Annotated in this window: 47 protein-coding genes and 3 rRNA genes (2 of these 50 running past the window's edge); 5 read left to right on the forward strand and 45 right to left on the reverse strand. The window is 71.4% G+C overall.

The features are described from left to right. The 3 genes from AC3ANM_RS03885 to AC3ANM_RS03895 all read right to left on the reverse strand — a co-directional run. Nucleotides 1-1,309 carry the 5' end (the start) of a lamin tail domain-containing protein gene (locus tag AC3ANM_RS03885; RefSeq protein WP_488286827.1) on the reverse strand. The gene continues 1,397 nt to the left of window position 1, outside the view, so 1,309 of the gene's 2,706 nt are visible here — the first part of the coding sequence; it begins with the start codon at nucleotides 1,307-1,309; its stop codon lies beyond the left edge, outside the window. 276 nt (nucleotides 1,310-1,585) lie between these two features. Beyond that, a complete protein-coding gene (gene aspS, locus AC3ANM_RS03890) occupies nucleotides 1,586-3,376 on the reverse strand; it encodes an aspartate--tRNA ligase (RefSeq protein WP_488286828.1) in 1,791 nt (596 codons plus the stop codon). Between the two features lie 75 nt (nucleotides 3,377-3,451). Next, complete coding sequence (locus AC3ANM_RS03895; RefSeq protein WP_488286829.1) at nucleotides 3,452-3,829, reverse strand: MmcQ/YjbR family DNA-binding protein; 378 nt, start codon at nucleotides 3,827-3,829, stop codon at nucleotides 3,452-3,454. A gap of 950 nt (nucleotides 3,830-4,779) precedes the next feature. On the opposite strand from AC3ANM_RS03895, the gene AC3ANM_RS03900 reads away from it, so the two are divergent. After that, entirely contained in the window at nucleotides 4,780-5,940 is a 1,161-nt protein-coding gene (locus AC3ANM_RS03900) for an HNH endonuclease signature motif containing protein (protein ID WP_488286830.1), read from the forward strand. Nucleotides 5,941-6,141: 201 nt separating this feature from the next. On the opposite strand, the gene AC3ANM_RS03905 is transcribed toward AC3ANM_RS03900, so the two are convergent. Further along, the gene (locus AC3ANM_RS03905; protein WP_488286831.1) at nucleotides 6,142-6,495 is read right to left on the reverse strand and encodes a YchJ family protein; all 354 of its coding nucleotides are present in this window, start codon (nucleotides 6,493-6,495) and stop codon (nucleotides 6,142-6,144) included. A 300-nt stretch (nucleotides 6,496-6,795) separates the two neighbouring features. Between AC3ANM_RS03905 and AC3ANM_RS03910 the strand changes: the two genes are divergently transcribed. Beyond that, the gene (locus tag AC3ANM_RS03910; protein ID WP_488286832.1) at nucleotides 6,796-7,722 is read left to right on the forward strand and encodes a TerC family protein; all 927 of its coding nucleotides are present in this window, start codon (nucleotides 6,796-6,798) and stop codon (nucleotides 7,720-7,722) included. Between the two features lie 107 nt (nucleotides 7,723-7,829). After that, nucleotides 7,830-8,939, forward strand: coding sequence for a baeRF3 domain-containing protein (locus tag AC3ANM_RS03915; protein ID WP_488286833.1), 1,110 nt, complete (start codon nucleotides 7,830-7,832; stop codon nucleotides 8,937-8,939). A gap of 32 nt (nucleotides 8,940-8,971) precedes the next feature. On the opposite strand, the gene AC3ANM_RS03920 is transcribed toward AC3ANM_RS03915, so the two are convergent. Continuing rightward, on the reverse strand, nucleotides 8,972-9,394 hold the full coding sequence (locus tag AC3ANM_RS03920; RefSeq protein ID WP_488286834.1) for a helix-turn-helix transcriptional regulator: 423 nt from the start codon (nucleotides 9,392-9,394) through the stop codon (nucleotides 8,972-8,974). Nucleotides 9,395-9,427: 33 nt separating this feature from the next. Then, entirely contained in the window at nucleotides 9,428-10,354 is a 927-nt protein-coding gene (locus AC3ANM_RS03925) for a LysR family transcriptional regulator (RefSeq protein ID WP_488286835.1), read from the reverse strand. An 87-nt stretch (nucleotides 10,355-10,441) separates the two neighbouring features. On the opposite strand from AC3ANM_RS03925, the gene AC3ANM_RS03930 reads away from it, so the two are divergent. Further along, complete coding sequence (locus tag AC3ANM_RS03930; RefSeq protein ID WP_488287908.1) at nucleotides 10,442-11,356, forward strand: EamA family transporter; 915 nt, start codon at nucleotides 10,442-10,444, stop codon at nucleotides 11,354-11,356. A 147-nt stretch (nucleotides 11,357-11,503) separates the two neighbouring features. Here AC3ANM_RS03930 and AC3ANM_RS03935 read toward each other — a convergent pair whose 3' ends face one another. The 26 genes from AC3ANM_RS03935 to AC3ANM_RS04060 all read right to left on the reverse strand — a co-directional run bounded on the left by AC3ANM_RS03935 (nucleotide 11,504) and on the right by AC3ANM_RS04060 (nucleotide 42,064). After that, nucleotides 11,504-12,160: an NUDIX domain-containing protein gene (locus AC3ANM_RS03935; RefSeq protein ID WP_488286836.1), complete on the reverse strand. Its 657-nt coding sequence runs from the start codon at nucleotides 12,158-12,160 to the stop codon at nucleotides 11,504-11,506. Then, nucleotides 12,157-13,872: a CTP synthase gene (gene pyrG, locus AC3ANM_RS03940; protein WP_488286837.1), complete on the reverse strand. Its 1,716-nt coding sequence runs from the start codon at nucleotides 13,870-13,872 to the stop codon at nucleotides 12,157-12,159. The genes AC3ANM_RS03935 and pyrG overlap by 4 nt, the downstream gene beginning before the upstream one ends. An 11-nt stretch (nucleotides 13,873-13,883) precedes the next feature. Continuing rightward, nucleotides 13,884-15,224, reverse strand: a complete 1,341-nt coding sequence (locus tag AC3ANM_RS03945; protein WP_488286838.1) for a glycosyltransferase — start codon at nucleotides 15,222-15,224, stop codon at nucleotides 13,884-13,886. Nucleotides 15,225-15,255: 31 nt separating this feature from the next. Continuing rightward, nucleotides 15,256-17,229, reverse strand: coding sequence for a lipid II flippase MurJ (locus AC3ANM_RS03950; RefSeq protein ID WP_488286839.1), 1,974 nt, complete (start codon nucleotides 17,227-17,229; stop codon nucleotides 15,256-15,258). Between the two features lie 5 nt (nucleotides 17,230-17,234). Next, entirely contained in the window at nucleotides 17,235-18,200 is a 966-nt protein-coding gene (locus tag AC3ANM_RS03955) for a hypothetical protein (RefSeq protein WP_488286840.1), read from the reverse strand. After that, nucleotides 18,197-19,153, reverse strand: a complete 957-nt coding sequence (locus tag AC3ANM_RS03960; protein ID WP_488286841.1) for a copper transporter — start codon at nucleotides 19,151-19,153, stop codon at nucleotides 18,197-18,199. Before AC3ANM_RS03960 ends, AC3ANM_RS03955 begins: the two co-directional genes overlap by 4 nt. Further along, the gene (gene steA / locus AC3ANM_RS03965; RefSeq protein WP_488286842.1) at nucleotides 19,150-20,334 is read right to left on the reverse strand and encodes a putative cytokinetic ring protein SteA; all 1,185 of its coding nucleotides are present in this window, start codon (nucleotides 20,332-20,334) and stop codon (nucleotides 19,150-19,152) included. Before steA ends, AC3ANM_RS03960 begins: the two co-directional genes overlap by 4 nt. A gap of 133 nt (nucleotides 20,335-20,467) precedes the next feature. Then, complete coding sequence (gene recN, locus AC3ANM_RS03970; protein WP_488286843.1) at nucleotides 20,468-22,180, reverse strand: DNA repair protein RecN; 1,713 nt, start codon at nucleotides 22,178-22,180, stop codon at nucleotides 20,468-20,470. 26 nt (nucleotides 22,181-22,206) lie between these two features. Continuing rightward, a complete protein-coding gene (locus AC3ANM_RS03975; RefSeq protein ID WP_488286844.1) occupies nucleotides 22,207-23,151 on the reverse strand; it encodes an NAD kinase in 945 nt (314 codons plus the stop codon). Next, a complete protein-coding gene (locus AC3ANM_RS03980) occupies nucleotides 23,148-24,011 on the reverse strand; it encodes a TlyA family RNA methyltransferase (protein WP_488286845.1) in 864 nt (287 codons plus the stop codon). The genes AC3ANM_RS03975 and AC3ANM_RS03980 overlap by 4 nt, the downstream gene beginning before the upstream one ends. Next, complete coding sequence (locus tag AC3ANM_RS03985; RefSeq protein ID WP_488286846.1) at nucleotides 24,008-24,385, reverse strand: hypothetical protein; 378 nt, start codon at nucleotides 24,383-24,385, stop codon at nucleotides 24,008-24,010. The genes AC3ANM_RS03980 and AC3ANM_RS03985 overlap by 4 nt, the downstream gene beginning before the upstream one ends. After that, nucleotides 24,382-25,404, reverse strand: coding sequence for a hypothetical protein (locus tag AC3ANM_RS03990; protein ID WP_488286847.1), 1,023 nt, complete (start codon nucleotides 25,402-25,404; stop codon nucleotides 24,382-24,384). The genes AC3ANM_RS03985 and AC3ANM_RS03990 overlap by 4 nt, the downstream gene beginning before the upstream one ends. 448 nt (nucleotides 25,405-25,852) lie before the next feature. Next, nucleotides 25,853-26,905, reverse strand: a complete 1,053-nt coding sequence (locus tag AC3ANM_RS03995; RefSeq protein ID WP_488286848.1) for an HAD-IIA family hydrolase — start codon at nucleotides 26,903-26,905, stop codon at nucleotides 25,853-25,855. 333 nt (nucleotides 26,906-27,238) lie between these two features. Beyond that, nucleotides 27,239-27,667: a single-stranded DNA-binding protein gene (locus AC3ANM_RS04000; RefSeq protein WP_488286849.1), complete on the reverse strand. Its 429-nt coding sequence runs from the start codon at nucleotides 27,665-27,667 to the stop codon at nucleotides 27,239-27,241. A 149-nt stretch (nucleotides 27,668-27,816) separates the two neighbouring features. Then, nucleotides 27,817-28,545: a hypothetical protein gene (locus AC3ANM_RS04005; RefSeq protein WP_488286850.1), complete on the reverse strand. Its 729-nt coding sequence runs from the start codon at nucleotides 28,543-28,545 to the stop codon at nucleotides 27,817-27,819. 38 nt (nucleotides 28,546-28,583) lie between these two features. Continuing rightward, complete coding sequence (locus AC3ANM_RS04010) at nucleotides 28,584-29,750, reverse strand: hypothetical protein (RefSeq protein ID WP_488286851.1); 1,167 nt, start codon at nucleotides 29,748-29,750, stop codon at nucleotides 28,584-28,586. Nucleotides 29,751-30,055: 305 nt separating this feature from the next. Further along, a 5S ribosomal RNA gene (rrf, locus tag AC3ANM_RS04015) occupies nucleotides 30,056-30,172 on the reverse strand. A 102-nt stretch (nucleotides 30,173-30,274) separates the two neighbouring features. Continuing rightward, a 23S ribosomal RNA gene (locus AC3ANM_RS04020) occupies nucleotides 30,275-33,380 on the reverse strand. Nucleotides 33,381-33,819: 439 nt separating this feature from the next. Next, nucleotides 33,820-35,345, reverse strand: a 16S ribosomal RNA gene (locus tag AC3ANM_RS04025). The 16S, 23S and 5S rRNA genes sit together here, the layout of an rRNA operon. 601 nt (nucleotides 35,346-35,946) lie before the next feature. After that, the gene (gene tyrS, locus AC3ANM_RS04030) at nucleotides 35,947-37,209 is read right to left on the reverse strand and encodes a tyrosine--tRNA ligase (protein WP_488286852.1); all 1,263 of its coding nucleotides are present in this window, start codon (nucleotides 37,207-37,209) and stop codon (nucleotides 35,947-35,949) included. Nucleotides 37,210-37,269: 60 nt separating this feature from the next. Continuing rightward, nucleotides 37,270-37,941, reverse strand: a complete 672-nt coding sequence (locus tag AC3ANM_RS04035) for a DNA-3-methyladenine glycosylase (protein WP_488286853.1) — start codon at nucleotides 37,939-37,941, stop codon at nucleotides 37,270-37,272. Further along, a complete protein-coding gene (locus tag AC3ANM_RS04040; RefSeq protein ID WP_488286854.1) occupies nucleotides 37,905-38,657 on the reverse strand; it encodes a succinate dehydrogenase/fumarate reductase iron-sulfur subunit in 753 nt (250 codons plus the stop codon). The genes AC3ANM_RS04035 and AC3ANM_RS04040 overlap by 37 nt, the downstream gene beginning before the upstream one ends. Next, the gene (locus AC3ANM_RS04045; protein WP_488286855.1) at nucleotides 38,654-40,573 is read right to left on the reverse strand and encodes a fumarate reductase/succinate dehydrogenase flavoprotein subunit; all 1,920 of its coding nucleotides are present in this window, start codon (nucleotides 40,571-40,573) and stop codon (nucleotides 38,654-38,656) included. Before AC3ANM_RS04045 ends, AC3ANM_RS04040 begins: the two co-directional genes overlap by 4 nt. 37 nt (nucleotides 40,574-40,610) lie before the next feature. After that, nucleotides 40,611-41,426 carry a hypothetical protein gene (locus AC3ANM_RS04050; protein ID WP_488286856.1) on the reverse strand — a complete coding sequence of 272 codons (816 nt, stop codon included), beginning with the start codon at nucleotides 41,424-41,426 and terminating at the stop codon, nucleotides 40,611-40,613. A gap of 3 nt (nucleotides 41,427-41,429) precedes the next feature. Further along, on the reverse strand, nucleotides 41,430-41,714 hold the full coding sequence (locus AC3ANM_RS04055; protein WP_488286857.1) for a hypothetical protein: 285 nt from the start codon (nucleotides 41,712-41,714) through the stop codon (nucleotides 41,430-41,432). Between the two features lie 200 nt (nucleotides 41,715-41,914). Next, nucleotides 41,915-42,064: a hypothetical protein gene (locus AC3ANM_RS04060; RefSeq protein ID WP_488286858.1), complete on the reverse strand. Its 150-nt coding sequence runs from the start codon at nucleotides 42,062-42,064 to the stop codon at nucleotides 41,915-41,917. A gap of 345 nt (nucleotides 42,065-42,409) precedes the next feature. Here AC3ANM_RS04060 and AC3ANM_RS04065 point away from each other — a divergent pair, with 345 nt between their 5' ends. Then, nucleotides 42,410-42,880, forward strand: a complete 471-nt coding sequence (locus tag AC3ANM_RS04065; protein ID WP_488286859.1) for an SRPBCC family protein — start codon at nucleotides 42,410-42,412, stop codon at nucleotides 42,878-42,880. Between the two features lie 92 nt (nucleotides 42,881-42,972). Here AC3ANM_RS04065 and argH read toward each other — a convergent pair whose 3' ends face one another. From argH to AC3ANM_RS04130, 13 genes are all read right to left on the reverse strand, one after another. After that, the gene (gene argH / locus AC3ANM_RS04070) at nucleotides 42,973-44,439 is read right to left on the reverse strand and encodes an argininosuccinate lyase (RefSeq protein ID WP_488286860.1); all 1,467 of its coding nucleotides are present in this window, start codon (nucleotides 44,437-44,439) and stop codon (nucleotides 42,973-42,975) included. After that, on the reverse strand, nucleotides 44,432-45,637 hold the full coding sequence (locus AC3ANM_RS04075; RefSeq protein WP_488286861.1) for an argininosuccinate synthase: 1,206 nt from the start codon (nucleotides 45,635-45,637) through the stop codon (nucleotides 44,432-44,434). The genes argH and AC3ANM_RS04075 overlap by 8 nt, the downstream gene beginning before the upstream one ends. 133 nt (nucleotides 45,638-45,770) lie before the next feature. Next, nucleotides 45,771-46,271 (reverse strand): arginine repressor, encoded by a 501-nt coding sequence (locus AC3ANM_RS04080; RefSeq protein ID WP_488286862.1) that lies wholly within the window; start codon nucleotides 46,269-46,271, stop codon nucleotides 45,771-45,773. Next, nucleotides 46,268-47,224 (reverse strand): ornithine carbamoyltransferase, encoded by a 957-nt coding sequence (gene argF, locus AC3ANM_RS04085; RefSeq protein WP_488286863.1) that lies wholly within the window; start codon nucleotides 47,222-47,224, stop codon nucleotides 46,268-46,270. The genes AC3ANM_RS04080 and argF overlap by 4 nt, the downstream gene beginning before the upstream one ends. After that, nucleotides 47,224-48,489: an acetylornithine transaminase gene (locus AC3ANM_RS04090; RefSeq protein ID WP_488286864.1), complete on the reverse strand. Its 1,266-nt coding sequence runs from the start codon at nucleotides 48,487-48,489 to the stop codon at nucleotides 47,224-47,226. Before AC3ANM_RS04090 ends, argF begins: the two co-directional genes overlap by 1 nt. Then, nucleotides 48,486-49,415, reverse strand: coding sequence for an acetylglutamate kinase (gene argB, locus AC3ANM_RS04095; RefSeq protein ID WP_488286865.1), 930 nt, complete (start codon nucleotides 49,413-49,415; stop codon nucleotides 48,486-48,488). Before argB ends, AC3ANM_RS04090 begins: the two co-directional genes overlap by 4 nt. Continuing rightward, complete coding sequence (gene argJ, locus AC3ANM_RS04100; protein ID WP_488286866.1) at nucleotides 49,412-50,563, reverse strand: bifunctional glutamate N-acetyltransferase/amino-acid acetyltransferase ArgJ; 1,152 nt, start codon at nucleotides 50,561-50,563, stop codon at nucleotides 49,412-49,414. Before argJ ends, argB begins: the two co-directional genes overlap by 4 nt. Continuing rightward, a complete protein-coding gene (argC, locus tag AC3ANM_RS04105; RefSeq protein WP_488286867.1) occupies nucleotides 50,560-51,603 on the reverse strand; it encodes an N-acetyl-gamma-glutamyl-phosphate reductase in 1,044 nt (347 codons plus the stop codon). The genes argJ and argC overlap by 4 nt, the downstream gene beginning before the upstream one ends. 29 nt (nucleotides 51,604-51,632) lie before the next feature. Continuing rightward, on the reverse strand, nucleotides 51,633-52,475 hold the full coding sequence (locus tag AC3ANM_RS04110) for an SDR family NAD(P)-dependent oxidoreductase (protein ID WP_488286868.1): 843 nt from the start codon (nucleotides 52,473-52,475) through the stop codon (nucleotides 51,633-51,635). Then, nucleotides 52,468-55,014 (reverse strand): phenylalanine--tRNA ligase subunit beta, encoded by a 2,547-nt coding sequence (gene pheT / locus AC3ANM_RS04115; RefSeq protein WP_488286869.1) that lies wholly within the window; start codon nucleotides 55,012-55,014, stop codon nucleotides 52,468-52,470. The genes AC3ANM_RS04110 and pheT overlap by 8 nt, the downstream gene beginning before the upstream one ends. After that, on the reverse strand, nucleotides 55,014-56,108 hold the full coding sequence (pheS, locus tag AC3ANM_RS04120; RefSeq protein ID WP_488286870.1) for a phenylalanine--tRNA ligase subunit alpha: 1,095 nt from the start codon (nucleotides 56,106-56,108) through the stop codon (nucleotides 55,014-55,016). The genes pheT and pheS overlap by 1 nt, the downstream gene beginning before the upstream one ends. Nucleotides 56,109-56,204: 96 nt before the next feature. After that, nucleotides 56,205-57,263, reverse strand: a complete 1,059-nt coding sequence (locus tag AC3ANM_RS04125) for a PAS domain-containing sensor histidine kinase (RefSeq protein ID WP_488286871.1) — start codon at nucleotides 57,261-57,263, stop codon at nucleotides 56,205-56,207. 43 nt (nucleotides 57,264-57,306) lie between these two features. Further along, nucleotides 57,307-57,671, reverse strand: partial view of a TrmH family RNA methyltransferase gene (locus AC3ANM_RS04130; protein WP_488286872.1) — the final stretch only. Its footprint extends 442 nt past the window's final position; the window shows 365 of its 807 coding nt (coding positions 443-807); the start codon falls outside the window, past its right edge; it ends in the stop codon at nucleotides 57,307-57,309.

The raw sequence follows: 57,671 nt of genomic DNA on the forward strand, positions 1-57,671 counted from the left end.
CCGAGGGCAGGGCGTAGCTGTCGACATACGTGCCCCCGCGGTAGGTGGCGCGCTGCGCGGGCTTCGTGGTCACGTAGATCTCGCCGTACTGCGGCTTGCCGGGGCCGACCACGCGGGCGTCGTCGACCTCGACCCGCATGCCCTCGTGGGCCTCCCAGAACTCCAGCGCGGAGTGGGCCGGGTCGACCGGGCTGATCGACTCGATGTTGCCGCCGGCCGGCTGCGGGGCGTAGGTGTCCGGCACCGTCGTCGGCGTGAGCTGCAGCGGCGCGGGCAGCGGGTTGCCCTTGCTCACCACGGTCACCGTCGTCGGGGAGATCTCGGTGGTGGACAGGTTCGAGGTCGTCGCGAGCGTCTCGCCCGAGGAGAGGGTGTAGTAGTCCGAGACCGTCCCGGTCACGAGCACCCGGTCACCGACGGCAACGCCCCCCTTGGAGCTGAAGACGAAGACGCCGGAGGAGGCGGACGGGCGGCCCGCGTCCGGCTGGGCCTCCTGGATCCAGTAGCCCGAGCTCTTGCCGGTGCGCACCGCCGTGACGATGCCGGCGACCTTGCTGACGGCCTGGCCCTTCAGCGGCGAGACGAACCCGTCGCCCTGGACGTCCTGGATCGTGGTCGTGCCGGGGATGCACTCCTGCGGCGTGGGGACGGCGGTGCAGTCCGGGCCCGTCGGCGCCGCCCCGTTGACCGCCTTGGGCGTGGGCGCGGTGATGGTGAAGTCCGCGCCGTTGTTGCCGGTGTTGACGACCGGGTTGTTGCGGCGCTGGGCCGAGGTCGAGTTGCTCGTGGCCGGGGTGGGCGTGCCACCGGCGGCGTCGTTCGCACCGCCGAAGCCGACGAAGTCCACGACGCCGGGAGCGGTCGAGCAGGTCGCGCCGCAGGAGAGGGTGGTCGTGCTGTTGACCAGGGCCACCTTGCCGGCGGTGCCCGACATGGCGATCGTCCCGGTCGCGTCCGGGGTGGGCAGGGCAGCGCTGGGCGTGGTCCCGGCAGCCTCGGCGATGAGGTAGCGGGCGCCGGGGGCGACGCTGCCGGCCAGGGCGGTCTTGCCGGTCCACGTGGTCCCCGTGGCCGAGCCGTACTGGACCGACCAGCCAGTCAGGTCCACCGCCGTGGTGCCGGTGTTGACCAGCTCGATGAAGTCGTTGGTGTACGGCGCGCCGGAGTTGCCGCCGCCGCCGTAGACCTCGTTGATGATGACGGCGGCGCCGGGGTCGATCGCGTGGGCCGCCGGGGCCGTGGTCAGGCCGGCGGCGAGGACGGTGCCGGTGACGGCCACCGCCCCGGTGAGCGTGCGCAGGACAGGCATGGTGCTCCTGTGGTGTCTCCGCGTGTGCGGGCCGGGCCCGGTGCGGGCACGAGCGGGGACAACCTAGGCCTCACAGCCGGCTCACAGGGGCTGTTTTGCCCACAATTGGGGAGAATTTGGGCCACGTTCAGCGCACCCCCACGTGGACGTGGAGGGTTGTCCGGGCCAGGACCCCACCACATCTCCGCGCCGGCCGGGGAACACCGGTGACCACACGGCATACACGGCAGTGGCCCCCGCCCCGGTGAGGGGCGAGGGCCACTGGTGGCGCTGGGGTCAGGCCTCGGGCTGCTCGCGCGGCTCGGGCTTGGCGTCGACGCCGGCCTCCTTGCGCTGGCCGTCGGTGATCGGCGCGGGCGCGTCGGTCAGCGGGTCGACGCCGCCACCGGACTTCGGGAAGGCGATGACCTCACGGATCGAGTCGGCACCGGCGAGCAGGGCGACGATCCGGTCCCAGCCGAAGGCGATGCCGCCGTGCGGCGGGGCACCGAAGGCGAAGGCGTCGAGGAGGAAGCCGAACTTCTCCTGCGCCTCCTCCTGCGAGAGGCCCATGACCTTGAAGACCCGCTCCTGGATGTCGCGGCGGTGGATACGGATCGAGCCGCCGCCGATCTCGTGGCCGTTGCAGACGATGTCGTAGGCGTAGGCCAGGGCCGGGCCCGGGTCGGTGTCGAAGGTGTCCATGAACTCGGCCTTGGGCGAGGTGAACGCGTGGTGCACCGCGGTCCAGGCGCCCGAGCCGACGGCGACGTCGCCGCTGGCGGTGGCGTCCTCGGCCGGCTCGAACAGCGGAGCGTCGATGACCCACAGGAACGCCCAGGCGGACTCGTCGATGAGGCCGCAGCGACGGCCGATCTCGAGGCGCGCGGCGCCGAGCAGGGCACGGGAGTGCTTGGCCGGGCCGGCGGCGAAGAAGATGCAGTCGCCCTTGTCGGCGCCGACGAAGTCGGCCAGGCCGGCGCGCTCGGCGTCGGTGAGGTTCTTGGCGACCGGGCCGCCGAGCTCGCCGTCGTCGCCGACGAGGACGTAGGCCAGGCCCTTGGCGCCACGCTGCTTGGCCCACTCCTGCCAGGCGTCGAGCTGCTTGCGCGGCTGGGAGGCGCCGCCGGGCATGACGACAGCGCCGACGTAGGGCGCCTGGAAGACGCGGAAGGTGGTGTCCTTGAAGAACTCCGTGCACTCCACGAGCTCGTTGCCGAAGCGCATGTCGGGCTTGTCGGAGCCGAAGCGGGCCATCGCCTCGTGGTAGGTCATCCGCGGGATCGGCGTGGTGATGTCGTGGCCGACGAGCGCCCACAGCGACTTCAGGACGGCCTCGCCGAGCTCGATGACGTCGTCCTGCCCGACGAAGCTCATCTCGATGTCGAGCTGGGTGAACTCCGGCTGGCGGTCGGCGCGGAAGTCCTCGTCGCGGTAGCAGCGCGCGATCTGGTAGTAGCGCTCCATGCCGGCGACCATGAGCAGCTGCTTGAACAGCTGGGGGCTCTGCGGCAGGGCGTACCAGCTGCCCGGCTGGAGACGGGCCGGCACGAGGAAGTCGCGGGCGCCCTCGGGGGTGGAACGGGTCAGCGTCGGCGTCTCGATCTCGACGAAGTCGCGCTCGGCCAGGACCGTGCGGGCGGCCTGGTTGACCTTGCTGCGCAGGCGGATCGCGGCGCCCGGGCCGGGGCGACGCAGGTCGAGGTAGCGGTGCTTGAGGCGCGCCTCCTCGCCGACGGTGACGCGCTCGTCGATCTGGAACGGCAGCGGCGCGGACTCGCTGAGCACCTCGACCGTGGAGGCCACGACCTCGATCTCGCCGGTGGGCAGGTCGGCGTTGGCGTTGCCCTCGGGGCGCTGGCGCACCTCACCGGTCACCTTGACGACGAACTCGTTGCGCAGGTGGTGCGCCTCGGCCTCGGCCAGCACCTCGTCGCGGACGACCACCTGGGAGACGCCGGACGCGTCGCGCACATCGAGGAACGCCACGCCACCGTGATCGCGCCGACGGGCGACCCAGCCCGTGAGCGTGACGGTCTGACCGGCGTGGTCGGCACGCAGCGTGCCGGCCTCGTGAGTGCGAAGCACGGTGATGTCCTTAGCTTGAGGGTGTGCGGGATGCCCGCCCATCCTACGGACTCCCCCGCCCCTCCCCCGAACCGGTTAACCGCCCTCCACCTCGGCGTCGACCTCCGCCAGCAGCGCCTGCGCCGCCTCGGTGCGCCACGAGTCGGTGATGACCTCCTCCAGCTCCGACGGGCCGATCGCGTCGAGCCGCACCAGCACGGCCCTGTACCCGTTGTAGTGGTCGGTCGTGAAGAAGACCGCCGGGTCGGAGGCGAGCAACGCCTCCTTCTCCCCGAGGTCGGCGACGCGCACGACGATCACACCCGGGTTGGGCACCTTCGGCTTCTTCGGGTCGATCCGCTCCCGCCACAGCCAGACGAACCCCTTGCCGGCCCCCGCGAACGAGAAGCCGTCGCCCTCCGTCGCCTCCGGCAGCGCCAGCGCGATGCGCCGCACGTCCTCCTGGGTCGCCATGCCCGCTCCCCTCACCTCGGTCCCGCGCGGCACCACTCCCCCACACGGTATGCCGTGTCGTCACCTCCGCGGCACTGTCGCCACCTCCAGCCCACGCGAGCCGGTGCGCGTCGTCGCGGTTACCGGCCTTCCGGATCGCAGTGGCCTCGCCCACGGCAGACGTGAGGGTCATCCGGTAGGCGCTGGGGAGGCGTGCGGTCCTTCTCCCCGCTCAGGTGCCCGGAGGCGGTTCAGGCGGCTGGGGCACCTGCAGTTGCCGGAAGCGCTCGCGTGGCGCGGAGAGTGCTGGTGGCTGGGAGAGCTCACGTATGGAGGCGAACTCGCGTGCCTCGGAGCGCTGGCATGACTCGCAGAGGTGGCAACGCCAGGTGGCCATGGACAGGACGTAACCTTTGCGCTCCCGCGGCAGCAGCGGCTCGTCTGTCAGCGTGAACCCCGCCGCAGCGGCCACCAGCGCGCTCGCCAGGTTGTCCTCCGCGATGCGCAGCCGGCGTCGGCGTAGCCCGCGGCACGCGCCACCGGGAGCACGGCCCGGACGGAGCGTGCTGCCAGCGCCCGGCCCCGGTGCTCGTGTCCCACCGCGTACGCGGGCTCGCAGGTCCCCGGCTCCTCCGTGCCGAAGAGGAGCACCTCACCGAGCGGCTCCTGCCCGTCCAGGGTGACCGCTAGCTGGAGCAGGCCCGCGGCCCGACCTAGGCCGGCACCGTGCACGCCAGTCGCAGAGGCACAGGGACAGCCGGAACGGGATGGTGGACGCCACCGGCTGTGCCAGCCAGTTTGGGGCGATGCGGCCTGCCAGTGGTCGAATATATGTTCGAATCATGCACCAGGGGGATCGTCATCAGGGGGCTGCGGCCAGCGGTTCCGGTGGCGTGCCCGCCTCACTGTCAATGGCGGGTCGGCGGGAATGCCTGCGAGCCGCGGTCGTGGCCTTGACCGGGCTGGAGGCGGTGACGCATGAGGTGGCGGGCGCCGAGCTGGGGGCCCTGTTCGGTGAGCTGGACGAGCTGGTCCGCGGTGCCCGGGCCGGGCAGGTCGCGGTGTTGGGTGAGGCGGTGGAGCGGGGCGAGGTGGTCTCGTCGTGCGCGTCGGCGACGGCATGGGTGCTGGAGTGGGCGCCCTCGTATCGGTCCGGTGGGGTCAGGGACCTGGTCACGGTGGCCACCGCGTGCGCCGGGCGGCCGGTCGCGGCCGGTCAGGTGCTCGACCACGGCAGCGCGCGGCGGCTGCGGTCGTGCGTGCTGTCCGGGCGGGTCGGGGTGCGGGCGGCGGCGGTCGCGCTGGCCGAGATGCACAAGCTCGCGCCGCGCCTGACGCCGGCGGCGGTCCCGACGGTGTGGGAGGGCTTCCTGCATGTGGCTGAAACCGGCGGTCCGCGGGAGGTCCGGGCGTTGCGGGAGCAGATCATCGCCACCTACGGCCGCGACCAGGAGTTCCAGGTGCGGCAGGACCGGCTCAAGCACGGGGTGAGCCTGTCCCAGCCCCGCGGTGATGACGGGATGGTGGAGTACCTCCTGCGTCTGGACCCCGAGGGGGCGAGTGTGCTGGAGGCGGCGATCGGGCCGTTGTCCGCCCCGCAACCCGCCGAGGGTGTCTCGGATCTGCGCAGCAGCGACCAGCGGCGCGGGGACGCGCTGGTCGAGGTGTGCCGGCGATCGGCCGCGGCCGGGGAGGAGCTCTCGGCCCAGCCCAAGGCCATGGTCTACGTGACGATGGACCACGAGAAGCTGCGGGACGCCTGTGGGGCCGGGACGGTGCTGGGCGACGGGACCCTGCTCGGCCCGGAGACGGTCCGCCGGATCGCCTGCGACGCCGGGATCATCCCGGTGGTGCTGGGCACCGACGGGGAGATTCTCGACCTGGGCCGCACAAGACGCCTGTTCACCCCGGCGCAGCTGAGGTACCTGTGGCTGCGCGACAAGGGGTGCACGATCCCGGGGTGCACGGTCCCGCCGTGGTGGTGCGACGGGCACCACGTCACGCACTGGGCCGACGGCGGACCCACCGACCGGCTCAACGCCGCCCTGCTCTGCGGGCGGCACCACACGATCGTGCACCAGCGAGGGTTGACCGCCACGGTCACCGACGCCGGGGTGACCTGGCACCTCTGACGACCCCGCCCCGCACCCGGCCGGAGACGACCGGGTCAGAGGCATGCCTGACCGGGGCCCCCAAGACCGAGCCCTCTCGCCCTGGACCGCCCCTCGCCCACCGCCCACCACCACCTCCCGGGCCGGGCCGGGCCGGGCCGGCCGGATCACACACTGCGCCGACCGAGATAGAGGTATGCCCGGACAACCCCTCAACGGTGGTCAGTCCCTGAGGTCGCCCTCGACATAGACCCACCGGCCGGCACGGCGGGTGAACCGGCTTCGCTCGTGGAGCACCCCGCGGTCGCGACCATGCCGCCACGAGGCCCGGAACTCCACCTCACCCTGGTCGTCGTCGGGGCCGCCGGCGCGCGTGTCGAGGACCTCGAGCCCGGCCCACACCATCTCCGGGTCCAGGTCGAGGTCCACCGGTCGGTGAGCCGGGTGCCACGTCCGCACCAGGTAGTCACCAGCTCCCACGACGAAGGCCGCGTACCGCGAGCGCATCAGCTCCTCGGCGGTGAGCGCCGACCGCTCGCCGTCGTGCAGCGGACGGCAGCACGCGGCATACGCCACTCCACACCGGCAGGGACAGGGCAGAGCACTCCCCGGGGTCGCGCCGAACGCGCCGCTCACGGCCGCCGCCTTGGCGTCCCCGGCAGGCGCACGCCGGACGTCCGGGCACATCTGCCCCGAACCCTTGACATACGAAATCCATTTCGCTGATAGTGAAGAGAACGGATGGGGAGTATCCCCCTGAGCGTCGTCGTCAGGACGGGTCGGTCAATACCGGCCCCGGCGCCGCTGGTCCCGACCACATGTGGTCGCGTCGACCGGGAAAGACCTCCGTGAATCCTCGATTCACTGGAGTCTGTCATGGTCGTCCCCCTTTGGGCGTGGCTCGTGGTCCTGACGGTCATCGTCGCCATGCTGGTCATCGACCTCCTGGCGCATCGCAAGGACCACGTCATCTCCGCACGGGAGGCGGCAACCTGGTCCGCGGTCTGGGTAGGACTGGGCCTCCTCTTCGGCGGCGTCGTCTGGGCCACGCTCGGTGCGCAGGCAGGTAGCGAGTACCTCGCCGGCTACCTCATCGAGAAGAGCCTGGCGGTTGACAACGTCTTCATCTTCGCCCTGATCTTCGGCTACTTCGCGGTCCCCCGCGAGCTGCAGCACCGCGTCCTCTTCTACGGGGTGATCGGCGCCTTGGTGATGCGCGCCGGCTTCATCGCCGGCGGTGCGGCACTGCTTGATCGCTTCCACTGGTTGCTCTACGTCTTCGGCGCCTTTCTCCTCTTCACGGGATGGCGCATGTACCGGCACCGCAATGCCGAGTTCGACCCGAGCGGCAACCCGGTCCTGCGGCTGGTGCGGCGGGTCGTGCCGAGCACCAGCGAGTACGACGGGAGGCGGTTCTGGGTGCGCCGCGGTGGGCGACTGCTGGCCACCCCGCTGTTCACCGTCCTGGTGTTCGTCGAGGTCACCGACATCATCTTCGCTGTCGACTCGATCCCGGCGATCTTCGCCGTCACCGAGTCACCCTTCCTCGTCTTCACCAGCAACGCATTCGCGATCCTCGGGCTGCGCGCCCTGTACTTCCTGCTGGCCGAGCTCATGCATCGGTTCGTGTACCTGAAGACCGGACTCGCCGCGGTCCTGGTATTCGTCGGCGTCAAGATGCTGGTCATCGACCTGTGGAAGGTGCCGGTCGCTCTCTCCCTGGCCGTCATTGCCGCCTGTGTGGGCGTGGCGGTCGTCGCCAGCCTTCGCGCCACCCGGGAACCGGCGAGGCCGACGTCATGACTTCCCGCGCTCCAACCCTCGTGGACGCACACGCCCAAACGCAGCCTGCACCACCTGCACCACCGCACCCCTCCTGCCCAGCCCGCGACCGAAAGGGAGCACTCCCGATGACCACTGCCACCAACCACGCCCCGGCGTCTCCGCAACCGCGCGCCCTGCGCTGGTCCGACGTCGCCCAGCTGACCATCAGCACCGGCTTCCCCTGTGTCACCATCACGTTGCCCACCAAGCCGGCTGCACGAATGACCCCCTCGGACCAGGAGGAGCTCGACGTCCTTGTCCAGCAGGCCGAGCAGATACTCAGGGCTACCGGCCTGACCAACGTGGGGCCGGTCATCTCCGCCCTACGCGAGCTCGCGGCGTCCGCGACCACCGGGCGGACTGGCCATGCCCTTGCCCTGTACGCCTCCAAAGCCGTCCGGCGGTCGTTCCGGCTACCCCAGACCAGCACACGGCGCGTGGTCGTGGAGTCCACGTTTGCCACCCGGGAACTGGTCGCGGCGCTGCACCGGACCCCGCCGCACCTGCTCCTCACGCTGTATCCCAGCTGCGCCCATGTCTACGAGGCGCAGCAGCACACCCTGGTGCTTCGTTCGACCGTGCACGTGGGCGACCAAGCGTCCACCGCGGTGGACCCCACGGACCCTGAGGAGCTCTCCCGCCTGACCATGGACGCCTTCCTGGGCGACGTCGAGGCTGAGCTCGCCCGGCAGCGGGCCACGTTCCCGTCCCCCTTGGTCATCGCGGGGACGCCCCGGCTGATCGACCTCTTCGCCAGGAGGTCGAGCCACTGCTACCGCCTCGCGGGCATGATCGACACCGCATACGCCCAGACCCAAGACGAGCTGCTGCGCCGGTCCGCGGTGGCCCTGGAGCGCTACCTCCTCGCACGGCAGACCGACGCCCTGGCGTTGGTGCGTCGCGCGGAAGCTGGGGGCACCCGCTTTCTGGCCAGTGGCATCGAGGCTGCGTGGCAATGCGCTCGCCGTGGCCAGGCCGTCATGCTCGTGGTGGAGCAGTCCTACAGCGTGCCGGGCCGCGTCGGCGGACACCCGATGGACCCGCAGGACTACGAGCCCGCCGACCCCACCCACATCCACGACCTGGTCGACGACCTGGTCGAGGAGGTCATTCGCCGGGGCGGTCAGGTGGCCCTCGTGGACGACGGCGCCCTGACGGATCACCACCGGGTCGCTCTCGTCACCGCCCACCCCTGACCCACAGCCTGCCGGGCCAGGAGACCAGATCGTCAGGGGGTCGTCCGCCCCGGGGCCGGATGCGCAGTGGCGTCCGGCCCCGTGACGGGCAGGGGCGGCCAGACGCAGCCGCGGACCAGCTCGAGGAAAGCTCCCACGGGAACCCCGGCCTCGAGTGGATGCCGGAAGGGCAGGTCCTCACGCACGGCATACCGGTTGCGACGCCCCACTCGTTCCCTGGTGAGGTAGCCAGAGGACTCGAGGTCGGCGACGATCAGCTGGACCGCGCGTTCGGTGATCCCCACGCGGGCAGCCACCTCACGCAGGAGCGCATCAGGGTCGGTCGCAAGGGCGACAAGGACGTGCCCGTGGTTCGACACGAACGTCCAGCCGTTCGCCATGCCGCCCAGATTACAGAACCGCGATTCGCCGTTCTCGGGGGTGTGGTCCTCGCCGCTGGCAGCGGTGCCCGCCACGGACGAGGCATGACGCCGCACGGAACGCGCCCCTCACCGTCGACCCCCGGCCACCGGCACCAGCGTCGAAGGAGCCGCGGCAAGCGCGTCGACGACCGCCGCCAGAGCCGGGCTCTGCCCCATCGTGCGACGCCACACCGCAGTCACCGTGCGCGTGGGCACGGGGTCGTGCACCGGCACCGCCACCACCTCCGCCGGGAGCGGCCCCCGCCCCAGCCGCGGGACCAGCGCCACGGCCAGTCCCTGCCCGACCAGCGCGATGTGCGAGGCGAACTCCGCAGCGAAGTGCTCGATCCGCGGAGCCCGACCGATGTCGTGGAACATCTTGGTGAGCCACTGGTGGCAGATCGACCCCGGCGAGACGCTCACCCAGACCTCGTCGGCAAGCACCGCCGCCGTCACGCTGTCCTGACCGGCGAGCCGGTGATGGCGATGGACGAGCACGTCGGCGAAGTCGGCCCCCAACGGCCGCGAGGCCAGGTGGTCGGGCAGCGCCAGCGGGAGCGGCTCCCAGTTGTGCACCACCGCTAGGTCCACCTGCCCGGTGGCGACGAGGTCTACGGCGTCCCACGGCTCGGCCTCGCGCAGCGCCACGTGCAGGTCCGGGGCGTCCGGGCGCAGCCCGGCCAGGGTGGGCGCCACCAGCCCCCGCGCCGCCGTGGCGAAGCTCGCCAACCGGACCAGCCCCGAGGGACGCCCCGTCGTCTGCTGCAGCTGGGCCTCCAGCCGCTCCATCTGCGCCAGCAGGTCATGGGCCGAGGCAGCGAGCAACCGCCCTGCCTCGGTGAGCATCACGCCACGGCCGTACTTCTCCAGCAGCACGACCCCGGCCCGGGCCTCGAGTCGCTTCACCTGCTGGGAGACGGCACTGGCGGTGTAGCCCAGCGAGTCCGCCGCTGCCGCCACGGATCCCAGCCGGTCGACCAACGCGAGGGAACGCAGCGCCACGGCATCGATCATGAAGCGAGGCTACATCGTCAGGCCCAGAAACGTTTGCTGGTGCTTCACGGTTTGTCCTGCGAGGGTCGAGGCATGCCCTCCCAGACGCTGCCCACCCGCGACGCCGCGCGAGCCGTCCTCGTCGCGCTCATCTGGGGCGTCAACTTCATCGCCATCGACCGTGGGCTGCAGTCGGTCCCGCCGCTGCTGTTCGTCGCGCTCCGCTTCCTGCTGGTCTGCTTCCCGGCCGTCCTGTTCGTCCCGCGCCCTCAGGCACCGTGGCGGCTGGTCGTGGCCATCGGGGCGTTCATGAGCCTGGGCCAGTTCAGCCTCGTCTACCTCGCCATGCACCTGGGGATGCCCGCCGGGCTGACCCCGCTGGTGCTGCAGTCCCAGGTGCTGCTGACCGTCCTGTTCTCCAGCCTCGCACTGCGCGAGCACCCGACCCGTGGCCAGCTCGCGGGAGTGGTGGTCGGGGCGGCTGGCCTCGGCGTCGTCGCGGTGGGCCGCAGCGCGCAGGCACCGTTGCTGCCGCTGCTGCTGGTCGTCCTGGCCGCCGCGTCCTGGGCGGTGGGCAACGTGCTGGCGCGCCGCGCGCGACCGAGCTCCGGGCTGTCTCTGGTCGTGCGGTCCGGGCTCGTCGTCCCCGTGCCGATGCTGGTGCTGTCGCTGCTCGTGGAGGGACCCACCGCGCTGAGCAGCGCCATCGCCCACCCCGATGCCGGAGCCCTGCTCAGCGCGATGTTCACGGCCTACCTTGCCTCCCTGCTCGGCTACGGCCTGTGGAACTCGCTGCTGGCACGCCACCCCGCCTCGGCCGTCGTGCCCTACACGATGCTTGTCCCGGTTGCCGGCATGGCCGCCGCCTGGCTGGCGCTGGGTGAGGTGCCCACCGCCCTCGAGGTCCTCGGCGGGGCGCTGCTGCTCGCCGGGGTGGCCGCCGCGGCACTGCTGGCCCGGCGGCGCCGCCCGGTCTCTGTACCGTCGGCCACCGGGCCGGCTCCCGCACCCACGCTGCGATAGCCCCACCGCAGAAGATCGGCGCCCGGAGGGTCGCCGAACGACGCCGCCGCCCCGACCTCGCGGGTCGGGGCGGCGGCGGGTGCGCCAACCGAACGGCGGCTCACCGGTTCACCAGCCCAGCGGTGCAGCTGGCCCTAATTCAGTCCCTCAGCGGTATGCCGGGTGCTCGGGCCAGGGGGCGTCGTGCGGTCGCAGCGTTCCCCAGTTGAGCTCACGGGCCGCGTAGGTGGTGAGGATCCCGATGATGGCGGCCGGGTTGTGCAGCCGTCCGGTGAGGACGGCGGCAACCGCCTCGTTCAGGTCGACCCAGCGGGCCGGCATACCGAGCTCCTCCCCTTCCCGCTCGTGCCGCTGCTCGTGCGGCACGGCGGACAGGTCGCGGGCAAGGAAGATGCGCAGCACCTCGGAGAGGCCACCCGGGGAGGCGAAGTGGTCGACGAGCACGTCCCAGCGCCCGGCAGCCAGGTCCGCCTCCTCGTGCAGCTCGCGCGCCGCGGCCTCCCACGGCGGCTCGCCGTCGACGTCGAGCAGGCCGGCCGGCAGCTCCCAGTCGTAGTGGCCGACGGGGTGGCGGTACTGCTGGATGAGCAGGATCCGACCGCGGTCGTCGAGCGCGACGGTGCCCACGGCGCCGGGGTGCTGGACGTACTCCCGGCGCACGACGCCGGCCTCGCCGAGGTCGACCGTGTCGCGCACGACGTCCCAGACCATGCCCTTGAGCAGGACCTCACGCTCGCTGACCGGACGGGACTCCAGCCGGTCCCGCAGGTCGCCCGCGCCGATCGAGGGCGCGTCCAGGCTCACGGCGCCGCGACGGGGTCGACGACGACCTCGGCGTCGGCCTGGCGCGGCCGCTCGACCTCGACCAGGCGCGACTGGCGCTGCTGGTCGATCGCGGCGCCGACCAGGCCGGCGAACAGCGGGTGCGCCTTGTCCGGGCGGGACAGGAACTCCGGGTGGGCCTGCGTGGAGACGTAGTACGGGTGCACGTCGGCGGGCAGCTCGACGAACTCCACGAGGGTGCCGTCCGGGGAGGTGCCGGAGAAGCGCAGGCCGACGTCCTCGAGCTGCTGGCGGTAGGCGTTGTTCACCTCGTAGCGGTGGCGGTGACGCTCCTCGACCTTGGTCGAGCCGTAGGTCTCGGCCACGACCGAGCCGTCGGCCAGGGCCGCGGGGTAGAGACCCAGGCGCATCGTGCCGCCGAGGTCGCCGGCACCCTCGACGAACGCCTTCTGCTCCTCCATCGTCGCGATGACCGGGTGCGTGGTGCCCGGGTCGAACTCGCTGGAGGAGGCGTCGGCGATGCCGGCGACGTTGCGGGCGTACTCGATGACCATGCACTGCAGGCCCAGGCAGATGCCCAGGGTCGGGACGCCCCGCTCACGGGCCCAGCGCAGCGCACCGAGCTTGCCCTCGATGCCGCGCACCCCGAAGCCGCCGGGCACGAGGATGGCGTCCACGCCACCGAGCGCCTTCTGGGCGCCGGCCTCGGTCTGGCACTCGTCGCTGGCAACCCAGCGGATGCGGACCTTGGCGTCGTGGTGGAAGCCGCCGGCGCGCATGGCCTCGGTGACCGACAGGTAGGCGTCCGGCAGGTCGATGTACTTGCCCACCAGGGCGATCTCGACGTCGTGCTCGGGGTTGTGCACCCGGCGCAGCAGCTCGTCCCAGTCGTGCCAGTCGACGTCTCGGAACGGCAGGCCCAGGCGGCGGATGACGTAGGCGTCCAGGCCCTCGCCGTGCAGCACCTTGGGGATGTCGTAGATGCTCGGGGCGTCGACGGCAGCGGCGCAGGCCTCGGTGTCGACGTCGCACATCAGCGAGATCTTGCGCTTGATGTTCTCCGGGATCTCCCGGTCCGCACGCAGCACGAGCCCGTCGGGCTGGATGCCGACCTGGCGCAGCGCGGCCACGGAGTGCTGGGTGGGCTTGGTCTTCAGCTCACCGCTGGGGGCGAGGTAGGGCACGAGCGAGACGTGCAGGAAGAACACGTGGTCGCGGCCCACGTCGTGGCGGACCTGGCGGGCGGCCTCGAGGAACGGCAGCGACTCGATGTCGCCGACGGTGCCACCGATCTCGGTGATGATGACGTCGGGCCGCTTGTCGGCGGGCAGCTCGGCCGTGGCGCGCATCCGCGCCTTGATCTCGTTGGTGATGTGCGGGATGACCTGGACGGTGTCGCCGAGGTACTCCCCGCGCCGCTCCTTGGCGATGACCTGGCTGTAGACCTGCCCGGTCGTCACGTTGGCGGAGCCGTCGAGCTCGACGCCCAGGAAACGCTCGTAGTGCCCGATGTCCAGGTCGGTCTCGGCCCCGTCGGCGGTGACGTAGACCTCGCCGTGCTGGAACGGGTTCATCGTCCCCGGGTCCACGTTGAGATAGGGGTCGAGCTTCTGCATCGTCACCCGCAGACCGCGGGCCCGCAGGAGATGTCCGAGGCTCGAGGCGGTGAGCCCCTTGCCGAGCGAAGAGGCGACGCCTCCGGTCACGAAGATGTGCTTTGTCTGCTCAACCACGGACTTGCACTCTACGTCATCGAGGGACCCTCGGCGTACCACGCCAGCCATGTCGCGGCCGTGTCGTCGCCGTCGGGCAGTGCTGCGGCGGCTGAACGCCCTTGCCGGGCAAGGCGTTCGCGCAGGTCGGGGTCGGTGAGGATCCGGCGTGTGGCGTCGGCCACGGCCGGGGCGTCCCCGGGGGGCACCAGCAGGCCCACCCCGTCGACGAGGTCGTGCAGCCCACCCACGTCGGTCGCGACGACCGGCGTGCCGGCAGCCATGGCCTCCTGCACGACGAGTGCGCGCGCCTCCCACGCGCTGGGGAGCACGAAGACCTCCGCCGCACGCAGCCACCGGTCCGCGTCGCGACGCGCCCCGACGAAGCGCACCGGCGCGCCCACATCGGCCGCGATCGCCTGCAGTCCCAGCAGCAGGTGGTCCTCGCCGTCGCCGACGACGACCCACGTGCACGGCTCCCCCACCTGGTCCGCGGCCCGGACGAGCACGTCGAGGTCCTTCTGCGGGGCGATCCGCGAGATCGTCAGCACCAGCGGTCGCGCGGGGTCGTCGACCAGGCCCGCCTCGCGCACGAGCACGGCCCGCTCCGCCGCCCGTCCGTCGCGGTCCAGGGGCGGCTGTGCCAGCAGCCCCGGCACGCGCGGTGACGGCACGGGTGCCAGACGGGTATCGCGCGCGCCAAGGTCGCGCGCCTGCGTCACCAGGTCGCTGCTCGCCCCGGTGACGAGGTCCGCACGGCGGGCCACCCAGCGTTGGGCGAGGTCCTTCAGGCGCAGCCGGCCGGACCCGGCGAGCACCGCGTTGTGCTGCGAGACCACCAGGCGGGGCCGGCCGGCCCCGCTGTGCGAGGTGGCGGCGCCGCGCGAGGCGGTGGAGCCGTTCGACATGGTGGCGCCGTTCGACACAGTGGCGCCGCCCGACACGGTGGCGTCGCCCGACACGGTGGCGTCGGGCGAGGCGGTGACGCCAGGCGAACCGCTGGCGCCTTCACCGCGCTGCGCCCCGTCCCGCGCCGCCACCCCGTCCCCCTTGGCCGCAGCGCGACCGCGCCGCAGACCGAGGGTCACGAGGACTGCGAGCAGGCCGGCCTGGTGCCCGTGGGCGTGGACGACGTCGCTGCCGCCGGCCAGCCGTCGCAGCCGCCACAGGTCCGCCACGCTCGCCGGCAGCTCCCGGGCGGGGCGGAGAGAGGGCCACCACTGTCGGACGTCACCGAGCTCGAAGCGGTCGGCGGTCAGCGGGTGCGTGACCACGACCACGTGGGCCCCCCGCGCCCGCAGGGCGGCGGCCAGCTGGGCCACGTGGGTGCCGATGCCCCCGGTGCTGCGCCCCAGCACCATGACGACCCTCATGGGCACCCCTTCCGCGCTCGGTGGACCAACGTCATGCCGGCCTCCGGCGCAGCCGGGAGGTCAGCACCCGGCCGGTCTCGCGGTCGGCCACCGACAGCACCGCGACGAACAGCACCACCGCCAGCACCGCCACCGCGACGCCGGTCAGGACGGCGGGCACCAGCGCCGACGTGGGCAGGTGCCCGGCGAGCACCCGCGCCGGGGCGGTCGCGACCACCGCTGCGAGCAGCGCCGCGCCGAGGGTGCGGGGCAGGCCGTCCAGGGCGTGCGCCCCCCAGGCGCGGCGCACCGAGACCAGCAGCAGGACGGCGCTCAGGGTCATCCCGACGCTGCTGGCGACGCCCAGCGTTCGCAGCGTCTCCTCGGGCCCACTGGCGCGGCTCAGCGCGAGCAGCGGCCACACGGCGGCGACGAGCCACCCCAAGGCGACCGCGCCGGCCGCGACGCGGGGTCGGCCGCGGACGTAGAGGGCGCGGGTCAGCAACGCCGCCATCCCGAAGCCCACGAGTCCCGGGGCGTAGCTGCTCATGGCCACGGGCATGGCGGTCAGGACCGCCCGGCCGACCGGGTCGTGGCGCCCTTGGTCGATCACCCCGAAGAACGCCCCTACCGGACCGGCCACGGCAAGGAGCACCGCGGCGCCCAGGAACGCGAGGACCGCGATGGCCCGGGCGGAGCGGGCCAGCGTCCGGGCCGCGTCCTGGGGGGCGCCGCCCGGCACCTCTGGCGCGGGGTCGACCACGGCGGCCTCGGCGACACCCCGCTCAGTGACACCCCCGTCGGTGACATCCCCCTGAGCGACATCCCCCCGAGTGACGTCCCCGTGAGCGACGTCCCCGTGAGCCACAGCCCTCCCGGCGGCCGCCCTCCCGGCGACCTCTCGCCCAGAGATCGCACCGGGGACGTCCCGGCCGGCAACGTCCCCCTCAGCCGTGTCACCCCGGGTCAGGTCCCTGCCGGCGCCCTGCCGGGCGTTGTTCCCGGCCTTCTCCCGCGACGTCTCCTCGTCGGTGGCTCCCGGTTCCGGCGTACCCGCGGTGGAGGCCGCAGCCTGGGCGGCGAGGTGCGGGAAGGTGGAGATGGCCACGGGCACCGCGAGCACGGCATACGGGAGCAGGTAGACGGCCTGAACGTAGGTGTAGATGTTGATGGTGCCGTGGCTGCTGCGGTTGTTCGCGACCCAGGTCGTGGCCATGACCGCGATCTCCTGGGCGACGAGGGCGAGCACCCCGGCCGCGGCCAGCGATGCCGCCCGACGGGCGACCCCGGGCGGGAAGCTCCAGGTCAGGCGCAGCCGGACACCGGCGCGTCGGACCGGCCACAGCAGCGGCAGGCTCAGCGCGACCACGCCCAGTGTGGTGCCCACCGACAGCACGAAGGCGGCGCTGGTCGGCAGGTGCTCGGGGTCGTTGCCCAGGCCACGGGACAGCGGCGCGTAGAGGACGTAGGCGGCGATGACGACCAGGCTGGACAGCAGCGGCGCGAGCGCTGCAGCCAGGAAGCGCCGGTGGGCCTGGAGCACTCCGGCGAGGACGACGCCGACGCCGTACAGCGCGACCTGCGGCGCGAAGACGACCAGCATCGCGGCGCCGAGGTCCGCCGCAGCCGCGGCGTGCCCGGCGCAGCTGCGCGTGCCGAGGAACGCCGACGTGATCGGTCCGGCCAGCAGCGAGACGAGCAGGGCGAGCGGCACCAGCAGTGTCAGCGCCCACGTCAGCATGGCCGAGGCGGTGCGGTCGGCGTGCTCACGGTCACCGCGGCCCAGCTGACCGGCGATGATCGGCACCGCGATCGCCGCGAGCGCCCCACCGGCGGCGACCTCGTAGACGACGTTCGGCATCGTGTTGGCGGTCTGGTAGACGCTGCCGACACAGGTCACCCCGACCGAGTGGGAGAACACCAGCCAGCGGCCGAAGCCGACGACCCGCGACGCCAGCGTCACGACGGCGATGAGCCCGGCTGCGGCGGCCACCCCCTGGGCGCGCCGGGAGGACGCGGGGCTCACCTGCGTCACCGTCGGCCGAGGGCGTCGAGCTCGCGCAGCCCAGGCGTGGACTCGATGACCTTGGTGAAGCTCACCTTCTCGGACGCCACAGTCAGGGCGGTGACCACGGCCAGGGCGACGAGGCGGCCGCGCAGGCCGGTCCGCTGGACGACGGCGGTGCCGAGGAGCGCGCCGGCGGCGTTGGCTCCGGTGTCGCCGAGCATGGCCCGGCCGGCGAGGTCCTCCGGCAGCGAGCCCAGCGCGGCCCCGGTCGCGGCGGCGGCGGTGCTCGCAGCGGGGCCACCGCCGAGCAGGAGCGGCGCCGCGACGAGGGTCGTGGCCTTCAACGCCCGGCCCGGGCGCAGGTCGAGCAGGTTGGCGACGTTGGCGGCACCGGCGATTGCGGCCCCACCGACGAGCGTGGCGAGCACTCCGGGCCGGTCGGCGCCGCGGCGATGGCGCCCGGCCTGACCGGTGAAGGCACCGGCGCGTCCACTGCCCCGGACGCTGCGACCGCGGGCCGCGAACCCCGTGACGGGTGCGCTCGAGGTGGTGTCGGCGGGGGTCGCCGTGGCCGCCCAGTCGGCCGCGACCGCGGCCAGCAACCCCGTCGCCGCCAGTCCGGCGATCTTGACCGCCCCGGTGGTGACCTCGCCCCGGGCGAGCGCGGTGAGGTGACCGCGGAGCCCCTTGCTGGAGCTGTCCCCGGCGAGGTCGTCCAGGGCGCCGAAGGCACCGGCCCCCGCGGCAGCCACCAGCGGCGCCGTCATCGCGGCACGGGAGGCCGCAGCCGGGACAGCCGCCGCGGCGAGGCCGGCGACGGCGCCGGCGACGAACGCCGGCCCCTCGAGCAGGGTGACCGGCTCACCGGCATGGTTCGTGCGGGTCCAGGGCTCCTGCCCGCCGGGCGGACGGCGACGCAGGGCACGCAGCGCCAGGGCCGCGCCGCCGGCACCCACGGCCAGGGCGGCGAGCCTCGACCCGCGGGTCACGAGGCCGTCGCGGCCGGCAGGACCGCCTTGGCGTCCGACCCGAGCCCGTAGTGGCCGCTCTGCCCGGCGTACTGCTCGACGAGGGCGTCGACCAACGGCAGGGCCCCGATGCTCTGGTCACCGTCGTCGACGGTGGAGACCGCCTTGCTGGCATCGCCGTCGGCACGGACCGCGGCGACCAGGGCTGCGGTGCTCTGCGGGTTCGTCGCGTTGACGGGCGAGGTGACGACCGTGCCCTCCCCCCCGGCGTCCAGCGCCCGGGCCAGGGCGACGAGGTTGGCCGTGCGGGCTGTGGTGTCCTCCGCGTTGCTGCCCGTGACCGGGCCGGCCACGAGCACGGCACTGGAGGCAGGCACCACGGCGTCGGAGCCGACGGTGAGCAGGTCGCCGGCCTTGAGCCCGTCGAGGGCCTGGGTGGCGCTCGTGTCGAGCTTGTCGGTGGGTCGCTCGGCCGCGGTCAGCACCGCCCGGGCCAGCACGGTGCCCGGGAGCATCTCCGGGGTGCTCACCGCACCGGACGCCTTGACCAGGGCCGCCAGCTGGGTGGCCAGGTTGTCGCGGAAGGTGCGCTTGGCCGGGTCCGTCCACGCGTCGTTGAGCGTGATGGTGGAGCCGATCCGGGCACCGGCGCTGGTGAGCACGTCCGTGGTCCGCTTGACCAGGTCGGCGTCGGCGCCGGGGGCGACGACCAGGCTGACCGTCTTGCCGGCGAGCTTGCCGCGGACCAGCTCGGGGGTGACCCCGTTGACGAAGGTGTCCCGGGCGTCCACGCCCCGCTGCTGGGCGTCCAGCTGCGTCCGCAGCGTCGCCTTCTCCTGGCGCAGGGCGGTCACCTGGTCGTTGAGGGACTGGCCGATGCCGTTCTGAAGCGGGCCGGCGCCCAGCACGATCCCCACGGCGAGAGCCAGGAAGATCGAGACGATGGAGACCAGGTGGTAACGGAAGTCGATCACGAGAAGAGTCCTACGATCCAGGACCACACGTCATCCCACCGGGCACCGACCACGCCGAGCATGGCGGTTCCGGCAGGCGTGGCGGCCAGCGCGGCATACAGGGCGAACAGCCCCACGGCGAGCATGACGAACAGGGACAGGGTGGAGATGCGCGAGCGGTAGAGCCGGCTGACGCCCTTGGCGTCGACCAGCTTGCCGCCGACCCGCAGCCGGGTCAGGAAGGTGCTCGCCATGCCGGAGCGACCCTTGTCGAGGAACTCCACCAGGGTCGCGTGGGTGCCGACCGCGACGATCAGGGTGGCGCCCTTGTCGTCGGCGAGGAGCATCGCGACGTCCTCGCTGGTGCCGGTCGCTGGGAACACGACCGGCTCGATGCCGAGGTTGCGCACGCGCTCCAGGCCAGGGGCGCGGCCGTCGCGGTAGGCGTGGACGACGATCTCCGCGCCGCTGGTGAGCGTGGCGTCCGAGACCGAGTCCATGTCCCCGACGATGAGGTGCGGCTTGTGCCCCGCCTCGATCAGCGCGTCGGCGCCACCGTCGACGCCGATGAGGATCGGGCGGTACTCACGGATGTAGTGCCGCAGGATCTGCAGGTCCTCCTTGTAGTGGTAGCCGCGGACCACCACCAGGACGTGCCGACCGTCGATGTCGGTGCGGATGTCAGGGACCCCGACGCCGTCGAGGAGCAGCTCCCGCTCGCGTCGGAGGTACTCCATCGTGTTGGCGGCGAAGGCCTCGAGCTGGACGGCGAGCCCGGCCCGCGCCTCGTTCATGGCGGACTGGACCGCATCGTGGTCGAAGAGGAAGCCCTTGGCCACGAGGGCGTCGCCGACGTAGATCGCGTCGCCCTCGATGCGCGCCTGCTGGCCTTCGCGCAGCGCGTGCATGACCTCGCGGCCGGTGTTGTCGATCAGCGGCACCCCGCCGTCGACGAGGATCTCCGGGCCGAGGTTGGGATAGCGGCCGCTGATCGAGGGAGCGGCGTTGACCACGGCGACCGGTCGGCAGGCGAGCAGCGCCTCGGCGCTCACCTTGTCGATGTCCTGGTGGTCGATGACGGCGATGTCGCCCGGGCGGAGACGTTTGGTGAGGTGCTTGGTGCGGGCGTCGACGCGGACGGTACCGCGGACCCCGGGCACTTCAGGTTCGCGGCTGCTCCGGCGTCGGATGGAGAGTGACATCAGCGCCTATCGTGCCACGCCACGCAGGGTGCGCCGCAGCGCCGGGGCGGCGCACGGCATCACGGCCCGGTCACAGTCCCGCAGTGCCTGGGCGCCCCGGTCCCCCGGCAGCCCACCCACGGTCGTCGTGACGTCAGCCTGCGGCCTGCCCTGCCTGGGTGAGCAGCTCCCGGGCGTGCTCGAGGGCGACCTCGGAGTCCTCGACGCCGGCCATCATCCGGGCGAGCTCGCGCAGTCGCTCCTCCCCCTCGACGGCCGCCACCCCGCTGGCGGTGATGTGCCCGTCATCGGTCTTGTGCACGACGAGGTGACGGTCCGCGAACGCAGCGACCTGGGCGAGGTGGGTCACCACGATCACCTGGGCCGACCGGGCCAGCGCGGCCAGCCGGGCGCCGACGTCCAGCGCGGCCTTGCCGCCCACCCCGGCGTCGACCTCGTCGAAGACGAAGGTGGGAACGTCGCCGCTGCCGGTGACGACCTCCAGCGCAAGCATCACGCGGGAGAGCTCACCACCGGAGGCTGCCCGCGCGACGCTGCGGGGCGGGGCGCCGGGGTTGGCGGCGAGCAGGATCTCGATGTCGTCCACGCCGTGGCGCTGGTAGGTCTCGCGCGGCTGGACCGAGACCTGGACCACGGCCTTGCCCATCGCCAGGTGGGCCAGCTCGGCGGTGACCCGGCTGCCGAACTCGGTCGCCGCCGCCGTCCGGGCGGCCGTCAGCTCGGCCGCCGCAGCGCCGAGCTCGGTCTCGAGCTCCTCGAGCCGGGCCTGCATCGCCTCGGCGCGGTCGTCGGCGGTGAGGAGCTGGTCGAGCCGCGCGGCGGACTCCTTGGCCCAGGCCAGCACGTCGTCGACGGTGTCGCCGTACTTGCGCTGGAGCCGCGCCAGGTCGGCCCGGCGGTCCTGCACCCAGCCCAGCCGGGCCGGGTCGACCTCGACGTCGCTGAGGTAGGCGGCCAGGTCGGCGCCCAGGTCGGCCGCGAGGTAGCCCAGCTCCTGGGCACGGCGCTCGAGGTCGGCCAGGCCCTCGTCGTGGACCGAGGCGCTGGCCAGCGTGGCGCGGGCCTCAGCGAGGAGCTCGGCGACGTTGCCCCTGGCCTCGAGCGTGGCGTCCTCGCCGGGTCCGCCGGTGCTGCCGGCCAGCAGGTCGTGCGCCAGGCCGGCGCTGCCGCGCAGGCCCTCGGCGTGGGCCAGCCGCTCATCCTCGGCGCGCAGCTCGTGGTCCTCCCCCGGCTGCGGGTCGACCGCCTCGATCTCCTCGAGGCCGACCCGCAGGACGTCGACCTCGCGGGCGCGGTCACGGGCCAGGGTGCGCAGCTGGTCCAGCTCCGTGCGGAGCTGGAGGTGCTCGTCATACAGGGCGGTGTAGCGGCGCAGCGGCTCGGCCACGGACGCCCCGGCGAAGCCGTCGAGGACGACGCGGTGCTGGTCGGGCTGGCGCAGCCGCCACTGGTCGGACTGGCCATGGACGGCCACGAGCAGCTCGCGCAGGTCGCCGAGCACCCCCACCGGCGCGCTGCGGCCACCGACGTGCGCCCGGGAGCGGCCCTCGGCCGAGACGGTGCGGGCCAGGATGAGGCCGTCCTCGACGTCTCCTCCGGCCTCCCGCGCGCGCTCGACCGCGGGGTGGTCAGCGGGCACGTCCACCAGTCCCTCAATGGAGGCGCTGGTCGCCCCGGTGCGCACCAGGGAGGCGTCGGCGCGGGCGCCGAGCAGCAGGCCGAGGCCCGAGACGACCATCGTCTTGCCGGCGCCGGTCTCACCGGTGACCACGTTGAGCCCGGGTGACAGCTCGAGGACGGCGTCGTCGATGACGCCGAGGTTCTGGATCCGGATCTCGCGCAGCACGGGGTCCAGCCTAGGAGCAGGGTCCGTCAGTGCCCGGCAGGCGCCACGTCGGCGGCGGTCGCGCCGCCGTTGGCGCGGCGGGCCGAGCCCCGCCAGCCGGCCACGGACAGGTCGAACTTGGCGACGAGCCGGTCGGTGAACGGGGAGGATGTCAGCCGGGCGAGGCGGACCGGGGTGTCGCTGCGGCACACGTCGATCCGGGCCCCCGGTGGCAGCTCGACCATCCGGGCGCCGTCGCACCAGAGCACGCCCGAGCCCTCCGTGTCGGACAGGACCTCGACGGCGAACCGGGACGCCGGGCCGACCACGAGGGAGCGGGCGAAGAGCGCGTGCGCCGAGATCGGGACAAGCATCATCGCCTCGACGTCGGGCCACACGACCGGGCCGCCGGCGGAGAACGCGTAGGCGGTCGACCCCGTCGGGGTCGCCATGACGACGCCGTCACACCCCCAGGTGGACAGCGGCCGGCCGTCGACCTCGACGATCAGCTCGAGCATGCGCTCCCGCGCGGCCTTCTCGACGCTGACCTCGTTGAGCGCCCAGCCGGAGGCGATCAGCTCGCCCTCGTGCTGGACCCGGACGTCGAGGGTCATCCGCTCCTCGACGGCGTAGTCGCGCGCCACGATCCGCCCGACGGTCTCGGTGAGGTCCTCGCGCTCGGCCTCGGCGAGGAATCCGACGTGGCCCAGGTTGACGCCGAGCAGCGGGGCGTCGGTGCCGCGGGACATGGCCGCCCCGCGCAGGATGGTGCCGTCACCGCCGAGGACGCACACCAGCTCGCACCCCCGCGCCGGGTCGGCCGGGTCGGCCTCGACGACGTTGGGGTTGTGCCCGAGGTGGACGGCCTCGGCCTCCTCCGGCAGCAGGGCCACCTCCATGCCGGCGGCGTGCAGCCCGGCGGCGACCTCACCGGCGAGGTGCTGGGCCTCGGCGCGGCGGGGGTGGGCAACGAGCAGGATGCGGCGGGTCACGGCGGCCCTTCTGTCGAGAGGCGGTGGGCCGCCTCGGCCAGGTCGTGCGGACTCAGCGCCTCGGCCTCGCGAGACGTGCACCAGAGTAGGTACTCCTGGTTGCCGGTCGCTCCCTGGATGGGGCTGTGGTGCACCTCGAGCGGGTGCAGCCCGCAGGCCACGGCGGCGGCGGCGGCGTCGGTGATGGCCCGGGCCCGGTCCTGCGGTCGGCGCACCAGACCGGCCTTGCCCAGGCGCTCCCGACCGACCTCGAACTGCGGCTTCACGAGGACCACCAGGTCGCCGCCGTGCTCCGTCAGCGCCGCCAGCTGCGGCATGACCGTGCGCAGGGAGATGAAGCTGAGGTCGGCCACCACGAGCGGAGCCGGGCCGCCGATGGTCGCCGGGTCGAGGTCGCGCACGTTGGTGCCGGACCACTCGCGGACCCGCGGGTCGCCGGCGAGCTCGGGCACGAGCTGTCCGTGACCGACGTCGACGGCCTCGACGCGCGCGGCGCCATGGGCCAGCAGCACCTGGGTGAAGCCGCCCGTGGACGCCCCGACGTCGATGCACCGCTTGCCGTGTGCGCTCAGACCACGCCCGCCGAACACCTCCAGGGCCGTCAACAGCTTGTATGCCGCGCGGCTCACCCACGGGTCGGGCTCGGTCGCGAGCGCGACCTCGTCGGTCGCGCTCACCGGCAGCGAGGCCTTGCGGGCCACGGCTCCCCCGACGAGGACGGACCCCGCCTCGACGAGGGTGCGTGCCTGGGCACGCGACCGGGCCAGGCCACGGCGGACCAGCTCGGCGTCAAGCCGGGAGGCAGCGGTGGTCGGCTGCTGGGGTGCCTCGCCGCCGGGGCCGAAGGTCGCCGCGCTCACTCGTCGCCGAGGTCGGCCAGCCGGGCCTGCAGGGTGCGGTGCACCTTCTCCCCGACCTCCACATGGGCGTCGAGCGGCTCGCCGGTCACCCGGTCGAACTCCTCCAGAGCCCCGTCGACCACCACGTCGCCGGTCGGCTCACGCGTGGCGACCGGCGGCGGGGTCACCAGCCCCTCGGACACCGTGGCCTGCGCCTCGCCCTGCTGCTGGCTCACGGCCTGCTCCTGGCTCTGGACCTGGTCCTGGCTCCCGCCCTGCGTCTGGCTCTGGACCTCGTCCTCGGGACCCGCCCCCTCCGAACCGAGGGCCTGGGCGTTCGCCTCGGCGGCCTCGACTCCGGTCGGCTCGGCAGGGGTCGCGTCGTGGGTGTTCATGAGGTCTCCTTACGGGGGCGGCGGGTGGTGACGGCACCCGAGGGCGCCGACGGGGCCGCCTTGCGGGCGGCGAGCTTGCGCGCGGCTGCCCCACTGGCCGGCTGACGTGATGACGCGGAGGCGCTGGTGCCCGGCGTCGCCGGGGTCGACGTCTTGCGCGTGGTCTTCTTCGCGGCCCGCTTCGTCGTCCGGGTCGCGCCCTGAGTCGTGCCCCGGGTCGTGGCCGAGCCCGACGCCGTGCGCGCCGGGGTGGCCGTGCCCCCCTTGGCCGCGGACCTGGCTGCCGACGTGGTTCCGGACCGGGGCGTCGACGTCGCCGCCGACGACGTGGCGGGCGACCCTGCCGAGGACGTCGACGATGTCGCCTTCTTCGCCGCCGACTTCTTGACCGCCGCGTTCTTCGCCGCCGACTTCTTGACCGCCGCGTTCTTCGCCGCAGACTTCCTCGCCGCCGACTTCTTCGCCGCCGCGTTCTTCGTGACGGCGTCCTTCGCGGCGGTGTCCTTCGCGGCGGTGTCCTTCGCGGCCGTGGAGGGCTTCTTGCGCGCCGGCCTGGAGGCCGGCACCGCCGTCGGAGCCGCCCCGGCCGCCGCCCGGCTGGCGGGGGCTGGGCGAGCGGCCTTGCGGGCTGCACGCTGAGCCGGTTCCGCGCCATTCTGCTGGTTCAGCTCTTGTTCGTCCCGCCCCTGGTCGCCCGGGGTACGCAGGTGCGCGAGCTCGGCGCGCAGGCGCGTCACCTGGGCCTGGACCACCTCCAGCTCGGCCGCCGGGACCAGGCCCATCCGGCTCAGCGCTGCCTCGACCTCGGAACGCACCAGCGCGGTGAGGTTCTCGCGGTTCGTCGTCGCCGCCGCGAGCAGCTCGTCGGCCAAGGAGGTGACCTGGCCGGCAACCTTGCCGGTGCTCGCCACCGCCGGCAGCGCGAGGAGACCCTGAGCCGCATCGAGCGCCCTCGCCCGGGTGAGCTCGCCCAGCCCCGACACCAGCTGGACATAGCCCCGCACCGATTCGAACGCCATGGGTTCCTCCCTCGCAGTCGCGGCACCGGGCGGCAGATGCCCTTCGGTGCGGGCTTCACGCTACTGCCATGCCTCCGGCTGCGTCTCCCGGCGTCCGCCAGCCCCTGTCGGTTCAGGCGTTGGTCGGGGTATGGGTCGGCCGATCCGAGCCCGCCCACGCCACAGAGCACGTCCACGCCACAGAGCACGTCCACGCCACAGAGCACGTCCACGCCACGGAGCCCGATTGACGCCGCAGAGTCCGTCGGCGCCACGGAGCCCGTCGACGCCGCAGAGTCCGTCGGCGCCACGGAGTCCGCCACGCACCACCCGGCCGTCAAGGACCCGGGCCCGCCTGCTGCGATCCCCAGCGTCGTCTGCTGACCCGAGCCCGACGGCCGTCAGGGACTCCGATCACGTCGACCTCAACACCAGCTCGACCCCCGAGAGGGGAGCGGCGGGCGGTGGCCTACGACTGGTCGTCCTCGCGCGCGAGCTGCTCGGTCACGCCGGCCCAGTACTTGGTGGCCGCGCCGCCGATCTCGCCGGCAACCTCACCCCGGTCGACCGCCTCCCACCAGGCGGCGAGGGAGGCTCGCAGCACCAGGAGGGCAGGCCCGTCCGAGACGGCCCTCGGCGTCGGCTCCCCGTCACGCGCCAGCTCCACGAGCGCAGGCCCACAGGCCCAGCCCCCGTCGACGCGGCGGGGCTCCAGGTACCTCTCTCGGAGGGAGCGCAGGTCGGCTGCCACATAGCGTGGGCGCTGCGCCTCGGCGGCAGCGGCAAGGTCAGCAGGCCCGTGGACCCCGGTCAGCACGAAAAGCGCATCCATGCCTGAGGCGTTGGCGCCGGCGACGTCGGTGTCGAGCCGGTCCCCAATCGCCAGGGTCTGCTCCGCGGACGTCCCCAAGGCCTGGGCGCTCAGCTCGTACAGCGGGGTCCACGGCTTGCCGACCACGACCGGCTCCTGCCCCGTGGCACTCCGGACAGCCTCGACCAAGGTGCCGTTGCCCGGTGCGGTGCCGCGGTCCGTCGGGAGCGTCGCATCGACGTTCGTGGCCACCCAGACGGCACCGGACTGCACGGCATACGCGGCCTCGGCGAGGTCACGCCACCCGACGTCCTTGCCGAACCCCTGGAGCACGGCACGCACGCCGGCCGCCTCGGACGCGACGACGAGCCCCTCCCTGCGTAGGGCCTCCCGCACGCCCTCACCACCCACCGCAAGGACGCGGGCCTGGTCCCCCACGAGCTCCCGCACGCGGCGGGCACCCGCCTGGGCGCTGGTGACGACATCCGCCGGCGTCGGCGCCAGGCCGAGCTGGGTCAGCTGTGCCGAGACCTGTGAGGGGGTGCGGGACGCGTTGTTCGTGGCATAGACCACCCGGCGTCCGGAGTCGATCGCGTCGTTCAGGGCCGGCACCGCATGAGGGATTGGCTCGTGCCCCCGGTAGACGACCCCGTCGAGGTCGCACACGATCCCGCGGTAGTCCTGCATCAGCATCGTGGCGGACTCAGTCACGCTGGCATTCTCGCCGCCCCGGTGCGGGTCGGCGCGCCCAGGGTGCCGATCGGAGCGGGCATATAGCCTCGGGATCCGGCCTGAAACCCGACGTGACGGACGATGTTGACGAACCGACATGGCGGACGATGTGACGGACCGACGTGACGGACCGACGTCTCGGAACGTCGTGACGATCCGCTGTGAGGTCTGCGGTGATCGATGCCGGGACAAAGCCGGGAACCGCAGCGCCCGTGGGCCAGTTTCAGGGGCCGGCGGGTGTCCACGCCCACAACCTACGGACTCGGCTGGTCGCCACGGCCCGGCCGTGGCACGGCGACGCTCCTGGCGGGGTCAGGTCGACCGGGGTGTGGACCTCGACACCCGCCGCAGGCTGCTCGCCTCGACCTCGTAGCGACTGGCTGCTCCCGACGGGGAGCGCCAGAACCTGCGGCGCAGCGAGCCGGACACCTCCACCACGTCACCCTCGAGCAACCGCCCTGCCGCACGTCGGGTCGCTGCCGTCCAGCAGCCGACGTCGATCGTGTCCACCGTGACGCCCGGGCCACGGCCAGGGGCAGCAGCCGGAGGGGTCGTCGTATGCCCCCGGGTCCGCATCCGCTCCGGCCGTCGCACCACGACCCGCAGCTGGACGACGGTGTCACCGCTGGGGAGCTCGCGCTCCTGGGGCTCCCCGCTCACCCGGCCCCTCAGCTGCACCTCGTTGACCTCTGCTGGCGCCTCGGTGGCGTCCCCGGCGGACGTCACGGCTCGTGTCGGCATGCTGCACCTCGTCTCGTCGACCATCTGGTGCCACCCATGCTGCAGGGGCCGGACGACGCCGTCATGGCGTCATCCGGCCCCTGTGGATGGTGGGACGAGGCGGCTACCCCATGTGGACAACCAGGGTGTCGCGCGCCCGTCGCGTCGACCTAGCGCTGGTGCCCGAACCCGCTGTCGCCGGACCCATCGTGACGGTCACCGACCTCGTCGTCGTCCATGTCGTCGTCGTCAACTTCGTCGTCGATGTCCTGGCCCACGCCGAGGGCTGGGCCACCGGCGTCCTCCGCGGTGTCCTCGCCCAGACCCTCGAGCAGGTCGGTCAGCGAGACCCCGTCGAGCTCGGCCAGGCGGTCGTCGGCGTCGGTCTGGCCATCGACGTCGGCATCCAGCGCTCGGGCAAACCAGTCGCGAGCACCTTCGGTGTCACCCAAGGCAAGCCGGGCTTCGGCGTACGCGTAGAACAGCCGGGCGCTCCACGCCTTCGGCGCGCCGGTGGAGCGCAGCTGCGGGATCTCCAGGCCGACGGCCGCGGCCTCAAGCTGGCCCAGGTCGCGACGGATGCCCGAGACGACGATCGCGAGCTCGATGCGCTCGTCCAGGGGCAGCGAGCCGGCCTCCGGTGACGCGGCCAGGTCGAGGGCGCGGTCGAGACGGCCCAGACCGCGCTCGGCATCGACCATGAGCGGCAGCATGTGCGAGGAGCCGGAGAGGCGGCGGGCGGTGCGGAACTCGCTGAGCGCCTTCGCCCACTCCCCCTTGCGGTAGGCCACCAAGCCCATGGCCTCGCGAGCCGCCGGGACGCGACCGGCACGCCGCACAGCCGTCTCCGCGTGCGCCTCCGCCGCCTCGATGTCCGTATCAAGCAGGTTCGCCACCATGACCAGGTGCTGCGCGACGCCCTCTGCGTTCTCCTTGCTCAGGGTGCGCAGCTGGTTCTTGACCGAACGGTCCAGCTCGAAGCCGGTGACGCCTTCGGCAATGGCCGGCTCGGGCAGGCGCGGGGTCTTGGGGGCGAGGCGCGAGCCGCCGCGGTGCTCCGGGCCCTGGTCGCGGCCGCCACCACGCCCGGCATCGGCCGGACGCTGCCCGCGGGACGGGCCCGTCGGTCGGCCACGGCCCTCATCGCGCCGGAAACCACCGGTTCGCCCGCCGCGGTCGTCGCGACGGTCGCCACCGGAGTAGCCACCACGGCTGTCATCACGCGAGTAGCTGCCACGGTTGTCACGCCGGTCGCCGCCGGAGTAGCCACCCCGGTTGTCGTCACGCGAGTAGCCGCCACGGTTGTCACGTCGGTCGCCGCCGGAGTAGCCACCCAGGTTGTCGTCACGCGAGTAGCCGCCGGGACGTCCCCCGCGGTCCTCACGACGGTCACCTCCGGCGTAGCCGCCACGGCTACCGCCGCGGTCATCGCGGGAGTAGCCACCACGGTCGCCACCGGAGTAGCTGCCTCGACTACCGCCGCGGTCATCGCGGGAGTACCCGCCCGGACGACCACCACGGTCGTCACGACGGTCGCCACCGGAGTAGCTGCCTCGGGAGTCGTCGCGGGAGTACCCACCGGGACGTCCCCCGCGGTCGTCGCGACGGTCGCCACCGGCGTAGCCGCCACGGCTACCGCCCCGGTCATCACGACGGTCGCCACCGGAGTAGCCGCCACGGCTACCGCCGCGGTCATCGCGGGAGTAACCACCGGTGCGCCCACCACGGTCATCACGACGGTCGCCACCGGAGTACCCACCACGGCTGTCGTCACGCGAGTAGCCACCGGGACGTCCCCCGCGGTCGTCACGACGGTCACCTCCGGCGTAGCCGCCACGGCTACCGCCGCGGTCATCGCGGGAGTAACCACCGGTGCGCCCACCACGGTCATCACGACGGTCGCCACCGGAGTACCCACCACGGCTGTCGTCACGCGAGTAGCCACCGGGACGTCCCCCGCGGTCGTCACGACGGTCACCTCCGGCGTAGCCGCCACGGCTACCGCCGCGGTCATCGCGGGAGTAACCACCCGGACGCCCACCACGGTCATCACGACGGTCGCCACCGGAGTACCCGCCACGGTCGCCGCCCCGCGGGGCGCCACCGCCGGCTCCCTGGCCACCCGAGCGCGCCGACCCCCACCGGCTCCCGCCGGACCGGCCGTCGCCGCGGGGACGGCCAGAACCCTCGTTCCGTCGGTCCTCGTCGCGGTCCCTGCGGGCGGGCTGGTCGTCAGACACTCGGGCTCCATTCGTGCTTCTGGTCCTGGCGTCATCCTCACGGGCGCACACGGACCTGTCCACCCTGCTCGGGGTGGCGGAAAGGGGGATGGCCCAGTCTTTCATGGACCCCGGGAATGCCGAAATCGCCCGCCCGGGACCCCGGGCGGGCGACTTCTGTTCAATGTTTGTCCGGCGGCGTCCTACTCTCCCACACCGTCACCAGTGCAGTACCATCGGCGCTGAAGGGCTTAGCTTCCGGGTTCGGAATGGGACCGGGCGTTTCCCCTTCGCTATGGCCGCCGTAACCCTGTCGAGCGTTACGGCTGCTCACAACACGAAGTTGTGCAGTATTGAGTTGTGGTCCCGGCCGTTGCTCGGGAGCCACACAGTGGACGCGTAGCATCTTTGTATCAAGTTATCGGCTTATTAGTACCGGTCAGCTCCACACATTACTGTGCTTCCACATCCGGCCTATCAACCCAGTAGTCTAGCTGGGAGCCTCTCACCCTTACGGGCCTGGAAACCTCATCTTGAAGCGTGCTTCCCGCTTAGATGCTTTCAGCGGTTATCACTTCCGAACGTAGCTAATCAGCGGTGCCCTTGGCAGGACAACTGACACACCAGAGGTTCGTCCATCCCGGTCCTCTCGTACTAGGGACAGCTCTTCTCAAGTTTCCTACGCGCACAGCGGATAGGGACCGAACTGTCTCACGACGTTCTAAACCCAGCTCGCGTACCGCTTTAATGGGCGAACAGCCCAACCCTTGGGACCTACTCCAGCCCCAGGATGCGACGAGCCGACATCGAGGTGCCAAACCATGCCGTCGATATGGACTCTTGGGCAAGATCAGCCTGTTATCCCCGGGGTACCTTTTATCCGTTGAGCGACGGCGCTTCCACAAGCCACCGCCGGATCACTAGTCCCGACTTTCGTCCCTGCTCGACATGTCTGTCTCGCAGTCAAGCTCCCTTGTGCACTTACACTCAAAACCTGATTGCCAACCAGGCTGAGGGAACCTTTGGGCGCCTCCGTTACCTTTTAGGAGGCAACCGCCCCAGTTAAACTACCCACCAGGCACTGTCCCTGATCCGGATCACGGACCGAGGTTAGATATCCAGAACGACCAGAGTGGTATTTCAACGTTGACTCCACACACACTGGCGTGCATGCTTCACAGTCTCCCACCTATCCTACACAAGCCGTACCGAACACCAATACCAAGCTGTAGTAAAGGTCCCGGGGTCTTTCCGTCCTGCTGCGCGTAACGAGCATCTTTACTCGTAGTGCAATTTCGCCGAGTTCGTGGTTGAGACAGTGGAGAAGTCGTTACGCCATTCGTGCAGGTCGGAACTTACCCGACAAGGAATTTCGCTACCTTAGGATGGTTATAGTTACCACCGCCGTTTACTGGCGCTTAAGTTCTCAGCTTCGCCGTGAGGCTAACCGGTCCCCTTAACGTTCCAGCACCGGGCAGGCGTCAGTCCGTATACATCGTCTTGCGACTTCGCACGGACCTGTGTTTTTAGTAAACAGTCGCTTCTCCCTGGTCTCTGCGGCCGTTCACGCTCACCCAGCAAGTGGGGTCACGATCCGGGCCCCCCTTCTCCCGAAGTTACGGGGGCATTTTGCCGAGTTCCTTAACCACGATTCACTCGATCGCCTTGGTATTCTCTACCTAACCACCTGAGTCGGTTTGGGGTACGGGCGGCTCGAACCTCGCTAGAAGTTTTTCTTGGCAGCATAGGATCACCCTCTTCCCGCTAACGCGGTCACTATGGGGTCTCAGGCTATGTGAGAGGCGGATTTGCCTACCTCTCGCCCTACACCTTTAGACGTGGACAACCATCGCCACGCGGAGGCTACCTTCCTGCGTCACTCCATCGCTTACCTACTACATGCTCGGGTCACGGCCGCCACAACCAGACTCCACCCGAAGGCTTCACCTGGTGCTTTGGGCGTTTAGCATCACATGGTTCGATATGGGCGGTTCTTCGCCGGTTCGGGAATATCAACCCGATGTCCATCGACTACGCCTGTCGGCCTCGCCTTAGGTCCCGACTTACCCAGGGCAGATTAGCTTGACCCTGGAACCCTTGGTTATTCGGCGGACGGGTTTCTCGCCCGTCATTCGCTACTCATGCCTGCATTCTCACTCGTGTAGCGTCCACGGCTGGATCACTCCGCCGCTTCACCCGCCACACGACGCTCCCCTACCCATCAACACGCTTGGACCCACAAGGGGCCGGGCAAAGTGTCAATGCCACAGCTTCGGTGGTGTGCTTGAGCCCCGCTACATTGTCGGCGCGGAATCACTTGACCAGTGAGCTATTACGCACTCTTTAAAGGGTGGCTGCTTCTAAGCCAACCTCCTGGTTGTCACAGCAACTCCACATCCTTTCCCACTTAGCACACGCTTAGGGACCTTAGCTGGTGGTCTGGGCTGTTTCCCTCTCGACTACGGAGCTTATCCCCCGCAGTCTCACTGCCACGCTCTCACTTACCGGCATTCGGAGTTTGGCTGACGTCAGTAACCTGGTGAGGCCCATCAGCCATCCAGTAGCTCTACCTCCGGCAAGAAACACGTGACGCTGCACCTAAATGCATTTCGGGGAGAACCAGCTATCACGAAGTTTGATTGGCCTTTCACCCCTACCCACAGCTCATCCCCTCAGTTTTCAACCTAAGTGGGTTCGGTCCTCCACGCGGTCTTACCCGCGCTTCAACCTGGCCATGGGTAGATCACTTCGCTTCGGGTCTAGACCCCGCGACTAAAAACGCCCTATTCGGACTCGCTTTCGCTACGGCTTCCCCACACGGGTTAACCTCGCCACGGAGCACTAACTCGCAGGCTCATTCTTCAAAAGGCACGCCGTCACCCCACAAGGAGGCTCCGACGGATTGTAGGCACACGGTTTCAGGATCTATTTCACTCCCCTCCCGGGGTACTTTTCACCTTTCCCTCACGGTACTTGTCCGCTATCGGTCACCAGGGAATATTTAGGCTTAGCGGGTGGTCCCGCCAGATTCACACGGGATTTCTCGGGCCCCGTGCTACTTGGGATACTTCCCAGGAGTCCACACCATTTCGTCTACGGGGGTCGCACCCTCTGTGCCGGGCCATTCAAGACCCTTCGACTATGACGCAGATTTCTCACTCCTTGAGAGGTTGGTAGACCTCTCGGGAAAGTCCCACGACCCCGGACATGCAACGCCTACCAGCTATCACACACGCCCGGTTTAGCCTCATCCGCTTTCGCTCGCCACTACTCACGGAATCGCGGTTGCTTTCTCTTCCTGTGGGTACTGAGATGTTTCACTTCCCCACGTTCCCTCCACGCACCCTATGTGTTCAGATGCGGGTGACTGGACTTGCCTCCAGCCGGGTTTCCCCATTCGGAAATCCTCGGATCACAGTCTGGTTATCGACTCCCCGAGGCTTATCGCAGATTCCTACGTCCTTCTTCGGTTCCTGGTGCCAAGGCATCCACCGTGTGCCCTTAAAAACTTGGCCACAAAGATGCTCGCGTCCACTGTGTAGTTCTCAACCAACGATCGGTCCCCGCCCCCACCGGCCGCCTACCAGCTCAACAACGCGAGCCGGCGGTTCGTGCCAGGGACAGGTCCAACCAGACCACCCCACCAACCCCACCCAACGGGTGGATCGGTGACGGGTACTGATCCGAGGAGCACGGCAGGAGGTTCACCCTCCACGGCCGATCCCTCAGGACCCAACAACGTGCCAAGCACCACCCGAACCGTGAAGCACTTTCCACTCCCCCCACTCCCGAAGAAGCGGTGGGCTGTACTCGTGCGGCCACGACCCGGCTGGCGCCAACTAATCGATGTTCCACCCTTGAGCAACCCCCTCGACGCGTTCGGTCGAGGCGGGCCACCTGGACACCATGACCACCGGCCCACGAGGTGGGCGGCGGGGTGCCAGTGCTCCTTAGAAAGGAGGTGATCCAGCCGCACCTTCCGGTACGGCTACCTTGTTACGACTTAGTCCCAATCGCCAGTCCCACCTTCGACAGCTCCCTCCCACAAGGGGTTGGGCCACCGGCTTCGGGTGTTACCGACTTTCGTGACTTGACGGGCGGTGTGTACAAGGCCCGGGAACGTATTCACCGCAGCGTTGCTGATCTGCGATTACTAGCGACTCCGACTTCATGGGGTCGAGTTGCAGACCCCAATCCGAACTGAGACCAGTTTTTTGGGATTCGCTCCACCTCGCGGTATCGCAGCCCTTTGTACTGGCCATTGTAGCATGCGTGAAGCCCAAGACATAAGGGGCATGATGATTTGACGTCATCCCCACCTTCCTCCGAGTTGACCCCGGCAGTCTCCTATGAGTCCCCACCATCACGTGCTGGCAACATAGAACGAGGGTTGCGCTCGTTGCGGGACTTAACCCAACATCTCACGACACGAGCTGACGACAACCATGCACCACCTGTGTACCGACCTTGCGGGGCGCACATCTCTGCGCGTTTCCGGTACATGTCAAGCCTTGGTAAGGTTCTTCGCGTTGCATCGAATTAATCCGCATGCTCCGCCGCTTGTGCGGGCCCCCGTCAATTCCTTTGAGTTTTAGCCTTGCGGCCGTACTCCCCAGGCGGGGAACTTAATGCGTTAGCTGCGGCACGGATCTCGTGGAATGAGACCCACACCTAGTTCCCAACGTTTACGGCATGGACTACCAGGGTATCTAATCCTGTTCGCTCCCCATGCTTTCGCTTCTCAGCGTCAGTTATGGCCCAGAGACCTGCCTTCGCCATCGGTGTTCCTCCTGATATCTGCGCATTTCACCGCTACACCAGGAATTCCAGTCTCCCCTACCACACTCTAGTCTGCCCGTACCCACTGCAAGTTCGGGGTTAAGCCCCGAAATTTCACAGCAGACGCGACAAACCGCCTACAAGCTCTTTACGCCCAATAATTCCGGACAACGCTCGCACCCTACGTATTACCGCGGCTGCTGGCACGTAGTTAGCCGGTGCTTCTTCTGCAGGTACCGTCACTTGCGCTTCTTCCCTGCTGAAAGAGGTTTACAACCCGAAGGCCGTCATCCCTCACGCGGCGTCGCTGCATCAGGCTTTCGCCCATTGTGCAATATTCCCCACTGCTGCCTCCCGTAGGAGTCTGGGCCGTGTCTCAGTCCCAGTGTGGCCGGTCGCCCTCTCAGGCCGGCTACCCGTCGTCGCCTTGGTGAGCCACTACCTCACCAACAAGCTGATAGGCCGCGAGCCCATCCCCCACCGAAAAACTTTCCACACGATACCCATGCGGGTCCGTGTCGTATCCGGTATTAGCCCCGGTTTCCCGGAGTTATCCCAGAGTGAGGGGCAGGTTGCTCACGTGTTACTCACCCGTTCGCCACTGATCAGGAAGGAGCAAGCTCCCTCCGTCACCGTTCGACTTGCATGTGTTAAGCACGCCGCCAGCGTTCGTCCTGAGCCAGGATCAAACTCTCCGTTGATGTTTGCACCCCAAACCCGAAGGCTTGGGAAAACAGACCCCGAAGGGTTAAAAATCCGGCTGAAACAGAACCAAGCCCGCTGGACTTGATATCTCGTTAATCAACCAAAGGAAATTTCGTCCAACATCCGAAGATGCCGGGACGAGGTAATTGGCATCGATTTTTGGCACGCTGTTGAGTTCTCAAGGAGCGGACGCGCACCACCACCAGACACTCACGCCTGGATCCGGGGCTACCGTTCGTGTTTGTGACTCGCTGACCACCACCCGAACCCGAGTGACTCGCGCTGTCCGCGCCGGCCGCTTGTCGTGATCCACTGTAGCAGGCTCAGCGCCCGCTCCCGACCACCCTCACAGGCGCCAGGCATCCGCCGGAACCCGGCAGGCTTGCGGTAGATCATCAACCCCGGGACCGGCCTACTTCGCGCTGCGCTCTCACGCTGCCGCGGTGGCGTCCGTTCCTCCCTGTCGGGCTGACGAAGAGAACATTACGGGGGTCTTCGCCAGAACAACAAATCCGCAGGTCAACGCGCTGACGCCCCCTCCGGCGTGCTGGAGAGGGCGTCAGGAGTGGGCGTCAGGACTGGTCCGGCAGAGGTGGTTCAGCTCCCGAGCCGGGCGGCGGCGAGGGACTTGCGGCCGCGCCGCAGCAGCGCGACCTTGCCGTGCAGGAAGTCGCCCTCCCCCAGCACCGCGTCCTCGTCGGTCACCTTCACGTTGTTGACCGAGGCGCCTCCCTCGGCGATCACCCGACGGGCGGCCTTGCGGCCGTCGACGAGCCCGGTGGCCACCAGCGCGTCGACCACCGAGGCACCCACAGCCACCTCGCCGCCGGGCAGCTCGGCCGTCGCGTCGGCCAGGGTCCTGGCATCCAGTGCCGCGAGGTCGCCCTTGCCGAAGAGCGCCTCGCTGGCCGCCTTCACCGCAGCGGTCGCCTCGGCACCGTGCACCAAGGTGGTCACGTCGGCGGCCAGCGTCTTCTGCGCCTCACGGGCGAAGGGCCGCTCGGCCACCGCCTTCTCCAGCTCGTCGATCTCCTCGCGGGTCCGGTCGGTGAACACCTTGAGGAGCGTGATCACCGAGGCGTCCTCGACGTTGATCCAGTACTGGTAGAAGGCGTACGGGCTGGTCATCTCGGCCGAGAGCCAGATGGCGTTGCCGGCGCTCTTGCCGAACTTCTCCCCCGAGCTGTCGGTCAGCAGCGGGGTGGTCAGCAGGTGCACCGACTTGCCCTCCACGCGGTGGATCAGGTCGGAGCCGGCCGTGAGGTTGCCCCACTGGTCGTTGCCACCGGTCTGGAGGGTGCAGCCGTAGTCCCGGAACAGCTGGAGGTAGTCCAGGCCTTGGAGCAGCTGGTAGCTGAACTCGGTGTAGGAGATCCCCTCCTCCGAGCTCAGCCGGGCCGAGATCGCCTCCTTCTTCACCATCTGGTTGACCCGGAAGTGCTTGCCGATGTCGCGCAGGAAGTCCAGGGCGGACAGGCCCTGCGTCCAGTCCAGGTTGTTGACGAAGACGGCCGGGTTGTCCCCCTCGGCGTCGAGGAACGGCTGCACCTGGCGCTGGATGTTGGCCACCCACTGCGCGGTCTGCTCCTTGGTCTTGAGCACCCGCTCGGCTGTGGGCCGCGGGTCGCCGATGAGCCCGGTGGAGCCGCCGACCAGGCAGATGACGCGGTGGCCGGCACGCTGGAGGTGGCGCAGCAGGACCAGCTGCACCAGGTTGCCGAAGTGCAGCGAGGGCGCCGTCGGGTCGAACCCGCAATACGCCGTGATCGGCCCGTCGGCGAGTGCTTCGCGCAGCGAGGCCTCGTCGGTGGTCTGCGCCACCAGCCCTCGCCACTGCAGCTCGTCGAGGATGTCGCTCACGGTGCTTCGTTCCCTTCTGTGGTCCTTCCCGGCCCGACGCCGGTCAGGTGACAGCCTGCCCTACGTCCGTGCGGGACGGCGACGCGGTTTGCCCGGGCGGTACGCCGACACGGTCGGCTCCCCCTCGATCCAGAACCGCCAGGGGTATGCCGTGCCGTCGCCTCCCGCGCCGCTCACCCCCACCCGCGGCCCGGTCAGGACGCGGTGCACCTCCACCGTGCCGACCCGGGCGCCGACGACGACGGGCGAGTCCGGCGCGCACACGTCCAGGCCGTCCTGCCCCTTGTCCAGGGCGAGGGTCATCGCCAGCCGCGCCGGCCCGCGGGCCCAGTCCCGCCGGGCGATGCCGGCACGCCGGGCGCCGGCCACGTCCTCACCGCCGACGACCTCGCCGGCCCGCAGCAGGACCGCGCTGGCGTGCCCCTCGGGGCCGCAGACGAGGTTGGCGCACCAGTGCATGCCGTAGGTGAAGTAGACGTAGAGGCCACCGGGGTGGCCGAACATCACCTGCGTGCGCGGGGTGGGGCCCCGGAAGGCGTGCGAGCCGGGGTCCTGCTCCCCGGCATACGCCTCGACCTCGGTGAGCCGCACGGTGACCCCGGCGTGCGTGACCGTGCACCCGAGCAGGTCGGGGGCCACCTCGAGCACCGGACGGTCGAAGAACTCCCGGCGCAGCCGCTCCCCCGCCGGCGCGGTCAGTCGCGCCGGCGCCGGATCTTCGAACCGAGCCACACCAAGGGATCGTACGAGTGGTCGACGACCCGCTCCTTGAGGGGGATCAGCGCGTTGTCGGTGATCTTGATGTGCTCCGGGCAGACCTCGGTGCAGCACTTGGTGATGTTGCACAGGCCCAGGCCGTGCTCGTGCTGGGCCGCCTCGCGCCGGTCGGCCTGGTCCAGCGGGTGCATGTCGAGCTCGGCGATGCGCATGAGGAAGCGCGGCCCGGCATACGCCGGCTTGTTGTCCTCGTGGTCACGGATGACGTGGCAGACGTCCTGGCACAGGAAGCACTCGATGCACTTGCGGAACTCCTGCGAGCGCTCGACGTCGACCTGCTGCATCCGGTAGTCGCCGGGAGCCAGGTCCGCCGGCGGCGCGAACGCCGGCACGGCTCGGGCCTTCTCGTAGTTGAAGGACACGTCGGTGACCAGGTCGCGCACCACCGGGAAGGCGCGCAGCGGCGTCACCGTGACCGTCTCGCCCTCCTCGAAGGTGCTCATGCGGGTCATGCACATCAGCCGCGGACGGCCGTTGACCTCCGCGCTGCACGAGCCGCACTTGCCCGCCTTGCAGTTCCAGCGCACCGCGAGGTCGGGCGCCTGCGTGGCCTGGAGCCGGTGGATGATGTCGAGGACCACCTCGCCCTCGTTGACCTCGACGGTGAAGTCGGCCAGGTCGCCGCCGTCGGCGTCGCCCCGCCAGACGCGGAAACGCCCGTCATAGCTCATGACTCGCTCCCCTGCTCGGGAGAGGGCGCCGGGGCGTCGAGCACCGCCAGCTCCTCCTCGGTGAGGTACTTGGCCAGCTCCTTGCGGTCGAACAGCTCGAGCAGGTCGCGGCGGATCGACGGCACCGGCTGGTGGGCCAGGGCGACGCTGCCGTCGGGCTGCAGGCTGCACACGAGGTTGGTGCCGCGCCAGGCCGGGTCCATGGCGGGGAAGTCCTCGCGCGTGTGCCCGCCGCGGCTCTCGGTGCGCTCCAGCGCCGCCCGGGCCACGCACTCGCTGACGGCGAGCATGTTGCGCAGGTCCAGCGCCAGGTGCCAGCCGGGGTTGAACTGCCGGTGCCCCTCGACGCCGACCGTGGACGCCCGCGAGCGCAGCTGCGCCAGCCGCTCCAGCGCCTCGCGCACCTCGTGCTCGCGCCGGATGATGCCGACCAGGTCGTTCATGCCCTGCTGCAGCTCCTGGTGCAGCGTGTAGGGGTTCTCCCCGCCGTCGTTGCCGAACGGCGCCAGGGCGACCGTCGCGGCCGCGTCGACGTCGGTCTCGGAGACGGCCGGACGCTTGTCCCCCAACGACTCCAGGTATGCCGCTGCGCCGGCTCCCGCGCGCCGGCCGAAGACGAGCAGGTCGGACAGGGAGTTGCCACCGAGGCGGTTGGAGCCGTGCATGCCGCCGGCCACCTCCCCGGCCGCGAACAGCCCGGGGACGCGGGTCGCCGCGGTGTCGGCGTCGACCTCGACCCCGCCCATGACGTAGTGGCAGGTCGGGCCGACCTCCATCGGCTCGGCCGTGATGTCGACGTCGGCGAGCTCCTTGAACTGGTGGTGCATCGAGGGCAGCCGGCGCCGGATCTCCTCGGCGGGCAAGCGGGTCGACACGTCGAGGAAGACGCCACCGTGCGGGGTGCCACGCCCCTCCTTGACCTCGGAGTTGATCGCCCGCGCGACCTCGTCACGGGGCAGCAGCTCCGGCGGGCGCAGGTTGTTGTCGGGGTCCTTGTACCAGCGGTCCGCCTCCTCCTCGGTGTCGGCGTACTGGCCGCGGAAGACGTCGGGCACGTAGTCGAACATGAAGCGCTTGCCCTCGGAGTTGCGCAGGACACCGCCGTCGCCGCGCACCGACTCGGTGACGAGGATGCCCTTGACCGAGGGCGGCCAGACCATGCCGGTGGGGTGGAACTGGACGAACTCCATGTTGATCAGCGTCGCCCCGGCCCGCAGGGCGAGCGCGTGACCGTCGCCGGTGTACTCCCAGGAGTTGCTGGTCACCTTGAACGACTTGCCGATCCCGCCGGTGGCGAGGATGACGGTGGGCGTCTCGAAGAGCACGAACCGGCCGGACTCGCGCCAGTAGCCGAAGGCCCCCGAGACCGCCTCGCCGTCGAGGAGCAGGTCGGTGACCGTCAGCTCCGCGAACACCTTCAGCCGCGCCTCAGGGTCGCCGGTCTCGCGCTCGTCCTCCTGCTGCAGCGAGACGATCTTCTGCTGCAGCGTGCGGATCAGCTCCAGGCCGGTGCGGTCGCCGACGTGGGCCAGGCGGGGGTACTCGTGGCCGCCGAAGTTGCGCTGGCTGATCCGGCCGTCCGGGGTGCGGTCGAACAGCGCGCCGTAGGTCTCCAGCTCCCAGACCCGCTGCGGCGCCTCCTTGGCGTGCAGCTCGGCCATGCGCGGGTTGTTGAGGAACTTGCCGCCACGCAGGGTGTCGCGGAAGTGCACCTGCCAGCTGTCGTTGCTGTTGACGTTGCCCATCGACGCGGCGATGCCGCCCTCGGCCATGACGGTGTGGGCCTTGCCGAACAACGACTTGCAGATGATCGCCGTACGCAGCCCGTGCTCGCGCGCCTCGATGGCCGCGCGGAGCCCGGCGCCACCGGCACCGATCACCACCACGTCGTAGCTGTGGCGTTCCAGGTCCGTCACGTGCAGCCCCTCCGGTTGGTGAAACGTGATGTCGGCGTCAGTTGATGAAGCGCAGGTCCGACAACGAGCCGGAGGCGACCAGCGCGATGTAGGCGTCGGTCACCACCAGCGAGGCCAGGGTCGTCCAGGCCAGGCCCATGTGGTGCCGGTTGAGGCGGGAGACCTGTCCCCACAGGCGGTAGCGGAGCGGGTGCCTGCTGAAGTGGTTGAGCCGGCCACCGATGATGCTGCGGCAGCTGTGGCAGGACAGCGTGTAGGCCCACAGCAGCACCACGTTGCCGATCAGCACGAGGTTGCCCAGGCCGAAGCCGAACCCGCCGTCCTTGCCGTGGAAGGCGACCAGCGCGTCATACGTGTTGATGAGCGAGATGAGGACGGCCGCGTAGAAGAAGTAGCGGTGCAGGTTCTGGCCCAGGAGCGGGAAGCGCGTCTCGCCGGTGTAGCGGCCGTGCGGCTCGGCGACGGCGCAGGCCGGCGGCGAGAGCCAGAACGAGCGGTAGTAGGCCTTGCGGTAGTAGTAGCAGGTCAGCCGGAACAGCAGCAGGAAGGGCAGCGTGAGGATCGCGTAGGGCACCAGCGGCGGGAAGTCGCCGAACGGCGTGCCGAAGTGGCTCGACCCCGGCGCGCAGGAGGTGCTCAGGCACGGCGACGCGAACGGCGTGAGGTAGTGGTAGTCAGCTACCCAGTAGTTGACCTGGGATGCCGCGCGGACCGTGGCATAGGCCAGCCACGCCACCAGGCCCACGACGGTCATCGCCGGCTGGAGCCACCAGCGGTCGCCGCGCAGGGTGCGGTCGCCGATCCGCGCGCGCCCCGGTGCCCCCACGCCGGAGCGCAGGTCTGCCCCCGCCAAGGCTCAGCGCCCCGGCCGGGGGCCGGCAGCCTCGTCGTCGGCCTCCGCCCACAACGAGGGGTCGTACTCCTCGTCGGGGATGTAGATGATCTCGCCCGGCTGGCCCTGCGGCAGCCGCTCGTGGGTGGCCTGGGCGATGTGGTTCAGGTCGGCGATGACGCGCCCGACGTCGTCCTTGAGCCGCCGCACGTCGAGGGTGTCGCCGAGTCTGCCGGCGAGCGCCGTGACCGACTCCCTCAGTGCCGCCGCCCGGCGGCCGGCCGTGGCCAGATCGTCATGGACCGTCATGCGCACCTCTCCCTGAAGAGGGCCCGCTGTGTCGCGGGTCACAGGACGGCAGTCTGTCGCGCCCACCCGCTCAGGTAAAGCAACTCCGGGTAAAGGGTGTGTCCTGTCCCTCTCCCTCCCCGGGACCTGCGCCGGACCCGGGGTGCCGGTGACCGGGCCCCACCGGCCCGGAGGCCCTCACCCCGGTACGTACGCGGGTCTCACTTCACCTCGCAGATGCACCGCAGGCAGAACTCCACGTACCGGTCGGCACCGGTCAGGTACGCGGCCTGCTCCGACCGCCACAGCGCCTGGAAGAGACCACGGGGCACCGAGGGCAGGCGGCTGGAGTCGGTGTCCTTCCGGGTCATGGAGGCACAGCTCCTCCGGTGCAGCATCGGCACCTGCATCGTCCGGTCCGCTGCTGTGTCGACGTTCAGCACCAGGTCCGTCGCCTCCTTGACACCGTCCCGCACGTTCCACGATGCCCGGCCACGTGGGGTGTCGGTCGCCGCGTGGTGAAAGCCCGGTACTGCGTTCCGTGTCTCCATGGTGCTGTCCTTCCATCGACGGTGGCCTGGCACCGTACCGTTCGTCAGCCTCCCTCGCCGGTCGGCGGCCTCCCGTCGCGGGACCTTCGGCTCCGGTGACGCACGGCGCATCGCGACAGGCTCGCTTCGGGCAGGATCGCGCCTGCCGGGGAGCGGAGGGGCACCATGGCCAGGATCGAGGGAGAGGTCGTGGTCGCGCGACCGGTGGATGAGGTGTTCGGCTACGCCGCGGACGAGCGACACGAGCCGGCATACAACCCGCGGATGCTGCGCGCGGACCTGCTGACCGGCGAGCCGGTGGGGCTGGGGTCGCGGTTCGCGGCGTTCATGGCCACGCGGCCGCGGCCGATGCGCATGGACACCGAGCTCACCGGCTTCGACCCGCCGCGCCGGCTGGCGCTGCGGACGACGTCCGGCTTCGGCGAGGTCACCGGGGGGATCACTTTCGACGCGGTCGACGGCGGGACACGGATGCGCTGGTCCTGGCAGCTGCGCCCGCACGGGGTGCTGCGCCTCGCGTCGCCGGTGCTCGGCTGGGTCGGCAACCGGCAGGAGGCCGCCATCTGGGCGGGGCTGAAGGCGCACCTGGAGTCCGGGAGCCGCGAGTCCGGCGACCACGCGCCAGGGAAGCCCTGACCGGACGCACGAAACGGCCCGTATCGCGCCGGTGGCGGGCGCGATACGGGCCGTCTGGTGCGTCCGGTGGGACTGAGGGGCCGATCCGTGGGTCAGCCGGTCCGGAGGACCGATCCGGTCCCGAAGGCCCGGGCAGCCTTCGACTGCCGGCGCACGAGCTCGAGCTGCTCGCGCACCCGGGCCGGCGCGGTGCCGCCCTTGGCGTCGCGGGAGGCCAGCGAGCCCTCGACGCTGAGGACCGAGCGCACGTCGGGCGTCAGGTGCGGGGAGATCGCCTGCAGGTCCTCGTCGGAGAGGTCCCACAGCTCGATGTCGCGCAGCTCGCAGGCCCGGACGCACTCCCCCGCGACCTCGTGGGCGATGCGGAACGGCACGCCCTGGCGGACCAGCCACTCTGCGACGTCGGTGGCGAGGGAGAAGCCCTGCGGCGCAAGGGACTCCAGCCGCTCGGTGTTGAACCGCATCGTCGCCACCATGCCGGCGAACGCGGGCAGCAGGACCTCGAGGGTGTCGACGGCGTCGAACACCGGCTCCTTGTCCTCCTGCAGGTCCCGGTTGTAGGCCAGAGGCAGCGACTTCAACGTGGTGAGCAGCCCGGCGAGGTCACCGACGAGCCGGCCGGCCTTGCCGCGGGCCAGCTCGGCCACGTCGGGGTTCTTCTTCTGCGGCATGATGCTCGACCCGGTCGAGTAGGCGTCGTCGAGGGTGATGAAGGAGAACTCCTTCGTCGCCCAGAGCACGACCTCCTCGGCCAGGCGCGAGATGTCCACCGCGGCCATCGCCGAGACGAACGCGAACTCCGCGACGAAGTCCCGGCTCGCGGTGCCGTCGATGGAGTTCTCCACCGCAGCGGTGAAGCCGAGGTCGGCCGCGACCGCATCCGGGTCCAGGCCCAGCGAGCTGCCGGCGAGCGCGCCGGAACCGTAGGGCGACAGGGCCGTCCGCCGGTCCCAGTCCTGCCAGCGCTCGACGTCGCGCAGCAGCGCCCACGCGTGCGCCAGCAGGTGGTGGGCCAGCAGCACCGGCTGGGCGTGCTGCAGGTGGGTGCGACCCGGCATCGCCACGCCGATGTGCTCACCCGCCTGCGCCACCAGCGCGTCGACGACGTCGAGCACGAGGGCGCTGACGGTGCGGGCGTGGTCGCGCAGGTACATCCGGAAGAGCGTGGCGACCTGGTCGTTGCGCGAGCGCCCGGCGCGCAGCCGGCCGCCCACGTCGGCGCCGGCGCGCTCGATCAGGCCACGCTCCAGCGCCGTGTGCACGTCCTCGTCGGACTCGGCCGGGGTGAACGCCCCCGAGACCACGTCCGCCTCGAGCCGGTCCAGCGCCTTCAGCATGGCGGCCAGGGTCGGCTCGTCGAGGAGCCCGGCCTTGGCGAGCACGCGGGCGTGGGCCCGGGAACCCGCGATGTCGTAGGGCGCGAGCCGCCAATCGAAGTGGGTCGACTTCGACAGCGCGGCCAGCGCGTCGGCCGGGCCGCCGGCGAACCGGCCGCCCCAGAGGGAGACCCGCTCGCCGGCGGTGGGCTGCCCAGCGGTGCCGGTGGGCTGCTCAGGCATGGCCGGAGCGCTGGTCGCGGCTCGAGGCGATCTTGCTGGACAGTCCGTGCAGCTCGATGAACCCCTTGGCCAGCGACTGGTCGAAGGTGTCGCCCTCGTCGTAGGTCGCCAGGTTGAAGTCGTAGAGGCTGCTCTCGGAGCGACGGCCGGTGACGACCGCACGGCCGCCGTGCAGCGTCATCCGGATGTCGCCGCTGACGTGCTCCTGGGTGGAGGCGACGAACGCGTCCAGCGAGCGCTTGAGCGGGCTGAACCACAGGCCGTCGTAGGCCAGCTCGCCCCACTTCTGCTCGACGCCGCGCTTGTAGCGGCCGAGCTCGCGCTCCAGGGTGACGTTCTCCAGCTCCTGGTGGGCGGTGATGAGGGCGATGGCACCGGGCGCCTCGTAGACCTCACGGCTCTTGATGCCGACGAGGCGGTCCTCGACCATGTCGAGCCGGCCGACCCCGGCGTTGCCGGCGCGCTCGTTGAGCTTCTGGATCGCCTGCAGGACGCTGACCTTCTCGCCGTCGATCGCCACCGGCACACCGGCCTTGAAGGTGATGACGACCTCGTCCGCCTCGTGCTGGCGGGCCGGGTCCTTGGTGTAGGAGTACAGGTCCTCGATCGGGGCGTTCCAGATGTCCTCGAGGAAGCCGGTCTCCACCGCGCGACCGAAGACGTTCTGGTCGATGGAGTACGGGTTCTTCTTGCTCGTCTCGATCGGCAGGTTGTGCTTCTCGGCGTAGTCGATCGCCTTGTCGCGGGTCAGCGCGAGGTCGCGCACCGGGGCGATGCACTTCAGGTGGGGGGCGAGGCTGGAGATGCCGACCTCGAAGCGGACCTGGTCGTTGCCCTTGCCGGTGCAGCCGTGGGCGACCGTGGTCGCGCCGTGCTGCTGCGCGGCCTTGACCAGGTGCTTGACGATCACCGGGCGGGACAGCGCCGAGACCAGCGGGTAGCGGTCCATGTAGAGGGCGTTGGCCTGCAGCGCGGGCAGGCAGTACTCGTCGGCGAACTCGTCGCGGGCGTCGGCGACGTAGGCCTCCACCGCGCCGCAGTCGAGCGCGCGCTGGCGGATGACCTCGAGGTCCTCTCCGCCCTGGCCCACGTCGACGGCCACGGCGACGACCTCCGCCTGCGTGGCGTCGGCGATCCAGCCGATGGCGACGGAGGTGTCGAGTCCTCCGGAGTAGGCAAGGACAACGCGGTCGGTCACTGGGTGCTCCTCGGGTTTCAGGTGTCGTGTCGTTCAGGGGCTGGTGCAGCAGGGGCCGTACACCAGGTATGTCGGGTGGCCCCGGGAGGGGGCGGGTGCGGGTGGGTGCGGGTCAGGCTCGGCGCAGCACGGCTCAATCCTCCCGTGTGCCGGCTAGGGACAGGAGCCGGCTGGCGACGGCCGGGCCGTCCTTGGGCCCGGTGGTGATGACCAGGATCGTGTCGTCACCGGCGATGGTGCCCAGGATGGCCGCGTCGTCCGCGTGGTCGATCGCTGAGGCGAGGTACTGCGCCGCCCCGGGCGGGGTGCGCACCACGACGAGGTTGGCCGAGGCCGACGCGGTGACCAGCAGCTCCTCGCACAGGCGCTTGAGCCGGGCGTTGACGGCGCCGGCGGCCTCCGCGGCGCGGGGGGTGCGGTCACCGCCCTCCCCCGGCACGGCATACACCAGGGCCCGGCCCTGGCGGACCTTGACGGCGCCGAGCTCGACGAGGTCGCGCGAGAGGGTCGCCTGCGTCACCTCGAGGCCGTCCTGGGCCAGGTGCGTGAGCAGCTCGCCCTGGGAGCGGATGCTGTGCCGGCTGAGGATGTCGACGATGCGCTGGTGCCGGGCGGCGCGGGTGTGGGCGATCACGCCATCAGCTCCCGGGGCCGGCGCGACTGCTCGAGCAGGAAGCAGAGCAGGGCCTTCTGGGCGTGCAGGCGGTTCTCGGCCTCGTCCCAGACCACGGACTGCGGGCCGTCGATGACCGAGGCGCTGATCTCCAGGCCGCGGTAGGCCGGCAGGCAGTGGAGCACGATGGCTTCCGGTGCGGCCTGGGCCAGCGCCGCGTCGTTGACGCTGAAGGCCGCGAAGGGGTTGGCCGCGCCGGCGCGCTGGTCCTTCTCGGCCTCCTGGCCCATCGACACCCAGGTGTCCGTGGCCACGACGTCGGCTCCGGCGAACGCCTCGGCCGGGTCGGTGGTCACGAGCACCGAGCCGCCCTGCTCTGCGGCGACCTCCGTGGCGCGGGCGACGACGGCCGGGTCGGGCTGGTGGCTGGCCGGTCCGCCGACCCGGACGTGCATCCCGGCCAGCGCCCCGCCGAGCAGGTAGGAGTGGGCCATGTTGTTCGCGGCGTCACCGACGTAGGCCAGGGTCAGCCCGGCGAGGTCGCCCTTGTGCTCCTTGACCGTCATCAGGTCGGCGAGGATCTGGCACGGGTGGAACTCGTCGGTGAGGGCGTTGACGACGGGCACGGTGCTCACCGCGGCCATCGCCTCGATCCGCTCCTGGCCGAAGGTGCGCCAGACGATCGCGGCGGCCTGGCGCTCCAGCACCCGGGTGGTGTCCTCGATCGGCTCGCCCCGGCCGAGCTGGCTGGAGGCGGCGTCGATGACGAGCGGGTAGCCGCCGAGCTGGGCGACACCGACCGAGAAGGAGACCCGGGTGCGGGTCGAGGGCTTGTCGAAGATGACGGCGACGGCCTGCGGGCCGGCGAGGACCGGCTCGCTGAACGGCCTGGCCTTCAACGCGATCGCGCGCTCGATGACGTGGGCCTGCTCGGCGGCGGTGAGGTCGTCGTCGCGCAGGAAGTGGCGAGGCATCAGGGGGTCTCCAGTCCGTCGAGGAGGGCGGGCAGCGCGGCCACGAAGGTGTCGAGCTGCTCGGTGGTGATGACCAGTGGCGGCGCGAGGCGCAGCGCGCTGGGCGTCACGGGGTTGACGATGAAGCCGGCGGCGAGCGCCCGCTCGGCGACCTGGGCGGCGACGTCGGCGCGCAGCTCGATCGCCTGCAGCAGGCCGGCCCCGCGCACCTCGGCAACGAGGGGGTGGTCCAGCGCCGTCACGGCGGAGGCGAGGTGCTCCCCCGCCGCCCGGGCGTGCTCGACCAGGCCCTCGGCCTCGATCGTGTCGAGGACCGCCAGCGCCGCGGCGACGGCCAGCGGGTTGCCGCCGAAGGTCGTGCCGTGCTGCCCGGCCGTGAGCAGGCCGGTGACCTGCGGCCCGAACGTGACGAGCGCGCCGATCGGCACCCCACCGCCCAGGCCCTTGGCCAGCGTCATCGCGTCGGGGGTGATCCCGGCCTGCTGGAAGGCGAACCAGCTGCCGGTGCGGCCGACCCCGGTCTGCACCTCGTCGAGGACCAGCAGCGCGCCGGTCGCCGTGGTCAGCTCACGGGCCAGCAGCAGGTATGCCGGGTCAGCCGGGCGCACGCCCGCCTCGCCCTGGATGGGCTCCAGGACCACGGCGGCGACGTCCCCGGTGACCGCCGTGCGCAGTGCCTCGGGGTCATTCCACGGGACGTGCACGACCTCGGGGATGAGCGGCTCGAACGGCTCGCGGTAGGCCGGCTTGTGGGTCAGCGCCAGGGCACCGGTCGTGCGGCCGTGGAAGGCGCCCTCGGCCGCGACGATGCGGGTGCGACCGGTGCGCCGGCTGAGCTTGACCGCCGCCTCGAGCGCCTCGGTGCCGGAGTTGGCGAAGAACACCGCCGAGCCCTCCGGGGCCCCGGCCAGGCCCAGCAGCCGCTCGGCCAGGGCGACCTGCCCGGGGGTGGTGAAGAAGTTGGAGACGTGGACCATCGAGGCGGCCTGCTCCGCGACGGCCTTGGCCAGGGCGGGGTGGCCGTGGCCGAGGGCGTTGACGGCGATCCCGGCGAGCAGGTCGAGGTAGCGGTGGCCGTCGGCGTCCTGGACGTAGCAGCCGTCGCCCTGGGTCAGCACGGTCCGGGGCGTGCCGAAGACACCCAGCAGGGCGTGCTCGTAGCGGTCGAGGTAGCCCGCGACGCTGGAGGCGGCGTCCTGAGACGTGCGCGTCTGGTTGGTGGTCGTCTGGTTGTTGGTCGTCTGGTGCGTGCTGGTCTGGCTCATCCGTCTGCTCCGTCCGGGACCACCATGGTGCCGATTCCCTCGCTGGTGAAGACCTCCAGCAGCAGCGAGTGCGGCTGCCGGCCGTCGATGACGTGGGCCTGCGGGACGCCCTGGCGCACGGCCCGGATGCAGGCCTCGAGCTTGGGGACCATGCCGGCGTCGACCCGGGTGAGCAGCTCGTCGGCGTCGCCGGCCGACAGGCTCGACAGCAGCGAGTCCCGGTCGGGCCAGCTGGCGTAGATGCCCTCGACGTCGGTCAGGACGACGAGCTTGTGCGCCTTGAGGGCCACCGCGAGCGCCGCGGCGGCGGTGTCGGCGTTGACGTTGAGCACCTGTCCGTCCTCGTCGAGGTCGGGGGCGATCGTGGAGACCACGGGGATGCGCCCGGCCTCGAGCAGGTCCATGACGGCCGTGGGGTTGACCGTCTCGACGTCGCCGACCAGGCCGACGTCCACCGGCTCGCCGTCGACGGTGGCGGGGCGGCGCCGGGCGCCGAGCAGCCCGGCGTCCTCGCCGGAGAGCCCGACCGCGAGGGGGCCGTGCCGGTTGACCAGGCCGACGAGCTCGCGACCGACCTGCCCCGTGAGCACCATCCGCACGACGTCCATGACCTCGGGGGTGGTGACGCGCAGCCCGCCGCGGAACTCGCTGGGCAGGCCGAGCCGGCCCAGCATGCTGGCGATCTGCGGGCCGCCGCCGTGCACGACGACGGGGCGCAGCCCGGCATACCGCAGGAAGACGATGTCCTGGGCGAAGGCGGCCTTGAGGTCGTCGTCGAGCATGGCGTTGCCGCCGTACTTGATGACGACCAGGGCGCCCCGGAAGCGCTCGAGCCAGGGCAGGGCCTCTACGAGCGTGCTGGCCTTGTCCGCGGCCCGGGAGAGGGCGTCGGTGTCGATGGGTCCCCGCAGCGTCGTGGTGCTCATGTGCTGTAGGCCGAGTTCTCGTGGACGTAGTCGTGTGTCAGGTCGTTGGTCCACACGGTGGCGCTCTCGTCCCCGGCGTGGAGGTCGACGAGCACGTGAACCTCCCGCGCGGTGAGGTCGACCAGCGAGCGGTCCTCCCCCACGCCCCCGGCGCGGCAGACCTGCACGCCGTTGATGGCGACGTCGAGCTGGTCGGGCTCGAAGGCTGCGGCGGTCGTGCCGACCGCGGCGAGGACGCGCCCCCAGTTGGGGTCGCCGCCGAAGACGGCGCACTTGAAGAGGTTGTTGCGCGCGACCGAGCGGGCGACCTCGAGGGCGTCCTCGATGCTGGCGGCGGAGCGGACCTCGATGGCGATGTCGTGCTTGGCCCCCTCGGCGTCGGCGACCAGCTGGCGGGCCAGGTCGGCACAGGCCGCCGTGACCGCCGCGGTCAGCTCCTCCGGCGAGGGGGTGACCCCGGAGGCGCCGGAGGCCATGAGCAGCACCGTGTCGTTGGTGGACATGCACCCGTCGGAGTCGACCCGGTCGAAGGTCTGGGCGGTCGCCGTCCGCAGCGCCTTGTCGAGCGTGGCAGGGTCGGCGACGGCGTCGGTGGTGAGGACCACGAGCATCGTGGCCAGGGCCGGGGCGAGCATGCCGGCGCCCTTGGCCATGCCGCCGACGCACCAGCCGTCCCGGGTCGCGACGGCCAGTTTGGTCACCGTGTCGGTGGTCATGATGGCGGCCGCGGCGTCCTCCCCACCGTCGGGCTCGAGGGCGGCCACGGCGCCGTCGACGCCGGCGAGGAGCCGGTCCATCGGCAGCAGCTCGCCGATCAGCCCGGTGGAGCAGACCACGACGTCGCCGGCCGAGACCTCCAGCGCAGCAGCGAGGTGCTCGGCGGTGGCGTGCGTGTCGGCGAACCCCTGCGGGCCGGTGCAGGCGTTGGCGCCGCCGGAGTTGAGCACCACGGCGTCGACCCGGCCGTCGGTGAGCACCTGGCGGCTCCAGGTCACCGGCGCGGCCACGACGCGGTTGCTGGTGAAGACGGCTGCCGCGTCGTGGCGCGGGCCGTCGTTGACGACGACCGCGACGTCGGGCCGGCCGCTGGGCTTGAGCCCGGCGGTGACGCCGCTGGCGCGGAATCCTGCGGGAGTGGTGGTGCTCACGGGGCGACTCCGGTGAGGGGAAGGCCGGTGGTCTCGGCCAGGCCGAGGGCCAGGTTGGCGCACTGCACGGCGGCGCCGGCGGTGCCCTTGGTCAGGTTGTCGACGGCCGCGACCGCGACGACGCGGCCGACCCGCTCGTCGAGGGCGACCTGGACGTGGACGGTGTTGCTGCCGAGGACGTCGGCCGTCCGCGGCCACTGCCCCTCGGGCAGCAGGTGCACGAACGGCTCGTCCGCGTATGCCGTGTGCCAGGCCTGCCGCACGGAGGCGGCGGTCACGCCGGGGGTCGCCTTGGCGGTCGCGGTGGCGAGGATGCCCCGGGGCATGGGGGCCAGCGTGGGGGTGAACGAGACGGTGACGGCGGTGCCGGCCGCGAGGCCGAGGTTCTGCTCGATCTCGGGGATGTGCCGGTGGACCCCGCCGACGCCGTAGGGCGACATGGAGCCCATCACCTCGGCGCCGAGCAGGTGAGCCTTGAGGCCCTTGCCGGCGCCGGAGGTGCCGCTGGCGGCCACGACCACGACGTCGTCGGGCTCGAGCAGGCCCGCGGCGAAGCCGGGGGCGAGGGCGAGGGTGCTGGCCGTGGGGTAGCAGCCGGGCACGGCGACGCGGCGGGCGCCGGCCAGCTCCTGCCGCCCGCGCACGCCCTTGGCGTCCATGAGCTCGGGCAGGCCGTAGGGCCAGGTGCCGGCGTGGTCGCTGCCGTAGAACTCCTGCCACGCGCCGGGGTCACCGAGCCGGAAGTCGGCGCCACAGTCGATGACGACGACGTCCTCGGGCAGCGCTGCCGCCAGGGCCGCGGAGGCACCGTGCGGCAGGGCGAGGAAGACCAGGTCGTGACCGGCGAGGGTCTCGACGGTGGTGTCGAGCAGCACCCGGTCCGCGAGCGGGGTCAGGTGCGGGTGGACCTCACCGAGCCGGCTGCCGGCGCTGGAGGCAGCGGTGAGCGCGCCGACCTCGATCGCGGGATGCGCCAGGAGCAGCCGCACGATCTCGCCACCGGCATACCCGCTCGCGCCTGCTACTGCTGCCGTCACCATGCTGCATGACTATACACCTCATGATTGTTCTATGCAGTCCCGCCGGCGGGCGGTGCCGGAGCCAGCGGGTCCTCGGGCCCCCACGGCTGGAGCCGCAGCTCCCGGTCGCCGGGTGCCAGCCCCGCCGCGGCGCGGTCCCGCAGCGAGCCGGGCGTGTCGACCCCGGCACGCACGAACCGGCCGGACCAGGCGTCGAGCTCGCCGGAGGCAAGCGCCAGGAGAAGCTCGGTCACCGCGTCCACGGGCGTCCACTCGGTGCGGCCCTCGTGCAGGTCCATCGACAGGGTCATGTCGGTGCGCACGACGCCGGGGGCGAGGTCGAACGCACGGACGCCGTGCTCCTCCCCCGCCGCATGCAGGGCCCCGGTCAGGCGCGCCAGCGCGGCCTTGCTGGCGCTGTAGGCGCTGAGCAGGGCGTCTGCCCGCATGCCGGCGCCGCTGTTGAGGTTGACCACCCGGCCCCCGCCGGCGGTGACCATGTGGGGCACGACGGCGTGGGCGACGTGGAAGGGGCCGCGCACGTTGGTCTCCAGCACCGACCACCAGCGCATGGGGTCGGCCTCCCACAGGGGCACCTCGGGCTCGATCGCCCCGGCGTTGTTGACCAGCAGGTCGATCCGGCCCAGGCGCGCGACGACGTCGTCGACGCAGCTGCGCACGGCCGCCACGTCGGTGACGTCCACCGCGGCGGTCACCACCTCCGCACCGGCCTCGCGCAGCGGGGCGGCGACCGCCACCAGCGCCGCACGGTCGCGCGCGACCATGGCCACGGCATACCCGCTCGTGGCGAGCGCCCGCGCGATGGCGGCACCGATGCCGCGGGACGCCCCGGTGACCAGGGCGACCCGCGGCGCGTGCTGCGGCTCAGGCACCACGCTGGACGGCGCCGGCGCGCTCCGCGGCCAGGGCGATCGCCCGGTCGCGCAGGGCGTTGACCTCGTCGGTGGTCAGGGTGCGGTCGGCGGCCCGGAAGGTCAGCCGGTAGGCCAGCGACTTGTGGGCGGCACCCACCTGCTCGCCGCGGTAGACGTCGAACAGGCGGACGGACTCCAGCAGGTCACCCGCCGCCTCGCGGATCGCCGCCTCGACGGCCGCCGCCGGCACGCGGTCCTCGACGGTGAGCGCGACGTCGCTGTGGGCGACCGGGTAGGTCGACAGCGCGGACGCCAGGGTGCGCCCCTCGGAGGCGGCCGTGAGCACGTCGACATCGAGCTCGGCGGCGCAGGTGCGGGCCGGGAGGTCCAGCGCCGCCACGGCCTTGGGGTGCAGCTCGCCCGCGTGCCCGACGAGCGTGCCGTCGGCCAGGGTCAGGCGGGCACAGCGCCCCGGGTGCCACGGGGCGTGGTCGTCGGCGCTGACGTGCAGCTCGACGGCCAGGGCCTCGGCGACCGCCCGGGCTGCGGCCACGGCGTCGGACCAGTCGGCGGCGCGTCCGGCGCCCCACCACCCGGAGTGCTCGACCTCGCCGGTCAGCGCGAGGGCGACCCGGCGGGGCTGGTGCGGCACCGCCGCCTCGATGGCGGCAAGGGTCTGCTCGTCCGGCCGGCCCTCGACGCCGGGCACCGGCGCCTCGACCTTGTCGCCGGTGGGGCGCGTCACGAGGCCCAGCTCGAACAGGGCGACGTCGCGCTGGCCGCGGGAGACGTTGCGGCGCAACGCCTCCAGCAACGTGGAGAGCACCGAGGTGCGCATCCACGGCGCCTCCTCGGACAACGGGTTGACGATCCGCAGCGCCGTGCGCCGGGGGTCGTCGGCCGACAGGCCCATGGCGTCGTGGATGCCCGCGCCGACGAAGGGGTAGGTCAGCACCTCGTCCAGGCCCAGGTGCGCCAGGGTGCCCGCCACCGTGCGGCGCACCCGCTGGCCGTGGGTCAGCCCCAGGCCGGCGCGGGGTCGGGGCAGCTCCGAAGGCACGGCGTCGTAGCCGTGGATCCGGATGACCTCCTCGACGAAGTCGGGGCCGGTGACCAGGTCCGGCCGCCAGGAGGGCGGCAGCACCGAGAGGGTGTCGCCACCGAGGTCCTCGACGTCGCAGCCGATCGCGCGCAGGACGGACACGACCTCCCCGGTCGTGAACGCCAGGCCGACCAGGCGCGTCGGCAGGCCGGCGTCGAGGATGACCCGCTCGCGCGGGGCGCGGTGGTCGACGTCGGTGACGCCCTCGTCGACGGTGCCGCCGCCGAGCTCGACGAGCAGGTCGACCGCGAGCTGCGCAGCCACCGGCGCCAGCTCGGGGTCGACACCGCGCTCGAAGCGCTTGGAGGCCTCGGTGGTCAGGCGGTGCCGGCGCGAGGACCGGGCGACCGTGGTGGGGTCGAAGTGCGCCGACTCCACCAGGATGCTGGTCGTGCGCGGGCCGACCTCGGAGGTCTCCCCGCCCATGACGCCCGCGATCGCCAGCGGCGTGTCCCCGCCGTCGGTGATGAGCAGATCCTCGGGCAGGAGCGTGCGCTCGACGTCGTCGAGGGTGGTGAGCTTCTCCCCCACCCGGGCGCGACGCACCACGACGGACCCGCTGAGCGTGTCCAGGTCGAAGGCGTGCAGCGGCTGGCCCAGCAGCAGCATCACGTAGTTGGTGACGTCGACGGCCAGCGAGATCGGACGCATCCCCATCTGGGTCAGGCGCTTCTGCATCCACCGCGGCGAGGGCCGGGTGGCGTCGACGCCGCGAACGATGCGTGCGACGTAACGGTCGCACCCGGCGCGGCCGGCGAGCGGGGCCTCGTCGGCCAGCCGCACGGCATACCCGCCGTCGTTGGCCCCCGGGGCGGTGACCGCGGCAGGGTCGCGGAACGTGCCGCCGGCGGCGTGGGAGTACTCGCGGGCGATGCCGCGCATGCTGAAGCAGTAGCCGCGGTCCGGGGTGACGTTGACCTCGACGACCTCGTCGGCCAGGCCGAGCAGGGCGATCGCGTCGTCGCCTGGCTCCAGGGAGGCCAGCAGCTCGGGATCCTCGGCGAACCACTGCTGGAGCACGATGATGCCGTCGTGATCCTCGCCGAGGCCCAGCTCGGCGGCGGAGCAGATCATGCCGTTGCTCACGTGGCCGTAGGTCTTGCGGGCGGCGATGGCGAAGTCGCCGGGCAGCACCGCGCCGGGCAGGACGACGACCACGAGGTCACCGACGGCGAAGTTGTGCGCCCCGCAGACGATGCCCTGGGCGGTGCCCTCGGTCAGGCGCTGGCCGTGCTCGCCGACGTCGACCTGGCACCAGCGGATCACCTTGCCGTTCTTCTGCGGCTCCTCGGCGAGCTCGAGCACGCGCCCGACGACGAGGGGACCGGTGATGTCCCCCCCGTGCAGCGCCTCCTCCTCGAGGCCGACCTTGACCAGGCTGGCCGCGATGTCGCGACCGGTCGCCCCGGGGGCGACGTCGACGAGCTCACGCAGCCACGAAACCGGCGCGCGCATCAGATCTCCATCCCGAACTGGTGGTTGAACCGCACATCGCCCTCGACGATGTCGTGCATGTCGGTGACCCCGTGGCGGAACATCAGGGTCCGCTCGATGCCCATGCCGAAGGCGAAGCCGGTGTAGCGGTCGGGGTCGACCCCGCAGACCTCGAGCACCCGGCGGTTGACCATGCCGCAGCCGCCGAGCTCGATCCAGCCGGTGCCCCCGCAGGTGCGGCACTTGTCGTCCTCGCCGCGGCAGACGAAGCAGCGGAAGTCCAGCTCGGCGCTGGGCTCGGTGAACGGGAAGTACGCCGGGCGCATCCGGGTCTCGATGCCCTCGCCGAACATCGCCTCGACGAAGTGCTCGAGCGTGCCGCGCAGGTGGGCCATCGTCAGGCCCTCGTCGATGGCCAGGCCCTCGAGCTGGTGGAAGACCGGGGTGTGCGTGGCGTCGAGCTCGTCGGTGCGGAACACCTTGCCGGGGCACACGACGTAGACCGGCAGGTCGCGCTCGAGCAGGCTGCGCACCTGCACCGGCGAGGTCTGGGTGCGCAGCACCAGGCCGGAGTCCGGGCGCTCGACGAAGAAGGTGTCCTGCATCTGCCGGGCCGGGTGGTCCGGCCCGAGGTTGAGGGCGTCGAAGTTGAACCACTCCGACTCGACCTCGGGGCCCTCGGCGACCTCCCAGCCCATGGCGACGAAGACGTCGGCGAGGCGCTCGGAGGTCAGCTCCAGGGGGTGGCGGGAGCCGAGGCTGCGCCGGGACACCGGCGCCGTGACGTCGACGGTCTCCTCGACCAGGAGCCGTGCGTCTCGCTCGGCCTCGAGCTCGACCTGACGCTGCGCCAGGGCCTTGGAGACCTGCCCGCGGGCCTGGCCGACGCGCTTGCCGGCCTCGGCCTTCGCCGTCGGCGGCAGGGCGCCGATCTCGCGGTTGGCCAGAGCCAGGGCGCTCTTGTCGCCCTGGTGGGCCAGCCTGGCCGCCTTGAGCTCCTCGAGGGTGGTCGCGGCGGCGATGGCCGCGAGGGCCTCCTGGACGGCGGCCTCGATCGCGGAGGGGTCCAGGGTGCTCACCTCGACGGGGTCGTACTGCGTGTTGGGTCCAGACATCGCTTTCACTTCGTCAGGTGTCGGCGGCATGCAGCCGCCGGGTGATCAGCGTGGTGGGTCGACTGCCGCAGGCAGTCTAGGGGCCGCGTGGGCCGGTCAGACGAGGTGTTCCGGGGCGCCCGCAGGCAACGTAAATCGGAACTGCGCGCCACCGGAGCGGGCGGCGCCGACGCTGATCTGGCCGCCGTGGGCCTCGACCAGCCCGCGCACGACGTAGAGGCCCAGACCGGTGCCGCCGCGGCGCGAGCCGTGCCAGAACCGGGTGAACACCAGCGAGTAGTTCTCCGGGGCGATGCCCTCGCCCTGGTCGCTCACGGTGACCGCGATCGCCTCGCTGCCGTTCTGCGTGCTCGGCATGACGCTCAGGCTGACGGTGCCGTCGCCGTGGCGCACGGCGTTCTCCATGAGGTTGGCCAGGATCTGGTCCAGCCGGTCCGGGTCCGCCCAGGTCTCGGGCAGGTGGGGCGCCGCCTCCAGGACGAACCGCTCGCGGTCGTGGCCGCTGGCCACGAACCGCTCGATGTGGCGCTTGACCGCCGAAACGACATCCACCGGCTGGCGCCGGACCTGCAGGCGGCCGGCGTCGATGCGGGAGATGTCCAGCAGCTCGGTGATGAGGCGGGTGACGCGGTCGGCGTCGGCCTCGATCGTCTGGAGCATCAGCCGCTTCTGGTCGTCGGTGAAGCGCTCCCAGCGGTGCAGCAGCGTCGAGGAGAATCCCTTGACCGAGGTCAGCGGGGAGCGCAGCTCGTGGGCGACCGTGGAGATCAGGGCGGCATTGCTGGCCTCGGCGCGACGGCGCGACTCGGCGTCGCGCAGCGAGAGGACCACCTGGGTGACCGGCTGGTTGCGCCCGGGACGCACGTAGCGGGCGGTCACGAGCACCTCGTGGCCGCCTTGCAGGATCAGCAGGCGTTCGCGGTGGCCGGAGCGGATGTTCAGGCCGTTCCACGGGTCCGTGCAGGTCCACCACGAGCGGGCGTCGGAGTCCTGCAGGGGCAGCACCTTGCGGATGTCCTGGCCCAGCATGTCAGCCACGTCCTGGCCCACGATCGAGGCCGCCCGGCGGTTGACGTAGACGACCGACGCCTCATCGTCGGCGACGACGAGCCCGTCCGGGACCGCCTCGCCGATGCTGTCGTCCCACACGACCATCCGGTCAGCGTCTGGACGTGCCTCGGTCCCCATAGCCATGACCTTACCCATTCCGGGCGGTCGCGCGTTGCCCGCGCGCGGAAGCGTAGAGACAGATGGTGGCGGCCATGGCCAGGTTGAGGGACTCGGCATGGCCGTGGATGGGGACCCGGACGACCTCGTCGCAGGCATCGCGGACCTCCTGCTCGAGCCCCCAGGCCTCGTTGCCCATGACCCAGGCGTGCGGGCCGGACAGGTCGGCGTCGTCCAGGAGCGTGGTCCCGGCACCGTCGGCCGCGAGCAGTGCCAGCCCCGCCGCGCGGACCCGCTCGAGCAGGGTGTGGACGGGGATGCCGGTCACCACGGGCAGGTGGAACAGGGACCCGACCGTGGAGCGGACGACCTTGGGGTTGTAGACGTCCACGCTGG

Source organism: Oryzihumus sp. JJN4-3R (assembly GCF_057747915.1).

What these genes read in the sequence shown, in the direction of transcription:
- AC3ANM_RS03895 (WP_488286829.1), bottom strand. Translation starts at nt 3,829, where the DNA reads ATGGCGACCCAGGAGGACGTGCGGCGCATCGCGCTGGCGCTGCCGGAG.
- AC3ANM_RS03910 (WP_488286832.1), top strand. Translation starts at nt 6,796, where the DNA reads ATGGTCGTCCCCCTTTGGGCGTGGCTCGTGGTCCTGACGGTCATCGTC.
- AC3ANM_RS03915 (WP_488286833.1), top strand. Translation starts at nt 7,830, where the DNA reads ATGACCACTGCCACCAACCACGCCCCGGCGTCTCCGCAACCGCGCGCC.
- AC3ANM_RS03925 (WP_488286835.1), bottom strand. Translation starts at nt 10,354, where the DNA reads ATGATCGATGCCGTGGCGCTGCGTTCCCTCGCGTTGGTCGACCGGCTG.
- AC3ANM_RS03945 (WP_488286838.1), bottom strand. Translation starts at nt 15,224, where the DNA reads ATGAGGGTCGTCATGGTGCTGGGGCGCAGCACCGGGGGCATCGGCACC.
- steA (WP_488286842.1), bottom strand. Translation starts at nt 20,334, where the DNA reads ATGTCACTCTCCATCCGACGCCGGAGCAGCCGCGAACCTGAAGTGCCC.
- AC3ANM_RS03985 (WP_488286846.1), bottom strand. Translation starts at nt 24,385, where the DNA reads ATGAACACCCACGACGCGACCCCTGCCGAGCCGACCGGAGTCGAGGCC.
- AC3ANM_RS03990 (WP_488286847.1), bottom strand. Translation starts at nt 25,404, where the DNA reads ATGGCGTTCGAATCGGTGCGGGGCTATGTCCAGCTGGTGTCGGGGCTG.
- AC3ANM_RS04000 (WP_488286849.1), bottom strand. Translation starts at nt 27,667, where the DNA reads ATGCCGACACGAGCCGTGACGTCCGCCGGGGACGCCACCGAGGCGCCA.
- AC3ANM_RS04005 (WP_488286850.1), bottom strand. Translation starts at nt 28,545, where the DNA reads ATGGTGGCGAACCTGCTTGATACGGACATCGAGGCGGCGGAGGCGCAC.
- AC3ANM_RS04040 (WP_488286854.1), bottom strand. Translation starts at nt 38,657, where the DNA reads ATGAGCTATGACGGGCGTTTCCGCGTCTGGCGGGGCGACGCCGACGGC.
- AC3ANM_RS04055 (WP_488286857.1), bottom strand. Translation starts at nt 41,714, where the DNA reads ATGACGGTCCATGACGATCTGGCCACGGCCGGCCGCCGGGCGGCGGCA.
- AC3ANM_RS04060 (WP_488286858.1), bottom strand. Translation starts at nt 42,064, where the DNA reads ATGACCCGGAAGGACACCGACTCCAGCCGCCTGCCCTCGGTGCCCCGT.
- AC3ANM_RS04065 (WP_488286859.1), top strand. Translation starts at nt 42,410, where the DNA reads ATGGCCAGGATCGAGGGAGAGGTCGTGGTCGCGCGACCGGTGGATGAG.
- argH (WP_488286860.1), bottom strand. Translation starts at nt 44,439, where the DNA reads ATGCCTGAGCAGCCCACCGGCACCGCTGGGCAGCCCACCGCCGGCGAG.
- argF (WP_488286863.1), bottom strand. Translation starts at nt 47,224, where the DNA reads ATGCCTCGCCACTTCCTGCGCGACGACGACCTCACCGCCGCCGAGCAG.
- AC3ANM_RS04090 (WP_488286864.1), bottom strand. Translation starts at nt 48,489, where the DNA reads ATGAGCCAGACCAGCACGCACCAGACGACCAACAACCAGACGACCACC.
- argB (WP_488286865.1), bottom strand. Translation starts at nt 49,415, where the DNA reads ATGAGCACCACGACGCTGCGGGGACCCATCGACACCGACGCCCTCTCC.
- argC (WP_488286867.1), bottom strand. Translation starts at nt 51,603, where the DNA reads ATGGTGACGGCAGCAGTAGCAGGCGCGAGCGGGTATGCCGGTGGCGAG.
- pheT (WP_488286869.1), bottom strand. Translation starts at nt 55,014, where the DNA reads ATGCGCGCGCCGGTTTCGTGGCTGCGTGAGCTCGTCGACGTCGCCCCC.
- pheS (WP_488286870.1), bottom strand. Translation starts at nt 56,108, where the DNA reads ATGTCTGGACCCAACACGCAGTACGACCCCGTCGAGGTGAGCACCCTG.
- AC3ANM_RS04125 (WP_488286871.1), bottom strand. Translation starts at nt 57,263, where the DNA reads ATGGTCGTGTGGGACGACAGCATCGGCGAGGCGGTCCCGGACGGGCTC.